Genomic DNA, 57,671 nt, shown 5'->3' on the forward strand with positions numbered 1-57,671 from the left:
CGTAGATGCGTCACTGCATGAAGCTGCAAGAGTGGATGGTGCGACACCGCTTCAGAGAATCTTCTATATTGACATTCCTGAACTTATACCTGTTATTGTAATTCAGCTGATTATGTCGTTTGGAAACTTGATGAATGTCGGATTTGAAAAGGCATATCTGCTTCAGACAAGCTTAAACAAGGCAACATCAGAAATTATCGCAACTTATGTATATGAGCAGGGTCTTTTGAAGGCAATGTACAGTTTTTCAACAGCAGTTGGATTGTTTAATACTGTTGTTAATATAGTGTTGCTGGTTGTGGTGAATACAGTATGTAAACGCCTGTCAGATGTGAGCTTTATTTAAAAGGGGGAATAAGATATGGCAAGCAATATGAAAATAAAAAAGAAATCTTCCGAGAAGACATTTGACATTATCAATGGTGCGTTTTTATTGATTCTTGTTATTTTAGTAGCGTATCCGCTGTATTATGTATTAATTGCGTCAATCTCTGATCCATATGAGGTTTATGCGGGAAAAACATTCTTATTGCCTTCGAAGATCACATTTGAGGGTTACAAGAGAGTATTTAAAGAAAACTCAATTGCAGGCGGCTATCTGAATAGCATTTATTATACTGTTCTTGGAACAGTTGTATCTGTTGCACTTGTATTGACAACAGGCTATTGTATGTCAAAAAAGACGCTTCCATTTCGACGCGCAATCATGATCTTCTATGTTATTACAATGTATGTTGGCGGTGGATTGATTCCGACTTACCTGGTTGTATCAAAGATGCATATGCTTAATAGTGTTTGGGCACTTATTCTTCCTGGCGGTGTATCTGTCTACAATGTTATTGTAACAAGAACATTCTTTGAGACAAGCATTCCGCAGGAGTTATATGAGGCTGCATCTATTGATGGAAGTGGAAATATCCGTACTTTTGTAAAGATTGCACTTCCGCTTGCAAAGCCTATTATCGCAGTAATGGTTATCTTTACAATGGTTGCTTATTGGAATGACTGGTTTACAGCACTTATTTACATGCAGGAAAAAAGCAGATATCCACTGCAGCTTGTTCTTCGTCAGATTTTGATTCAAAGTCAGGCGATGGCAAGCATGATGGGAAATATGGATGGTGGTTATGCGGAAGCAAATAAGCTGACAGAGTTAATTAAGTTTGCATCAATTGTAGTAGGCTCTGTTCCGATGCTGATTGCGTATCCGTTTGTACAGAAATATTTTGAAAAAGGCTTTATGGCAGGAGCTGTAAAGGGCTGATTTGTCCAAATGCCAATATAATAAAAGGTTATAATAAAAAGGTTACAATAAAATAAACAATATATATTTTTTAAGGAGGACTTTGTAATGAAAAAGGCAAACAAAATGATGGCACTTACCATGGCAGCAGCAATGCTGGTTCCTCAGATGGCATTTGCAGGTGAATCTGAACAGACAACATTCAACATCTTTGCAGGTGTCAGCGCATTATCACCAGACAATAGTGAGAAGCCGCTTGTACAGCAGATGAATGAAGCAATGGGCGTAACTATTGATTGGAACTGTGTATCAGGAGATACGCTGACTGAGAAGAAGAACCTGATTTTAAATGCAGGTGTTGATATGCCAGATGCATTTATGGCAGCAGAATTAACAGACTATGAGCTGATTAATTATGGTAGCTATGGTGTTCTGATTCCGCTTGAGGATTATATCAATGAGGAGACAATGCCAAATCTGACTGCATTGGCAGAGAAGAGACCAGAGCTTCTTGCTACAGCAACTATGCCAGACGGTCATATCTATGGACTTCCAGGTATTTCTGAGATGGGTTACATTGATGATGATGGAACTTATATTGGAATTGGTGCTATCCCGCAGTTTACTTCTATCAATAAGGATTGGCTGGAGAAGGTTGGAATGGAAATGCCGACAACACTCGATGAACTCCACGATGTACTTGTTGCATTTAAGGAAAATGACTGCAATGGAAATGGTGATGCAACTGATGAGATTCCGATGTCCTTTATGGCAAACAATTGGTGTGCTGGAATGACAACACTGTTTGCAGGATTTGGTTTTACCGATTATAACGAGGATCACAGAGCTATTGATAATGGAAAGGTATATTATCAGGCAACTAGCGAAAACTATAAGAATGCAATTGCTTACTTCCATAAGTGGTTTGAGGAAGGTCTGATTGATATTGAAGTATTCTCTCAGGATTCCAGCCAGTATATTGCAAAGGGCAATGGCGAGGATGCAAGACTGGGTGTATTTACCTGGTGGGAAATTCCGGAAGTTGTTGGAAATGAGAGAGCAGAAAGTTATGAGTATCTCCCGATTCTTGATGGCCCGGACGGAACTCATCATGTAAACTTAAATGAGTGTGGAACAACTAACCATAAGAATTTCTCTATTACAAGCGCATGTAAGAATCCAGAACTGTTATTAAAGTGGGTAGATCAGATGTATGATCCGATTAACAGTATGCAGGCAATTTATGGTGCAATCGGTTCTTATTGGAACGAGGAGCCAGATGAGAAGGGCTGTTACACGATGAGAGATTTAAAGGATGGTGAGACAGCAGGTGAGCTGAAGTCAAAGAATGAGTTGTTAGGACCTACAGAGCAGCTGACAGAGGATTATGGTACTTACTATTATCTTGAGGATCGTGCTCAGCAAAGAATTGATGACATACGTGATTTCTGGTTCCAGTATGTAGATTCTACAGAGTATTATCCTTCTGTTGTGTTTACAGAAGAAGAAACAAATACAATTAATGACTATTTAAGTGATTTAAAGGCATTGACAGAAGAAAAGACTGCTCACTGGCTTACAGATGGCGGCATCGAAGATGAGTGGGACGATTATGTTTCTGCAATGGACAGCATGGGACTGCAAGACGTTGTTGCAGCATGGCAGGCTGCATATGACCGTTATGTAGAGGCTCAGTAAAAAAGACCTGAGAAAATGGGGCAGGCATGAAAATGCCTGCCCTTGCTGTATCCGTGAACAATGATAAAAAGCTCATAGACAGAGCAGGGGCAGGGAGTGGATGAAAAAGAATATAGCAAAGAAGTAGAACAAAGGGTCAATATCAAAGGAGGATGAAAATGTTATCACAGTTTAAGATGAATCCGGATCCAGCGTATCAAAACAGGTTACTTCCTGAGAGAGATAATGCTTCTTTTTTTGATGGATATTCAGTATGGTTTTATAAGGAACAGGGAGATTTGCAGCAGGCAAATGCATTTACGCTTGAATTTGAAATTGCTCCATTTGGCATTTCAAGTGAAGGTGATGCTATATTTTCCTGTATGGATCGAAAAACAAGTGAAGGAATGGCAGTCAGACTGACATCAGATGGAAAAGTTGAGGTGATTCTCGGCTTTGGTGGACGACAAATGGTATTTTACTCCATTCGTGAGAACGTTGATCTTGAAAAATGGAATCATATATTTGTTATTTACCGTTTTCGCGAAGGCTGGTGTGATCTTGTGGTCAACGGCGTGTTATCAAATCGTTTACAGTTTGGCCGTTTTCAGAAGATAAAATGGCCAAGACATAAGATTTTCATCGGAAAAGATGCCGATAAGGATTGTTTGACACCTCAGATGGGTGTTTTCTGGGGATGGATGAAAAATATACAATTTTTATCAGAAGCAGTTTCAGTTGAACAAGCCATAAAAGATTCAAAAAGAGAAAATTCTTTAGAGAAAGTATTATACACGCCAAACAGAACAAGATTTTTGAATGATGCAAACCGCCCGCAATATCATTTGATTGAACCAGAAAAATGGATGAATGAGCCGCATGCACCATTTTTCTATAATGGCTATTATCATATCTTTTATCAGGCTAATCTGCATGCACCTATCTGGGATTCCATTCAGTGGGGACATCTGGCAAGCAAAGATATGGTTCATTGGAAGGATCTGCCGTTAGCACTGCAGTCAGAAAATGGTTTTTATGATGAGCTTGGATGCTGGTCAGGAAGTGGACTGGTTGACAAAGATGGTGTGCCGCGCATTTATTACACGGCTGGAAATAACAATCGTTTTCCGAATCAGGCAGTTGCATTGGCACAGCCGGAAGATACAGAAGAAGATCCGCTTTTAAAGAAATGGAAAAAATATCCTTCATTAATAAAAGAACAGGATATAGGCTGGTTGGGAGAATTTAGGGATCCATTTGTCTGGATAGAGCAGGATAATTATTTTATGCTGGTTGGTACAGGAGATGAGCATAATGGAGGCGGAAATGCAGCATTGTATGTGTCAGCAGATGGCTTAAATTGGGAATCTTGCGGAATGCTTGTGGATTATGATTATGAAATTAATCAAAAATGTGGTCATGTGTGGGAGCTTCCTGTGTTGCTTCCGCTTCGAGATGATTCTGGAAAGATTGTATGTCATATTATGATGTTTTGTGCTTGCCAGATAGAACATGATATTGTAGAGACATATTATTTTCTTGGAAACTGGGATGCGTCAAAGAAAACATTCACAAAATGGAATGACCATGCAATGCTTCTTGATCTTGGATATGGTACTTTTACTGGCCCTAGTGGATTTGTTACGCCTGATAAACGAAGTGTTGTATTTACAATCGCGCAGGGAAAACGGCCATTTTCAGATGAGTATCATGCAGGATGGGCACATAATGGTGGACTGCCATTGCAGCTTTGGTGGGATAATGGGCTAAAAATGCAGCCTATTCGTGAGATATTGTCATGTGAAGAGAAAATGCTTCTTGAAAGAACAAACTGTGGTATAGAAGAACTAAATCACGATCTGGAAAAGATTAATTCCAATTGTATGTATGTAAAGCTGACTACAGATGCGGATGAAATCGCAATATGCACAGAAAGTGTAGTTGATGAGTCAAGGTATGTTCAAGTAGTGTATAACCGCAATACAAAACGCTTTTTTGCACGAAACGCAGAAGGAAAAGAAATTTCTAGATTTCGCGATTTATGTGATCTGGTTGAAGTTGAGGGAGAGATTACAATAGAGTATTTTCTTGATCATTCGATGATTGAGGTTTATTTAAATCAGAGAAAAGCAATGACACTTCGAAATTACGTGGCAGACGGAGAACGAAAAATCAGTGTAAGCTCAAGTAGTACCAATGCAAGAGTTAGTTCTATACAGCTTTGGAATATGAAAAGTGCTTATGACTAAAAAAGTCTTGATAAGATATATAAACCTGGTAAAATAGCACAAAAAACAATATAAAAATTTGCTGTTTTGCCAAAGTGTTAAGCGGTTGACACAAATGGCATTTCGAGTATATACTTACAGTGTAAGATAGGTACGCAAACAAATTTATAAATAATAAAGACAGCAAACAAAAGGGAGGAAATATGATCAGCGAAAAATTAGAAAAGGCAAGAGCTTATGAAGCAGAGAACGAGAAAAAGATCACACCACAGATGAGACCGGTGTTTCACCTGACACCACGAGTTGGCTGGATGAATGATCCAAATGGTTTTTCTTATTATAATGGAGCATATCACATGTTCTATCAGTATTACCCATATCGTCCATTCTGGGGACCGATGCATTGGGGTCATGCAGTGAGTAAGGATCTTCTGCACTGGAATTATCTTCCTGCAGCACTTGCACCAGATGAACCGTATGAAAACGGCGGCGGCTGCTTCTCAGGAAGTGCGATTGATCTTGCTGATGGACGTCAGCTTCTTGTGTATACAGGTGTATTATCTGAAAAACAGCCAGATGGAACAATGCACGATGTACAGCAGCAGTGCGTGGCAGTTGGTGATGGCGTAAATTATGAAAAGTGCGAAAATAATCCTGTTATGACAGCAAAACAGCTGCCGAGTGATTCAAACAGATTTGATTTTAGAGATCCGAAGGTATGGAAGGCAGCAGACGGAAGCTATCGCTGTGTGATGGTAAACTGTGATAACAAGGGAGATGGACGTGCAGTTTTGTTTGAAAGCAAGGATGGCTTCTCATGGAACTTTAAGAGCATTTTAGCACAGAATAACGGAAAGTTTGGAAAGATGTGGGAGTGTCCGGATCTGTTTGAGCTGGATGGAAAGGCAGTTTTGATTGTAAGTCCGATGGAGATGGAAGCAGAAGGACTTGAATATCCAAATGGTCACGGTGTTGTATGCCAGATCGGAACCTACGACGATGAGACAGGAACCTTTACATGTGAGCATGCACAGACTGTTGATTATGGTGTTGATTTTTATGCACCGCAGTCTACACAGACACCAGATGGCAGAAGAGTCATGATTGGATGGATGCAAAACTGGGCATTTGTTAACCAGCATGCAGAGACTGAGCCATGGTTTGGTCAGATGGCACTGCCAAGAGAGCTGTCAATTGTTGATGGCAAGCTGATTCAGCGTCCGACAAAGGAATTTGATGCATGCCGCAAAAATCCAGTTTCACACAATGGTGTGTGTGTAGCAGGTTTAGAGGCAGTAAAGCTTGAAGGCATTGAAGGTCGTGTGGCTGATGTTGAACTTACGATTGCACCAAAAAGCAAGGACGACAGTTACTATATGTTTGAAATGAGATTTGCACAGGATGACAAGCATTACACAGCACTTCGCTATCGTACGCACGAGTCTGAGCTTGAGCTTGACAGAAGCTACTCTGATTCTAGAATTGCGATGGTTCACAAGCGTTCCTGCAAGGTAAAAGATAACGGCGGTAAGCTTAAGCTTCGTGTTGTGATTGACCGTTTTAGTGCAGAGGTTTTTGCAAACGATGGTGAGCAAGTGATGAGTGTAACATTTACGACAGATACTGCGGCAAAGGAAATTTCATTTGTGGCAGATGGAACAGTATACATGGATATTGTAAAGTACGATATTGAGTAATTCGCAATATCGACAAAAACATAATCAGATGCCAGAGCACGACAGCTGCAGGGAGGCAGAAAAAAATTGAAAACAAACTCGGATGAGATGCATAATCAGGAAATGGTATTAAAAAAAATAAGACAGAGCAGTGAAGTTTTTGATAAATTGGCAAATTCATATGAGGTTTGGGTGCCGGAAAGCGGATGGCTTGCCGGCCGCCGAAACCGGGATAAGAATGACAGCAAGAGAAAAAATCTTACAGATTGGTCAATCTTGTCGTTCTTGCTTGAGATTGATAACTGTCATTATCCGATGGCAGACAGCTATCTTCAATATGGCATTGATGGTGTGATTAGAATTGCAGCAGAGACACTTGAAACACTTAAAAATAATTTGCAAAGCGAATTGCAGGATCAAACGCAGTTAGATATTGCGTATTTGGAAAGTTTGCTTCATGTCTGGAAGCGTTTTCGACAGTTTGTTGCAGATCACATGGTACTTGCACTAGAATGTGTAAAGCAGGAAACAAGTGATACTAAAAAGAAGCGTTATGAAAAAATTGCAAAGATATGTCAGAATTTGACAATAAACAAGCCAAACACATTTTGCGAGGCACTCCAACTTTTTTGGTTTACATATTTGTTTCGCAGTCCATTTGGTGCAGGATGTATTGGAAGACTTGATCAGCTGTTATATCCATTTTATAAGCATGATTGTGAAATGGGTATTTGGGATCAGCAAGAAGCAGAAAAAATGCTTGAAGAGATGTTTACCAGAATGAATGAGATCAATACTGGTGATACTCTGCGAAATCTGATGCTTTCAGGACAAGATGCCAAAGGAAATGATCAGACGAATGAGATTACTTATTTGATTCTGGTAGCGTATGAAAATACGGGCGGATCTGAGCCGCATTTGAACGTACGTTTTCACGAAAAAACACCGAAAAAGCTTCGCGATAACTGCATAAATATGTTGTCATCTGGAAGTGGACAGCCAACAATCTATTTTGATGAAGCTGTACTTCCTGCAATGGAAAAGGCTGGTATTTGTCACGAGGATGCCTGCCAATATGCAAATGACGGTTGTACAGAGACGGTAATTGCAGGAAAGAGTGCGATTGTTTTCTGGCAGTATGAGATGGTCAAAACAGTGGAACTTACCTTGTTTGGAGGAAACGAAAATCCGTGTGTTAAGCCAGTTTCTATGAAAAAAAATAGCATACATGGGGCGGATTTTGTACCGAAAACAAATCTTTTGATTGGAATTGAATCAAAAAAACCACAGGAGTTGACTACATTTTCTGAGTTTTTAAGTGCTTTCTTTGAGCAGATGGATCATCAGCTTGATCATTACTTTTTGATGATTAAACAGAAAATGCAGGAAGACCAGACAGTATCCATTACTAGTCCATTTACGGCAGGTACTTTTGAGAAATGTCTGCGTACCGGAAAAGATCCGCTTCGCGGAGGTGGCTTTGATATCACTAATTATCAGCTGCTTTCAGGAAGCATAGGAACAGCGGCCGACTGTTTATATGCAATACAGTCAGCTGTATATGAGAAAAAGCTAGTTACAATGGAAGAACTGATCAAGGCACTTTCTGTTGATTTTGAAGGCTATGAAGTGTTAAGACAGCAGCTGTTGCATCTGCCAAAGTACGGAAACGATAAAAAGGAAGTAGATGCATTGGCGAAGCAGATTGCAGACCATTTTCTGGCGCGTGTCAATGCTTTTCGTGGACCAGAGAATACACTGTTGTATCCTGGTCTGTACAACATTGATTTTAAAATTTTTGCAAATGTGACAGGAGCTACGCCTGATGGACGACGTTTTCGCGATGCGATTGCAGAACACTGTAGTCCGACACCGGGGGCTGCAAAGAAGGGCCCGACAGCTATTTTGAACTCAGCGGCAACGCTTCCTATGAAAGAGGGCTTTGCATCATCAGTGCTTCATCTGACGCTTGACAAAAATGGCTACAGTATGGGTGCAGACCGCATAAAAATCATAGATACACTTTTGCGTGCATCCGAAAAAAAGAAGATTCCGGTCTTGAGCCTTACTATGTATGATAAGGTTGAGCTTTTAGATGCCCAACTTCATCCCGAAAAGCATCAGGATTTGATTGTGCGAGTCTGGGGCTTTCAGGCAAGATTTACAGAGCTTGATAAAGAACTTCAGGATCATATTATCAATCGAATCAGCTGACAAGAATGGAGGCAAAGGGTGGAACAAACAGCAATGGTCATGGATATTCAGCGCTTTTCGATCCATGATGGACCAGGAATTAGAACAACAGTGTTTTTAAAAGGATGTCATATGAGCTGTCTGTGGTGCCATAATCCAGAGTCCCAATATGCAAAGCCGCAGCTTATGTTTTATGAAGCGCAATGTATTGGCTGCGGACGATGTGTAAAAAAATGCATCCGATATACATTTAAGAAGAAAACACGGCCAAACACACAAATCCACGTTCTTTATGAGCCAGATCTTAAGATCTGTAGGGATTGTGAACAAATGAGAAGCTGTGCAGAAAACTGTCCGTCAGAGGCTCTTCGTCTGTGTGGAAGAACTATGACAGTGCAGGAAGTGATGACAGAAATTGAAAAGGATGTGGATTGCTATATTGATGGCGGAGGGGTCACTTTCTCAGGAGGAGAACCGCTTTTGCAAAGTGCATTTCTTAAAGAAATTCTTCCAAAATGTGCAGAAAAGAAAATTTCTGTCTGTCTTGACACAACACTTGAGGTTATGTGGGAGAAAATAGAGCCACTGTTGCCGTATGTCGGTTTGTTTTTGGTGGATGTTAAAATTTTGAATCCAGAGAAGGCATCTGTGTATCAAGGCATTTGCTATAAAAATATGCCGAAGAATTTAAAGCGGCTTTCTGATTTGAATATTCCGGTGATTATACGAGTGCCGCTCGCAAAAGGCATTAACGATACGCCAGAAGAAATCGAAAGGAGAGAGACTCTTTTGAAATCACTGACCAACATCATTAGGATAGATTCTTTTTATGTGAGCAATCATGGAGCATCTAAGTATAAGGCATTACAAAAAGAAATGATGTGGAAGGCAAGTGTAGCAGATGAAAAAAGCGATCAATTAGATATTGGAGGTATAAAATAAAATGAAACAGTATGATGTAACAGCGCTTGGCGAGCTTTTGATTGATTTTACAGAAAATGGAACAAGTGCACAGGGAAATCCACTTTTTGAGGCTAATCCAGGCGGAGCTCCATGTAATGTGCTTGCGATGCTTACAAAGCTTGGTCATAAAACTGCATTTATTGGAAAGGTAGGAGATGACTTCTTTGGAAAGCAGTTAAGAGAAGCTATCACAGAGGTAGGAATTGATTCAACTGGACTTTTAAGCGATCCTGAAATTCATACAACACTTGCAATGGTTCATACATATCCAGACGGTGATCGCGACTTTTCTTTCTACCGCAATCCGGGTGCTGATATGATGTTAAAGGAAGATGAGATTCCTACAGAGCTGATCAAAAACTCTAAAATCTTCCATTTTGGAACATTGTCCATGACACATGATGGTGTACGCGCTGCAACAAAAAAAGCAATCTCTATTGCAGAAGAAGCAAATGCGCTTATTTCCTTTGACCCGAATCTTCGCCCACCGCTGTGGAAGTCTTTAGATGATGCAAAAGAGCAGGTACTTTATGGTCTTGGTCATTGTCATATTTTAAAGATCTCTGACAATGAGATCCAGTGGCTTACCGGAAAAGAAGATTATACCGATGGTGTAAACTGGATTCGTGAGCGCTACAATATTCCGCTGATTCTTGTATCTATGGGTAAGGAAGGAAGCCGTGCATATTATGAAGATAAGATTGTAGAGATAAAGCCATTTTTGCAGAAAAATACTATTGAGACAACAGGTGCAGGTGATACCTTCTGCGGTTGTGTACTGCACTATATTTGTGAACATGGACTAGATAATCTTACAGAGGCTGATTTGACATCAATGCTTACATTTGCAAATGCAGCAGCAGCAAGAATCACAACGCGAAAAGGTGCACTTCGTGTTATGCCAGATCGTGCAGAGATTGAGAAAGAGATTGTAAGCAGATAATAACAAAAAGGAGAAGGTATGATCAGTCAGAAATTATCCGAAGCACGAGTGTATGAAATAAAAAAGGAAGCAGAGATTGCGATTGAAAATCGACCTGTTTTTCATCTAACACCGCGTGTGGGCTGGCTAAATGATCCTAATGGTTTTTCATTTTATGACGGGTTGTATCATTTGTTTTATCAATACAATCCATATAGGCCATTTTGGGGACCTATGCATTGGGGTCATGTCATTAGCCGTGATTTGCTGCATTGGACATATCAGCCTGCAGTACTTGCACCAGATCAGCCGTATGACAATGGAAACGGCTGCTTTTCGGGCAGTGCGCAGACTCTTGATGATGGAAGGCAGATCCTTTTGTATACTGGAGTTTCATGGGAGAAACAGTCAGATGGTTCTATGAAGGAAATCCAGCAGCAGTGCATAGCATCAGGCGATGGTGAAGTTTATAAAAAATACGAAAAGAATCCTGTAATTTCATCTGATCAGCTTCCCAAAGGATATGACAGATCGAATTTTCGTGATCCGAAGCTTTGGAAAGAGAAAGATGGAAGTTGGCGCTGTGTTACGGTCAGTCGTAATGAGACAAATGGCGGAGGCGTTCTATTATTTGAAAGCTCAGACTGCATTTCATGGAAGTTTAAAAGTGTTATGGCAGAAAATATGAATCGCTTCGGGAGAATGTGGGAGTGTCCGGATTTCTTCACGCTTGATGGGCAAAATGTGCTGATCGTGAGCACGATGGAGATGGAGGCAGAGGAACTGGAATATCCCAATGGAAACGGAGTGGTTTGCCAGATAGGTCACTTTGATAATCAGACAGGTCAGTTTCACAGTATTTCTTCTCAGTCAGTCGACTATGGCATTGATTTTTATGCACCACAGACTATGCTTGCACCAGACGGACGCAGGATTTTGATAGGCTGGATGCAAAATCTGGCATCGGTCAATCAACATTCGGAAAAGGAGCCTTGGTTTGGGCAGATGACCATTCCACGAGAATTGTCGGTTAAAAAAGGAAGATTGATCCAGCGTCCCGTAAGAGAGCTAGATGCCTGCCGCCACAATATGGTTTCATATACAAATGCAATAATATCTGGAGAAAAGACGCTTAAGGGTGTTTGTGGACGTATCGCAGATATTGAGCTTTCAATCGCACCACAAAGTGAAGAAAATAGATATTATATGTTTGAAATGCGCTTTGCGCAGGATGACAAACATTATACGTCACTTCGTTACCATCCGCATGAGTCTGAGCTTGAGCTTGACAGAAGCTATTCTGGTTCAAGAATAGCAATGGTACATAAGCGTTCATGCAAGGTGCAAGACAACAGTGGATCACTCAAGCTTCGAGTTGTAATCGATCGTTTCAGCGCAGAAGTTTTTGTAAACGATGGTGAGCAGGTGATGAGTATCACTTTTAAGACAGATTTAAAGGCAGAGAAAATTTCATTTGTTGCATACGGTGTTGTTAAGATAGATATTTTAAAATATGAAATAAGATAAAATAGATAAAATGATATGGCATTTGATGCAATGCCATATCATTTTTTTGAAATAAAAATGAAAGAAAACAAGAATATAAATAAAAATATACATCACAAAAGTTATATAAAAGCCATAATTGTTAAATTTACACAAGATACAAGGGAGGATATAATAAAAGAAAAAAAGGAGGCGTAAACAAATGAGTAGTAGCACAAAAACGGGACGAAAATTAAGAAAACGTTTCAAAAAAGAACTGCCATTTCATTTGATGCTTTTGCCAGCGGTGGTGATGGTAGTGCTTTTTAAGTACATTCCAATGGCAGGGTTGAGTATTGCTTTTCAGGATTACTCGCCGCTGTATAGCATTTTTGAACAGGAATGGTGTGGATGGGAAAATTTTAAGTATATCTTTTCTCTTTCAACATTCCCAAGAGTTATTTACAACACACTGTTTATTGCAATTATGAAAATTGCAGCAGGTATTATTGTGCCAGTTACAGTAGCGCTTTTGCTGAATGAAGTTCGAAACATTGTTTACAAGAGAACATTACAGACTATCGTGTATTTACCACATTTTATTTCATGGGTTGCGTTAGCAGGTATTTTTCTGGACGTATTGGGAATGGATGGAATTGTGAATAACTTTTTGGCAGCTATTGGATTGAACCGAGTGTATTTTCTTGGAAATGAAAAGGTGTTTCCATTTACAATGGTCGTGACAGATACATGGAAAACATTTGGATGGAATACAATCGTTTATCTGGCAGCCATTACTGGTATTTCACCAGCACTTTATGAGGCAGCGGCACTAGACGGTGCAGGTCGATTCCGTCAGATCCTTCATGTAGCAATTCCTGGTATTCTTCCAATCGTATTGCTGATGACGGTTCTTTCTATTGGTAATGTACTTCGTGCAGGTTTTGATCAGATCTTTAATCTGTATTCACCACTTGTATATTCAACAGGAGATATAATTGATACATTTGTTTACCGAATGGGCATTTTGGGAGCACAGTTTGGCCCGGCAACAGCAGTTGGATTGTTCCAGTCAGTTGTATCGTGTGTGCTGATTGTTGCAGGATACTGGGCTGCTGAAAAGTTTGCAGGATATCAAGTATTCTAAAGAAGGGAGAAAAAACATGAAACCAACGAAAGGTCAGCGGATTTTTGCAGTATTTAATTATATATTATTGACATTGCTTGCACTTTTATGTCTTCTTCCAATGTTGAATATTGTTGCACTATCATTTTCATCAAGAAATATGGTAAATGCAGGAGCAGTTACCTTCCTTCCGAAGGAGTTTACGATCAGTTCCTATCTTTATATGCTTCAAAAGAGTGGATTGATTCCGGCATTGTTAGTAACAGTAAAGAGACTTGTGCTTGGTGTGGTTTTAAATCTGATTATGACGATTTCTGTAGCTTATCCGTTATCAAAGAGTGAGAAACTTTTTAAGAGCCGCAAGTTCTATGTAGCTTTTTTCTTGATCACGATGATTTTCAATGGCGGTATCATTCCTACATATCTTGTGATTAAGCAGTTTCATATGCTGGATACCATATGGGCATTGATTCTTCCTAATTCAGTCACGATGTTTTATGTACTTCTGATGCTTAACTTCTTTAGAGGTATTCCAGATGAGATTGAGGAAGCAGCTGTTGTGGATGGAGCAGGCTGGCTGACAATTCTTTTAAAAATTTATTTGCCATTGTCACTGCCTTCTCTGGCAACGGTAACGTTGTTTATTATTGTAGGACATTGGAATGAGTGGTTTGATGGTATGATTTACAACAATCATACTGACAATTATCCGCTTATGACGTTTCTTCAATACCATGTATTAAATTTCAAAACTTCGGATCTTCGTCCAGAGCAGATTGCAGCAAACCCAGCTCTGGCAGATCTGGAGGGTCGTTCAATAAAGTCTGCGGGTATTGTATTATGTACCCTTCCAGTTTTGGTATTTTACCCATTCCTTCAGAAATATTTCGTTACTGGTATTACAGTGGGAAGCGTAAAGGGTTGATATGAGTTTGTATTAATTATGTAAAAATGTGTGGATACACATAAAATAAAGGAGGATTTTTAATATGAAGAAAAAGAATTTGTCCCTCATGTGTGCAGCAATGCTTGCAGCAACGGCAATTCCGGCAAATTTTGCAATGGCAGATGAGACAAAAGATGCAGAAAATTTAACAGAGTGGGCTATGGATGAGCCAGTTACGCTGACTGTCCTGAAAAACCAGAATCCGGCAACTGTAAATTATGCAGATGGTGAAGATCAGTATAATAACGTGTATTATAATGCATATCGCGATAATCTTGGAATTACACTTGATTTTCAGATTTGTGCAAGTGGAGATGAGTATAGCCAGAAGGTAACGCTTGCTATTGCATCAGATGATCTTCCAGATCTTTTATATTTGCCAGTAGCTGAATATTCGCAGTTAGCAGAAGCTGGAAAACTGGCACCGCTTGACGATGTGCTAGAGCAGTATGGATCAGAGCTGACAAAGAAAAATCTGAATTCAGACGGTGGAAAAATTTTGGAAGCAGCAAAGAGAAATGATGTTTTATATGGTATCCCTAGCGGTAATGCAGAGCGTATTCCAAGTCAGTTCCTTTGGATTCGCAAAGATTGGTTGGATAAGTTAGGCTTAGATGTTCCTAAGACACTTGATGATGTTGTTGAGGTTGCCCGCGCATTTAAGAATGATGATCCAGATGGCAATGGTGTTGATGATACATGGGGACTTGGTGTTTGTAATGAGATGTCTGATTATGCTGGATATGGAACAATAGAAGGTGTTGTCAATGCATTTGGAGGATCTATTCTTCAATATATGTGGATGCCAAATGATGACGGAACAGTATCCTATGAGCCAACATCACAGGAAACTAGAAATGCTCTTGAGAAGTTGGCAGCTATGTATTCCGAAGGTTTGATTAACGAAGAATTTGGTGTATCAGACACTGATGCAATTAGTGAGGCAGTTGCAGCAGGAACATGTGGACTGTTCTATGGAACAGATGGTATATCATGGGGAGCTGGCCGCGATGCGATTGCAAATAATAATGATTGTGGATGGATGGTTATCAATGCACCTTCAGTAGAAGGTGGAGATGCAACAGCATATTCCTATACAAATTTCGATTATGTTTATGCAGTAAATGCAAACTGTGAGCATCCAGAAGCATTGATTAAATTGATTAACTTTAACAATGACCGTATCAATAGTCCAGATGCAACACTTGACAGTCTGGAAGTATGGGGAGTAAATTCAAAAACTGGTATTAATCAGTGTGATTATACATATGCACTTCTTGATCCATATTTGAATAAGGCAATTGGATATAACACAACGATTGGACAGGTATTTGCAGGAGAATTAAAGCCAGAAGAGCTTATGCCAGAGGCATATCGTTACTATGTTGGTATTAAGCGTTACGTAGATGAAGGATATGACAAGACTGGAAGTGCAAATCCAGATGATTTGACGGCATTCCAGTATGCAATGTGTTGGGGACCGAAGTTTGGTTCATGGACACGTTATTCTGAGCTGCGTGATGCTGGAATGAAGATGAGTGTTTATACAGGTGCACCGACAAAGACAATGATGAAGCGTTGGTCTACACTTCTTGCATTACAGGATGAAACATTTGTAAAAATTATATCTGGAAGTCTTGGCATTGAAGCGTTTGATGATTTTGTAACTCAGTGGAACGAGCAGGGTGGATCTACTATTCAGGAAGAAATTGCTGAAATGTATATGAAGTAAAAATTATTCAGATTAATATAAAGTAAAATTGAATTGTAGGTCTGAATAGCTATTAAAATTTAAAAGTGGGCAGGAAGACGTTTTTCCTGCCCACTTGCAGATTACAGAAAGGGATTGTTTATATGCAGTTATTTTATACACCGGATCATGCGCGTGTGGGCGATGTGATTCCATATTATGAGAATGGAGAATTTAAGCTATTTTATTTAAAAAACTGGAATCCTTATTTTGGAAGTGATAAAACGTATGGATGGCATCTTTTGACGACAAAGGATCTGATTCATTATGAATCGGAGACGGCAATTGGGATTCTTGGAGGAACTGGCTGTATAATTAAGGTAGAGGGTTTGTATCATCTGTATTATTGTGTATTTGAGGATCAGCCACAGCGTCAATATGTGTGCCATGCTACAAGTACAGATTTGACAAACTGGACAAAATATCCAGATGAGACATTTGGACCAGATGAATCAATCTATTTGCTGACAGACTGGCGTGATCCGCACGTGATTTGGAATGAGGAAGAAAAATGCTGGTGGATGATTCTTTGTGCGCAGAATCAGGGAAATACAAAACGTCGTGGATGTGTAGGACTTTGTAAGTCTGCTGATCTTCATCATTGGACATGCTGTGAACCTCTATATGCACCGCAGTCAAGCATGTCTGCTTACGAGTGCCCAGATCTTTTTTATATGAATGGGTGGTGGTATCTTGTATTTTCACAGTTTACAGACCGTTTCCAAACACTTTACCGTATGAGTCGTTCATGCAATGGTCCATGGATTCGTCCCAAGACGGACTCCTTTGACGGACGTGCTTTTTATGCAGCAAAGACATGCAGTGACGGAGAGCATCGTTATATTTTTGGATGGAATCCAACAAGAACACAAAATACGTGGAATTTTGATCCAGATCCGACACATGAGGGGTATGATTATAAAACGTATGATTGGGGCGGAAGTTTGGTTCCACATGAAATTTATGCAAGAGAAGATGGAACATTGGCAGTTCGGTCAAATCCAGCACTGAAAAAGACTCTTACTGTTTCTAATGAAATAAAGTGGATTCCTTTGAATGGAGATTGGAAAGTGGATCAGACATCAGTAAACGTAGATTCTCCAATTGCATATGCGTCAATAATTAGTGAGAATGATGTGCCGCATCAGGGATGTTTGTCGCTTGATTTTACGTTTACACCTGGAACCGAGCGATTTGCAGTGGTACTTCAGGCAGATCAGGAATTTGCCAGAGGCTATTATTTTTATCTGGATCCTAAGCGTCAAAGAATCGAATACAAAAGTGCTATTCGTATGCATGAGCAGGGAGGATGGACATTCCAGTATGATGTGGAGCTAGAACGTCCTGTTGAATTAATTCCAAATCAGACATATTCGATGGAAATTTTTGTGGATGAATCTGTGATGGAAGTATATGTAAACGATGAAGTGGCAATGAGTGTTCGTGCCTATGATCTTCATGACAGAAAATTTGGTCTTGCTGTGTCAGACGGAGCAGTTAAATTTGAAAATGTAAAATTAACAACATTAGGAGAGTTATGATATGAGCTTATATTTTCGTCCGGAAAAGGGAGTATTGGGAGATGTGATCCCATTTTATGATAATGGTGTATTTAAACCGTTTTATCTGCGCAACTATCGAGGAAACCGAGATGCTAATCATCAGGACAGTTGGGTTATGTTAAGCACAACAGATCATGTTCATTTTACAGAGCATGATACGAAAATTGTTGGAGGAACGGGGTCTGTCATAAAGGTAGATGGAATATATCATATGTTTTTCTGTACATTTCAGGTAATGCCAGAAAAAAATTATATCAATCATGCAGTTAGTACTAATTTGGATACGTGGACAGAAATTCCAGAAGATCGTTTTGCATCCGACAATCAGATTTATGCCCCTGTGCATTGGAGAGATCCATTTGTTTTTTGGTGTGAAGAAGAAAACTGCTGGTGGATGATTTTTGCAGCGCAGAAACAGGGAATGACGACAAGAAGAGGCTGTGTTGGCCTTTGCAAATCAGACGATCTGCATCACTGGAGCTATTGTGATCCGATATATGCTCCTATGAATGCCCAGTGTGCATTTGAATGCCCAGATCTATTCAAGATGGGAGACTGGTATTATCTTGTATTTTCTTCCTATGCAGACCGTTATCAGACCTTATATAGGAAAAGTCGTAGTTTAAACGGACCATGGGAAACACCTGAGATAGATACCTTTGATACCCGCGCTTTTTATGCAGCAAAAACAGGTACAGATGGCGTTCACCGTTATGTGTATGGATGGAATCCAACACGCGAAAATAATGAGCATCATTTTGACCCACTTGGATATGATGGAAAGGATTGCAATACTTGGGACTGGGGTGGCAATCTAATCGTTCATGAATTATGGCAGGATGAAGACGGAGATTTGTTTGTTAAGCCAGTTCCTTCTGTTTTGGAAGCAGTTTCAGAAGAAGAAATCATTTCTATGAAGCCGCTGACTGGAGAGTGGAAATTAGCAGAAAATAGTGCCAGTGTAAATACACCATATGGATATAGTGCATTGTTGCTAAATCCATTAAATGAGACAAGTCGTCTTTCCTTTGATATTGAAACAACGGGGGAAGCTGCAAGTGTTGGTGTTGCTATTCATGTGGACGAATCTTTTGCGGTAGGTTACTATATTAATATTGACTTTGCTCGCAGTCGTATGGAATTTAAGTCAGGTGTGCGTATGACAGAGCGAGGCGGTCAGATGTTCCCATATGAGGTGGAATTGGAACGGCCGCTTTCATCAAAGACTGGTGAATGCTTCCATGTAGATGTGATTGTATCTGGTACCATATTAGAAGTCTATGTTGATAATAGGATTGCACTTGGAACGCGTATGTTTGACATTAAAGGTGGTAATTTTGGCTTGTATGCATCAGATGCAGAAGCTAATTTTATGAACATTCAGATATTTAAGAAAAAAATATAAAATTGTTTAAGATCCAGATGCGTTATTTCCTCATTTTATGCTATAATAGTGATACACAGTCATTTGAAGATATGAAACTGGAGGAAAAAACGGATGTTTGGACGTAAGAAAAATAATTTCTATCGTTATATGTTTCAGAAAAGCTTTATGCCGCTTTTTGCAATGCTTGTAGTAATTAGTATGGCATTTTTGATCTTTTTTCGTATCACAGTTGTGCGCGAGAAGCAAAAAGATCGCGAAAATGATCAGATAAGGCTTGAGATCTGTGTATCGTCTACAGAACTTCATATGAAGGAAATTGAAAAGTGGGGAAAGCAGTTACTAAACGGAGTAGATCTCCAGAAATTTGTTTATATGTATGATGATCTGGACCGCTATTCCCGCTTTTCGCTTCAAAATGAAATTTACGAGTCTGTCTATGATTTGTATTATAAAAATGAGCAGGTTGACAGTGTAGTGTTGTATATTCCGACAATGGGAAAAGTGATTACGGATCTTCATTGTCAGACATCAGTAAAGCCATGGATGGAGGAAATGGCAGAGGGGAAAGATCGTACCTGCTTGTTAGAAAACAATAAGGCGGCTACTTGTATTCATTGGGATGGTGATGGCGCAAGAGCAGTGCTTATTATCACTTGGAAAGATGCAGGTATTATGGAACAGATAGAAGCCATGTTTTTGGCGGGTGGAGATTCCATTGATTTTGTTTGGAAACCAGAAAAAGAACCAGATGAACAGATGATTTGTGCAGATTCCATATATTATCCGTTTCGTATGATCTACAAAGAGAGTAACGATGCAGAAATGAATCATTTTTTTGCTGTTATTGGATTAAGCAGTATATTGTTTATGTGTCTTTGCTTGATGATTGCAGTTATTAGTATTCAAACATGGAATCGTCAAATCTATAGACCACTGTATCAGCTGTTGATTGAGGCCTTTGATCATATGGAAAAAAATGATTTCAGCTATAGAATTGAGGTGCAGAATGAAAATGATTTTTTTCATTCCGTTTATGAAAAGTACAATCACATGGCAGAAACGATGCAACAATATATCGAGACGAATTTGCAGCAAAAGGTTCTTGTAAGTCAATCAAACTTGAAACAGCTTCAGTCGCAGATCAGTCCGCATTTTATGTATAACAGCTACTATGTTCTGTATCGGATGATTCGAAGAGGAGATCAAGAAAATAGTCTTCATCTTGCAGAATATCTGGGAAGTTTTTATCATTATATTACAAGAAATGCAGATGATGAAAAGCATCTGTCAGAAGAGATAGAACATGCAGAAAATTATGCCAGAATCCAGAAATACCGTTTTCGCGATAATTTACATGTAGAAATTGCCAAGCCAGATGAATGTATTGCTGATGTGTATGTGCCGCGGTTGATTCTTCAGCCAATCTTAGAAAATGCATTTAAATATGCATATGAAAGTGGAAATGGAGATCCAATGAGATTGGAACTTGGCTATGAGATTCGAAGTGATCGAGATTTTGATATTATAATAGAAAATAGTGGAGAAATTTCGGATGAGACTCTACAAAGCCTTAATGAGAAACTACAAAGTACAGATATGCAAATGGAAACAACGGCAATTATTAATATTAACAGAAGACTGAAATTGTATTTTGGAGATAAAAGTGGATTGTTGGTTGGGCGTTCGGAACTTGGAGGATTAAAGGTAATTGTACATGTATTTATGGGGGAGGAAACATCATGAGCATTCAGGCAGGAAGAACGATTAAAATAATAGTTGTAGATGATGAGCCAATTAGTGCGGATGATATGTCAGATGTAATTCGGGATGAATTTGGAAAAAGCATGAATGTAGATGTTCGTACGGCGTACAATGCTAAAAGTGTCATAAAGATGGTCGAAGAATCGCCTTGTGATATTTTGCTTTCAGATATACAAATGCCTGGTATGACAGGGCTGCAAATGGTAAGCATACTGAGAGAACAGTTTCCAGATATGCGAGTTCTGTTTCTGACCGGTTATGATGATTTTTCTTTTGCATACGAGGCCTTTCGGCAACATGCAGTTCAATATATTTTAAAAACAGAAGGTGATGAAGTAGTTCTGGCAGCTTTGAAGAAGGAAATAGATCGTTTGCGCGAAAATGAGAAAATTATGGAGCGCATTAATGATGCAGAAGAACGCTATACACAGATGTTGCCTGCATATAGAAGACAGTTGATTATGCAGCTGATGTTGAATCAAAAAGGGGAGTTAGATGAACTGGAAGAGCGAATGCTTGCAGGAGAATTGTATCTTGTGGTTGGGCTGCTTCAGGGAGATCATAACCACCATGTAAAAACAAAAATGATTACAGCAGGAGCAGTTTCCCAAATTGTTGCGGGATCATTTGGAAAAGAGCTTGCGTGGAGTGAATATTATTTATTCGATGATGTTTTGATTTGGGTATTTGATTTTGATACAAAGCAGTCTGTTTCCAAGACATTGTTCCATCTGATGAGAAAGGCCAGACAGCAGTTGGAGGAGCAGTTAAAGGTGACTATGTTTTTTATCGTCTCAGAAGAAGCAGTAAATGGATTGGATTTAAATGAGAAGTATGTTCAAATCAGAACTATGCTTACAAATGAGATTCTTCGCGGTTCTACAGGTGTTGCTATCCGTCATCAGGCTGATGTAGAGGGTAAAGAGGTAGAAAATGCAAAAAAAGTTTCTGAAATGAGAAGAAATCTGGAAAATATTCAACTTTTGGTGCGAAAGGGATCTATTGCAGAAGCAAAAAATGACATTAATGAAGTGATTGCCTATTTAACAACACATTCTCAGACAGAAAATTTGTTGGCAGTTGAGGCAGCGCAATCTTTGAATGCAGCAATTTTATCATATGTGAATCGAAATGGTATGATTTCTCTAATTGTAGAGGCAGAACATTCAGGTGCGATGGGCACAGTGGCTTATTTCAAAAAACTACAGGAACTTTTAGTGAATGAAGCTGAAAAAAGGATTGACAATACCGTGAAATCTGTGGCAGAATTGGTAGTGAAGTATATTAACAGTCATATCAGTGAAAATGTAAGTACATCAGTATTATCAGATGTAACTGGATATAGCTCAGGCTATCTTTCTAGGATTTTTCGCCAGGAAATTGGTATGAGTATTCATGATTATGTAGCTCAGACAAGAATGAATCTGGCTAAGGAAATGCTTGTGAATACTAATTTAAAAATCTACGAGGTCGCCAAAAATTGTGGATACGAAAATACGACTTATTTTATTAAGATTTTTCGCATCAGCACAGGGATCACGCCTCAGGATTATAGACTAAAGGGAAAGCATTGAGTGACTGAATATGTAAATGAATTTTTTGTGCAATGAAAGGAGACATTATGAAATTATACAGAATTAAGAATCGCCAAAGCTTTGGCTTTTCAGCTGAAAATCCGACTGGACAAAAAAATGGTGGTACAAAGGGTAAGGATTGTGAGAAATTAAGACCGTGTATTCAGATTGCTCCGGGAGAGACTGTTACGCTGTGTGATACAGATGGCCCTGGTATGATTACACACATTTGGTTTACCGGATATGTTGGCCATAGCTTTGTTATGCGTATTTACTGGGAAAATGAGGAATTTCCGTCTGTTGAAGCGCCTATCTCTGCATTTTTTGGCTGCGCATATGACGAAAATTTCAAGGATCGCGACGGCAACTACATTGTTTTAAATTCAGCGAAAATCCTCACAGCACCAGGACGTGGCTTTAACAGCTACTGGGAGATGCCATTTGCAAAGCACTGCCGCATCACTATGGAAAATCGTAGCAAGAAGGAAGAAACACTGTACTATATGATCTCTGGCTGGTACGGCGAGATTCCTCAGGATGCAGGCTATTTCCATGCTGCGTATCGTCAGGAGCATCCAGTTACGAAAGGACGCGCATATACAATTATTGATGGAATTGAAGGCAGAGGTTGCTTTGCAGGTGTGACACTCGCAACAGGTATGAATGGAAACAACACCTGTTGGGTAGAGGGCGAAGCAAAGATGTATATTGACGATGACCAGTATCCAAGCATGAATTATACTGGAACAGAGGATTATTTCTGTGGTTCATACGGTTTTGGAAATGATATCATTTTGAATCGTTACCAGACATTTAGCGGAATGTATACAGGACTTTTTGCTATCATGGGTGACAATCGCGAATTTTATAACGGACAGCAGCGCTTCTTGCTGTATCGCTTCCATGAGAAGGATCCGGTTTATTTCTCTAAGAATTTCAAGATGACAATCGACAACCTTGGATGGACAGGACCACGCTACGATGATTACACATCTGTTGCATACTGGTATCTGGAAAAACCATCGAAGCTCGCAAAGGAACTGCCAAGTGACGAAGAGATGGTTATGAAGTAATGAATCGACATATGCCCACGGTGAAAACCGTGGGCTGTTTTTTGCTGTCAAAAAAACACTAAATTTTTTTGTATACTATATTGCAATATAGAATAGTATGTGATATGATGCAGCTAACAGGAAAAAAGAAGGAGGTGTGAGCATGAATGCTCAGTTTAAAAAAGGAGCGCTTGAGTTGTGCGTGCTGTCGCAGCTGGCGCTTCGTGACCAGTACGGCTACGAGCTTACTGAAAATATTTCAAAGGAGATGAAGCTAGCGGCAGGTACGCTGTATCTGATCTTAAAGAGGTTGAGGGATGAGGAATATGTGGAGACATATCTTGTCGAGGCAGGGGAAGGACCAGCTAGAAAGTATTATCACCTCACGGTGAAGGGCTGGGCCTATCAGGAACAGTTAAAGAAAGAATGGTTTGATTTCACGGCAGCAGTTGAGCGGCTGATAGTGAGCAAAGAAAGTAATTAAATGGAAAATAGCAGCCGAGTTAATATACGATGCTGAGTATGAAGAAAGGTGGAAAATATTATGAAAAAGGACGAATTTTTTGCACAGCTGCGCAATGCATTTGCAGGGATGGATGAGGAATTGTTGACGGATATTCTCAGTGATTATGAGAATCATTTTAAGGAAGGTATGGAAAACGGAAAGAGTGAAGAGGAAATTTGTGAAGAGCTTGGAAATGTCGAGGAAATCCGTCAGGCATTCTTAGATGAAAATCCGGCTGCTATGACAATAAATGTCAATTCAAATTCGGACACAGTGGGTAATTCTGATATTTATAATCGTTTTTATCCAGGCATTCAGCGTGTCAATGCTCAGCTCACAGATGCCGATATTGAAATCAAAAAGAGCAGTACAAATGATGTAGAGCTGTCTGTAACTGGTGGGCTTGCAGATGATATGGAGGCATTAAAAGAGACGCTTCGTGTCAGTGCGTCTGTTGGAACACTTTCGATTCAGCAGGAAAAGAAAGCAGGGATAAGTGTTTCTTATGCTGCCTCACGTTTATTTGGCCTTAAGGTGGGGAAATATTCAGCAGGAATTGTTATTCATGTTGCAGTGCCAGAGCGGTTTGAAAAAATTAAGGTAAAGAGTATAAGTGGCGATATCAAAGCAAATAACAGCAATGCAAAGACTTTATTGATTCATACTGGAAGCGGTGACGTAGGAGTGGAAGATTGTCAGGCAGATGAACTTTTTGCATCAAGCATCAGCGGCGATGTGAATGTGATCGCATGCAAGGCAGATAAGATGGACGTTGTGAGTATAAGCGGAGACATAAAGGCCGAATTTGACAAGAGCGCGCAGTGCAGAGCAAAGAGTACCAGCGGTGATTGTAAGGTGACGATTGGAAATCAGGTAGATGCTGTAGTTTCGAGTACCAGCGGTGATGTAAACGTTCGCTACATTGGAGAAATTGGACTCGAAATGGCGCTTTCCAGTACGAGTGGTGATGTTTCTGCTGTCTGCGGAGGAATTAACAGTAAGGGAAAGAAAAAAGTGCAGGAGCGCTTTGGTGAGCCTGACAGTAAGTTAAAGGCATCTACCATATCTGGTGATATCAAGGTACGCGATTGTTAAGTCAGCGTTCACGGGATATTTTTTCGCCGCTAATTTAAGTATTGAATATGAACTGTAGTGATTCAACTACCACTTGATTTTTGACAAAAACACCTGCATTGAATTCAAGTATTGCGTAAGCTATAATACAACCATCCGTTGAGACAAGAAAGGAAAGACGCAGAGGAGGAGAATAGGATGAGCAACAGCAATGGAGTCCGAAATGGAACTGAGAAGAATCCATATACGAGTAGTCCATATACAAAAATCGGGGAGCGAATTGGACAGCTTCGCAAGCAGGCAGGCTTAAAACAGGAGGAGCTTGGACGCGCCGTGGGCGTAACCACGCAGGCGGTATCGCGATGGGAGTGCGGTGGCGCGCCGGACATCGAGCTTCTTCCGGCGATTGCTGATACGCTTCATGTATCAGTGGATGAGTTGTTTGGAAGAACACCAGTGGCACAGACGGATATAAAGGAGCTGTTTGACCGCACCTTGTATAGCTATCCGAAAAAAGACCGCATGAAGGCGGCGTGTGATCTGATGTGGAACATCCAAAAGGCGGTGCTTCGGTGCGAGGATTCAAATATAGACAGCGTTGCTGTGTCCAATATTCTTGATGCGGCAACTCAAAAGAACCAGAGAAAAACGACACAAAGTCAAGATGTGCAAAGCCAAAATAATGAGCATGACGAGCACAATGAGCATAAAAAGAAGGCATACAGCACAACAGAGGACTCGGATGCTAGTATTTCCACCAGTGGCCTTTATATTGAGACGGACAGCGGCTATATGAGCTATGGTTTTAACAACCTCGACTACATATTTTTGCTCTCACAGCCAGAGAACGGGTTTGAGTCGGTAATCAAGGATGCCGATTCGCTGCGCAGACTGTTTTTCTTACTCGTTAAGCCATATTGTCTGGAGGTCGTTGCGGCGTTGTATGCGAAAAAGCCAAACGAAAATGTCACAGGGCGTCTCTTAGCAAAGGAATTAAATGCCCCAGAGCCAGAAGTCATTGCTGTACTCGATGAGTTGTGCAAGTATCATCTGATTCGTAATCTTGAGATTACCGATACAAATGGAAAAATGCACATTTATTCGTATGAAAACAGTGCCGAGTGGGTGGCATTTCTCACCTTTGCAAGTATGCTTATGTATACAGAAAATGAGGCAAGATTGGCAGTCAATATGAGAAAACAATCTGCCTTTTCGGCACCAATTGGAAGCAAAAATCCGTTTGCATCGTGGAATGAGCGCAAGGATGATAATGAGCGCATTAACTTGTACCAGTCAGGAAACGAATGAAAAAAATGAATAGTTCAAAAGCAAATGGCAGAAATTGAATTGTCAAAAATCAGGTAGTGGGAGAAAAATAAAATGAAAACAAAGCAAAACAAAAAGAAAAACAGGGAATTTATACACCAATTATACTATAAAAATAGAATAAATTTCATCGTAACCATCATCTTAACGATTGCTATGAGCTCACTAAATCTGATGATCTCATGGCTGATTCAGCAGATCATGGACTGCACAGCAAATCAGGATATGCAGGCCCTTGTGCGCAGTGCATGGATTGTCATTATTGTCGTTGTTATTTACACAATAGCCAATGTAATGTATAGAGCAGTATATCCAAGATTTTTACAACGAGCCATGCAGCAGTACCGCGATTATGCATTTTCGCGGCTGACACAGAAAAGTTTGCGCTCTTTTTCAAAAGAAGGCACCGCACTTTACGTTTCCGCGCTGACAAATGACTGCACCTCAATCGAGAACAACTATTTAGCCGCAACTTTCACCCTGATTGAGCTTCTCTTTTGTTTTTTGGGTGCATTGATCATGATGCTTTATTATAGTCCGGTGATGTTAGTTCTTGCAGTTGCTTTGTCATTTCTGCCGGTGGCCGTCTCCATGACGGCAGGAAATCGCCTGACAGAGCAGGAAAAGGAAATTTCTAAAAAAAATGAGCGTTTTGTTTCAATTGTGAATGAGCTTCTGTCAGGCTTTCCAGTCATCAAAAGCTTTCGTGCAGAGACACAGGCAAGTCGTTTATTTTCACAGCGAAATGAGCAGGCAGAGGAGGCAAAGAAAAATAAGCGCCGTACCGAGCAACTGATATCACTTCTGGCAAATGATGCGGGAATCATTGCCCAGATGGGAATTTTTCTGGCAGGTGCATGGCTTGCAATTAGCGGCAAAGGAGTAACAGCTGGTGTTGTAATCGTATTTGTCCAGCTGATGAATTATATTTTAAATCCAATTAGTCAGGTTCCGCTTCTGTGGTCAAACAGAAAGGCTGCGATTGCACTGATGGAGAAATTGTCAGATGCATTATCGGAGAACGTGCGCGAAGAAGGAAGAGAAAAGCTTAATGGTTTTTCAGAAAAGATCGAAGTGAAGGATCTGACGTATGGATATGAGCCAGAGAGTCCTGTGTTAAAAGATCTGGATGTTCAGTTTGACGCAGGAAAGAGCTATGCAATTGTAGGAGGATCAGGAAGCGGAAAATCGACGCTTTTGAATCTTCTGATGGGAAGCAGCAGTAACTATCAGGGCGAGATTTGCATAGATGGTGTTTCAATTAAAAATATTGAAAGCGAATCGCTCTATCAGCTGATGACATCAGTGCAGCAAAATGTCTTTGTTTTTAATGATACCATAAGAAACAATGTCACTATGTTTCATGAATTTCCAGATAAAGAAGTCACATTAGCATTGGAGCGCTCCGGCTTGTCGGAGTTTATCGAAAAACGCGGTGAAGAATTTGTCTGCGGCGAAAATGGCGCGAATCTGTCAGGCGGTGAGCGTCAGCGAATCAGCATTGCAAGAGCGCTTCTTAGAAAATCACCAATACTTCTGGTTGACGAGGCAACTGCCGCACTTGATGCCGCCACTGCAAGAGCAGTCAGCTTTTCTATACTGAATCTGGTTGGAATGACAAGAATCGTCGTAACGCATCGCCTAGAGGAAGCGATTCTTCGCCGCTATGATAAAATCCTTGTCATGAAGAATGGAACAATCTGCGAGCAGGGAAATTTCGATACGCTTATGCAGCAAAAAGGACAATTTTATTCCCTGTTTCAGATTGCGCACTGAAGATAAATAACTCTTGGTTAAAATGTCAAATTCTCAGTTGCTATCTTGCAATATCCTTCCAAATGGAATATTATAAAATCAGTGAAATTACGAGCAAAGAAGGGAGAACAAAGAGGCATGGAAGTTCTTGTAGTTGTAGATATGCAAAACGATTTTATTGATGGGTCACTTGGCACTAAGGAGGCCGTTTCAATTGTGCCAAAGGTGGCAGATAAGATTAAGAACTTTAAGGGATTGGTTCTTGCAACAAGAGATACACATGAAGAAAATTACTTGAGTACGCAGGAAGGAACTAATCTTCCAGTGCAGCATTGCATCCGTGATACGAGAGGATGGGAGCTGAATGACGAGATCGCGTCACTGATCGATGGAAATCCGATTGACAAGCCTACCTTTGGAAGTGTGGAACTCGGAAAACGTCTTGTGGCACTTAATGAGCAGATGGGAATTGATAAGATCATATTTGTGGGACTTTGCACCGATATCTGTGTCATTTCCAATGCAATTTTAGTAAAGGCATTTTTGCCGGAGGTTCCGATTGAGGTAGATGCATCATGCTGCGCAGGTGTGACACCAGAGAGCCATGAGCGTGCGCTTCGGGCAATGGAGAGCTGTCAGATCACAATTGTATAGTGGTGAGTAAATGGAATAGGAAAAGGAGGTAGCGAGAATGGCATTGCCAAAGGAAGAAATTAAAACAATAGCTGATATTGAAGCGTTACCAGAGGGAACGCGCGCGGAACTAATCGACGGACGACTTTTTCTGGATACGGCACCAACAGTAACTCATCAAGCCATTGTCAATTTTTTAGTAACGGAGATCAACATTTATATTCGCTCTAAGGGCGGTAAATGCCGAGTTTTCCCATCTCCATTTGATGTGCAGCTTTCAGCCGATGATATTTACAACCTTGTTCAGCCAGATATATCCGTGATTTGTGATCGCGATAAATTAAGTAATGGAAAGCGCTGTATAGGTGCACCGGACTGGGTAATCGAGGTGGTGTCTCCATCCACAAAAGCGCAGGACTATATTATTAAAAGGGGTAAGTATCAGGCAGCTGGTGTTCGTGAATATTGGATTGTCGATCCGAGCAAAAAGAGAGTATCCATGTGCAATTTTGAAACACCAGATTATGAAGATTGTAATTTTAACGAATCTGCGAAAGTGGGCATTTATCCAGATTTGGTAATCAATTTTGCAGAAATGGATATATAAGCGCGGATGATGCAACAAACGATAGAGGAATCGTAATAGTATTCTATATGGGAGGAAAAAAGAAATGGAAAAAGAATTTGTATTCAAAAAAGGAAGTGTTGTCGTAGAGACAAATAAGGGAAAGGTACGTGGCTATGCTTACAATGGAGTGTCTGTGTTTAAGGGCATTCCGTATGCAAAGGCGAAGCGTTTCCATGCGCCAGAGCCGCTTGAGGCATGGGAAGGTGAACTTGATGCGACAAGCTTTGGCTATGTGTGTCCGCTTCTTGATATGCCAAAGCCAGCTGGTGAGGTGTTTGTACCGCATCGCTACTGGGTTATGGATGAGGATTGTTTGAATCTAAATATTTGGACACCATCATGTGATGAAAAGAAGCGCCCTGTTTTAGTATGGTTTCATGGCGGCGGCTTTGAAGCCGGTTCTTCAATTGAGCACATCGCGTATGAGGGCGAAAATATGAGCCGCAGAGGTGATGCAGTTGTTGTATCAATCAATCACCGCTTAAATGTGCTTGGATATTTTGATCTGTCTGCATTTGGATCAGAGTATGCCAATTCAGGAAATGCCGGAATGGATGATATCATTGCGTCACTAAAATGGGTGCAGGAAAATATTGAGAAATTTGGCGGAGATCCAAAGAATGTTACAGTATTTGGTCAGTCAGGCGGCGGCGCAAAGGTGACAACGCTTCTTCAGATGCCGGCAGCAGATGGACTTTTTGCAAAGGGCATTAACATGAGTGGTGTAATTAATGATTTGATGCCAAAACGTGGACAGAGCGGAAAAGAAATCGCAGAGGCTGTTATGGAAGAGCTTGGTGTAAGCAGTGTAAAAGAACTTGAAAAGGTACCATATGCACAGCTTGCAGCCGCTTATTTAAAGGTGCGTCCAACATTTCAGGCACAGGGAAAATATAGCGGCGGTGCCCCGATCCCGAATGAATTTTATGTGGGCGATCCAAGCGATGTAGGTTTTCGTAAGGAAAGCAGTAATGTTGCACTTATGGTTGGAAGTGTATTTGGCGAGTTCTTCACATTTGCACCGATGCCGTTTGACAGAAACCACATGACAAAAGAAGAAGGTGAAAAGGTCGTTGAAAAGGTAATGGGAGAAAAGGCGGCATCAGAGCTTCTTCCACTATTTGAAAAAGCATATCCGACACATAATCCTGTCGATCTGACTGTGCTTGACAGCATTGTTCGTGTACCGCTTCTTGACTATGTAAAAGAGCGCAGCAAAATGAACGCACAGACATATTCATATATGTTTGATCTTGAACTGCCGCTTGATGGCGGCTGGGTTCCGTGGCATTGTGCAGATATCCCGTATGTCTTTGCAAACACATCATTCACGCCATATACACAGGAAGCAGGCGTTACAGAGCGCATCGAGACAGAGATTTTTGACAGTGTTATGTCATTTGCGCGCACAGGTGATCCAAACAACAGCGCAATTCCGAATTGGCCGGCGTGCACACCAGATCATATCTATACGCTTGTGACTTCAAAGAATACGCGTGTTGAGTGTAATTATGATGATGAGCTTATGAAGGTTATTCCAAAGTATCGTCCTACTGATTTGCGCAACCATAGCGAAGAAGAAGGACAGATTCAGCATTGATTTAAATAGGCAGGCCGTGATGGCCTGCCTTCTATTATTTTTCCAGCGCATTTTTAAGAATTTGCAGTTCATCATAGTACAGACAGTATCCTGGCGCGTTATTTTTAACATCTTCCATCAGTTGATTTAGATCAAACCATTTTGCTGACTGGATTTCTGACTCCTGCAGCACAAGATCGTTGATCTGCACAGGTTTTGTGTAGAGATACAGTGTACTAAATTCATGATTGTGAAACGGCTTTCCATAAAAGATACTGTGGCTATTTCCTTCATGTGTGCCAATAGGAATAAGATCGCTAGGTGAAGCCTTGATTCCAAGTTCTTCTGAGAGTTCACGAATCGCAGAATCAAGGACAGAGCTTCCTGCTGGAACATGACCGGCAGACGAGATGTCATAGCAGTCCGGGAAAGAATCCTTGTCGTGGCTTCGCTTTTGGAGAAGCAATTCATAGGCAGGATTATTTTGTGAAGTGCCGGCTTGTGTGTCAGAAGCGATTCCATCCTTTGCATCAACAGGACGCACAATCCACACATGACCAGTTCTGTGCGGTGTATCAAGAAGATGGCACAAAGAACGCTCCCTTGTCAGTCCTGTCGGTACACCGTTTTCATCTAGGATATCGAAAAGCTCAAGCTTTTTGCCATTTAGATTTGCGTCAATAAGGCGGTGCTCATTTACCTGATCATAAGTGAGTTTCAATGAAAAGAAAGGTGCATCTTCCAGCAACAGCTTAAAAAAGATAAGATCCCCTTCAAACAAATTTAGCGTCAGCAATTTATCCTTTGGAACCCACTTAAGCTCGCCTTCATTACAGGAGGTCATTTCACCTTCAAAGCCATCAGCCGTATAGAGGCAGACATATTCGCATATATTGCGGTAAACAAATGTCAGAATACCGCGCATTTTGTAGGAAGTCAGTGTGAGTCCGGTTTCTTCCTTAACTTCGCGCAGCAGACAATCATCAGGACTTTCATTTTCTTCAAAGTGACCGCCAACACCAATCCACATATCTTTATTAAAATCATGTTCCTTTTTTGTGCGATGCAGCATCAGATAATGATCGTCGCGCTCTAAATAGCAAAGTGTAGTAAATTCCATAGCATTTTGTCCTTTCAACCTGTGTTTCGTTTATCGTAGCACAGATCACAAGATACAGCAATAAGAGTGTCGAAATACGCGATTGAAATTAGTTGAAGATTTTGTCGAAACCTAGTAGGATAAAACTGCACGAAAAGTGCAGAATTGTTGAACGAGGAAACTGCGAAAGACTAGAAAAGTGAAAGAATACTTTACGCGAATGAATAATGAAGGGAGAAACCATGACGCAGGATGAAAAAATATATAAAGAAACAGCAAAGGCGCTGATAGGATATTACTCATGGCATATGGATGAGCTCTTAGAGCTTTACAATGCGATGGGGCAAACGCATGAGAAGGATTTATCTAAGCTCCATCTTAAGATAGAGGGCGATGGAGCGTATATCTGGATGGATGGACTTCATAATTATTTCATCAAACTGTAAGATTACGGTAATGGAAATTTCCTCACAGTTGTGATAGAATAAAAAAAGCAAGCAGATGGGAAACCGGACTGCATTCATGGAAAATAGTGGCATACAAAAAAACTGTTATGCGACATTTCAGAACTGTGAGGAAGCAAAATGAATTTAATGACATTATTAAAACCAAAGGGAGAGATTGAGTATCTTCACAAGGAGGATACGCTGCGTCAGGGACTTGAGCGTATGAGAATATATGGCTACACTGCGCTGCCGGTTATCGATGAGGATGGCTGTTATGCCGGATCGGTAAACGAGGGCGATTTTTTATGGTATATGTTAACATATCACAAATGTGACATGCAGGAGCTGGAGAGCTTTCAAATCAAAGAGATTATCCGTAAGGACTGGATGCCGCCAGTATATGTGTATGCGACAATAGATGAGATGATTGAGCGTGCATCCAATCAAAATTATGTACCAGTTGTAGATGATCGCAATGTTTTCATTGGCATCATTACAAGACGTGATATTATTAACGCATTCCGTCGCCAGCAGGATCAGCAGGCAAATCAAAATGAGGGAATAAAGGTACAAACAGAAAGGATAATGCATGTGGTATGAGAAAGATATTACTTATTGGAACGGGCGGAACAATCGCCTGCGGACACAGTGAGGACGGATTAAAACCGCTTCTTACGCCAGAGCAGCTTCTGTCGTATGTGCAGGATTCAAAGGAATTTTGTGAAACGGACACTATTCAGCTGATGAATCTTGACAGTACAAACATCGAACCAAAGCATTGGCTTGCTATGGCAGCCTGCATTGAAGCACATTATGACGAGTATGATGGTTTTGTCATTTGTCATGGAACGGACACGATGGCATTTACGGCGGCAGCACTCTCTTATCTGATTCAGCATTCACCAAAGCCGATTGTTATTACAGGAGCACAGCATCCAATAGACTTAGAGGATACTGATGCGAGAGTAAATCTTATGGATAGTCTCAGGTTTGCAGCAAACGAAAAGGCACATGATGTATGTGTTGTATTTGATGGGAAAATTATTGCTGGAACACGTGCAAAGAAGGAGCACAGCAAGAGCTATAATGCATTTGCAAGTGTCAATTATCCATATCTTGGCATGATTAGTGACGGACGTGTTCTTTTGTATTTTGAAGAGCCAAAAGAGATGGGACCGGTACAGTTTTATCATGATATGACTGCATCAGTAGGATTAGTTAAGCTGGTGCCGTCTATGCCTGCTGATATTCTTGATTATGTGGCAGGACGATGTGATGCTGTAATCATCGAGGCATTTGGTGTCGGTGGTCTTCCTGTTTACGAGCATGGAAGCTTTTTCGATGTGGTACATAAGTGGACACGTGAGGGAAAGGTGTTTGTCATGGCTACGCAGGTTGCCAGAGAAGGCAGCAATCTTGCTGTATATGAGGTTGGAAAGAAGGTAAAGGAAGAGGCAGGTGTCATGGAGGCATATGATATGACACTAGAAGCTGTTCTAACAAAGCTTATGTGGATTTTGCCGCAGACAAAGGACGCAGGACAGGTGAAGAGATTGCTAGGACAATGCATTAACAGAGATATTCTTTGGACGCGCAAATAAAAATGATCTGGCATGATATTACCTTATGTTTCATAGGATAGCATAGGCGGTCCGGGAGACAGCCGGAAAGGCGTAGGTAATTCTATGAATGATTGGGGAATGTCGGTACTTAGTCAGTATCCTGTGACAGTTCGTGCAACGCGAAAGGTACGGGGCGCACTTTTATGTGATACAAAAGAAGGACTGTATCTGCTTTCAGAATACCGTGGAAAACAAGCACGGTTAGAGGCAGAGGCGGCCCTTCTTTTATATCTGGCGGAAAATGGAATGGTGCACACAGACCAGATCATAAAAAATGAGAAGGAAGAACTGCTCTCTAAAAATGAAGAAGGCACAGGTTATGTGTTAAAAATGTGGTATCCATGGCCAGAATGCAGTGTAAGCAGTATTGGTGATCTCGTACAGGCTGTGAATAGTCTTGCGCGGCTGCATGTTTCTATGAGGCGCATGCCAAAGCACCTGCTTATAAAACAGGAGAAAGTGCAGTCTGAAGAAAGCAAACAGGATATAACAGAAGGCAATGCTGTCACAAATACACATAAAGAAAGGCAGAGTCTGGCCTGTCAATATGAAAAGCACAATCGTGAGCTTCGCCGTGTGCGTGCCTATCTGCATCGTAAAAAGAAAAAATCAGTGCTTGAGCAGTTCATCCAAAAAAGCCTTGATGAAATGTATAATCAGGCAGACATTGCAGTGCGTGCAATGATGGACGGCGAACTTTATGAGGTGGAGGAACAGGCGAAAAAAGAAGGCCATCTGATACATGGCGCGTATCATCAGCACAATGTACTTATTGGTCAGGGGCAGACGGCAGCAGTAAATTTTGAACAGTTTCGTGTGGGCTGCCAGATTTGTGATCTGTATCAGTTTATTAGAAAAATCATGGAAAAGCATAACTGGAATCAGGAGCTTGGAATGAGGCTGATTCGCGAATATAACAGAGTCCAAAACATGTCACAAAAAGAAATAAGCCTATTAGGATTTATGATTGCATACCCGGAAAAATATTGGAAACAGGTAAATTTCTATTTTAATAACAGCAAATCGTGGATTTCTGAGAAGAATATCGAGAAAATAAAAAAGGCAGTGGAACAAAATAGTGTACGCACTGCCTTTGCTGATTGTCTGCTGCAGAAGCAGCTGTAAAAGTTAATTATTGGTCAAACATGCGGTAATACTGAAGAATTTCATAATTATCAAGCCATGTTTTTTCTTCGCCAGTGGCTTCCTTTAAATAGTGACATGTACCGTCGGTGTCTACATAGCCAACTGCATTGACGACAGGAAGTACTTCTGACATCTGTGAGAGGAAGCTTTGATATTTTGTAAGGCCAAGACCGGCAACCTTGGCAACTTTTGTAGAAAGATAATTAGCACTAATTGCAAGATTACTTTCCTCCTCGATATCATAATTTGCCCAGATAAAGAAAGGAACCTGCTGACGCTTTTGCTGTTCTTCAAGCGTCTGGTTATTGATATCAAGGCCATTTTCTTCATAGATTGGTTCAACAACATAATCGTTTGGCTGATGATCACCGAAGAAGACAACAATTGTTTTCTTGTCAGAAGCAGAAAGCTCAGTAAGCAGATAGTTAACTGCGTCATCAGTGTATTTCATCAGGGAAAGGTAGTTGTTTAAATACTTGGTGCTCTTTGTATTTTTAAACTTAGCCTCAATAGACGGAGTGAAGTTATCATACGGTGTGCCATAACTACTGTGATTTTGCATTGTTACATTAAAGATAAAGGCAGGATCGGTGCTTTGATTTAAGATATCGAGAACCTCTTCAAAGTCGGCCTGATCGCTGACATATTTTCGAAGCTGTTCACCGTGATGATAATTTTTCAAGGAAAGAAACTGTCCAAATCCCATCTTTTCGTAAACAGAGCTTCGATTCCAGCCAGAGGCATTATACGGATGCATAGCAGTTGTGCTGTAGCCTAATTCCTCCATGTGTGAAACAATTGACAGAGCATACTTATTTAAATACTGCTGATAAGGAATGCTTCCACTTGGAAGAAATGCCATCGAATCGCCTGTCAGATATTCAAACTCTGAATTTGCAGTGTTGCCGCCAAGAACAGATACATAAAGATGACCGCTTATGGTGTTTGGAGCGCCGTCAAGCAGACTTCGAATATACGGCATAAAGTCTTCGTTGCAGGAAAAGTCGCCAAGTACAGTAGGATCAGAGAAACATTCATCCATAATGACAACGATATTTGGAAGCTCATCGGCAGTAGAAGAAGTTTCAGTCTGCTCATCAAGAAGCGATTTAGCATATTCTTTGCTGTAGCCGTTTGGCTCATCAATTCTAAGATAGCGGCTGTCCATCAAAAAGGCAACGAAAAAGCCATTTGTCTTAAACATATATTTTGGAGTAAACAGCGTGTTGTCAAGGCTTGTATAATCTGCAATGTCAGGCTGATATAAAAAGTGGACATAGCATGCAGACGGAATGATTAAAACGCAGCAAAGTGCCAGACGAATCAGTCCGCGAATTGTCTTTTTAGCGCTTATAGCCGGGAAATGAAGATTACATTTTCCGGCAAGTATTATACATCCTAAAAAGCCAGCTGCAAGCTGAGCAACAAGATAAGTGATGCTGAAGGTATAATTGTTTGCAACAGTGGCTGCAGTTCCAACTGAGAGCAGATCCCATGGCAGAATCGGTGAGGAGCGAAACAAAATAACAAAATAGTTCGCCAGACCGACAATCATGGTAAAGATAAGCAGAATATCAAGTGAGATTTTTGTTGATCCGCTTACGAAGAAGAAAAACAAAAAGAACAGATAGTAAAAGACAAGGTTTAATAAAACAGCGTCAATTTCCATCGTTTCCCAGACAACATGTGTCATAGACTCCAGTAAAAAGAATGCGGCTGTCGGAAGAATAATAGTGATGACAGCCTTTACAACTGGATGCAGAGAAAATGGCAGCACGTAGATGACCATAGAGACAACGGCAATGGCAATCAGAATTAATAGATCAGGCAGGGAGAAACCATTAAAAAAGCAGGCCATTCCAATGCATATGGCAAAAAGTGCTAGAAAAACAAAAAAGCCTGCTTTCTGTCGGAGCGACCAGTCGGACAAGCTTTGTTTATCTTTGGAAGAATGTAAAAAAGTCTTCATAATACATGTCACCTTTCTTTAAATATTGTATTTCGCTTCGTTAGTATATCACAAGATTTCAGTAAAGAATAGGAGTATTTTGTGAAAAATTTTTGAAAAAAGATTCCATTTTTTTGTTTTATCTAGTATACTTAGGGTAAAAGAAAGCAGTGTCCTTTAAAAAGTGACACGGAAAGGCATGGTTTTTATGGATTATCAGGCATTGTACGATGAGTGGCTGACAAGCCCGTGTTTTGACGAGGCAACAAAGGCTGAGTTAAGAGGAATTTCAGAGGAGGAGAAAAAGGATCGTTTCTATACGGAGCTGGAATTTGGTACAGCTGGTCTTCGCGGCGTTATCGGAGCTGGATTAAACCGTATGAATATTTATACAGTTCGCAAGGCAACACAGGGACTTGCTAATTATATTATCAAGGCAGGAGAGCAGAAGAAGGGTGTTGCAATTGCATATGATTCACGCCGTATGTCCTCAGAATTTGCCAAGGAAGCAGCACTTTGTCTGGCTGCAAATGGCATTAAGGCATATCTGTTTGAATCTCTTCGCCCGACACCAGAGCTTTCATTTGCTGTAAGAAAGCTTGGCTGTATCGCAGGAATCAATATTACCGCATCTCACAATCCGCCGGAATATAATGGATATAAGGTATATTGGGAGGACGGCGCACAGATTACACCGCCTCATGACAAGGGCATCATGGCAGAGGTAAAGGCAATCACAGATTTCTCCACCTTAAAGACGATGCAGGAAGATAATGCACGCGTGGCAAATCTGTTTGAGATTATTGGCGGTGCAATTGATGACGCATATATTGCAGAGTTAAAGAAGCAGGTAAAGAATCAGGATGCCATTGACGAAATGCAGGATCAGCTGACAATCGTTTATACACCTCTTCACGGAACAGGAAATGTACCGGCAAGACGTGTATTAAAGGAGCTTGGCTTTACTCATGTTTATGTAGTTCCAGAGCAGGAGCTTCCAGATGGAGAGTTCCCGACTGTAAGTTATCCAAATCCAGAGGCAGCAGAAGCATTTGAACTGGCACTTGCACTGGCAAAGGAGAAAAACGCAGATCTTGTTCTGGCAACAGATCCGGATGCAGACCGTCTTGGCGTATATGTAAAGGATGCAGAGACTGGCGAGTATCATTCTCTGACAGGAAATATGTCTGGATGCTTGCTTGCTGAGTATACAATCAGCCAGATTAAGGAAAAGCAGGGACTGCCAGAAGACGGAGCTCTTATTAAGACAATCGTTACAACGAATCTTGCAGATGCAATCGCAAAGTCTTATGGAATCCGCCTGATTGAGTGTCTGACTGGATTTAAGTACATTGGACAGCAGATTCTTGGTTTTGAGCAGAGTGGTAAGGGAACATATCTGTTTGGATTTGAGGAGAGCTATGGCTGTCTTATTGGAACACATGCAAGAGATAAAGATGCTATTGTTGCGACTATGGCACTGTGCGAGGCTGCTGCTTATTATAAGAAGCAGGGAAAGACACTGTGGGATCAGATGCTTGCAATTTATGACAAGTATGGCTATTATAAGGACAGTGTAAAGTCTGTTACCATGAAGGGTATTGAGGGTCTGGCAAAGATCGCTCAGACTATGGAAAACTTACGTGCAAATGCACCAGAGAATATCGGACCGTATAAGGTACTTCAGGCAAGAGACTACAAGTTAGATACCTGCAAAAACATGGAGACTGGCGAGGTAACACCAACTGGACTGCCGCAGTCAAATGTACTGTATTATGATCTTGAGGACGGCGCATGGCTGTGTGTAAGACCATCAGGAACTGAGCCGAAGATCAAGCTGTATTACGGTGTAAAGGGAAGCAGCATGGAAGATGCTGAAAATAGAAGCGCTGAGCTTGGAAAATATGCAGAAGCACTTTTAGGATAATATGATACCAGGATCAAAAGCTTTATAGGATAATAAAAGAAAAAGCCGCTTGCTCATCATTTGATGGGTAAGCGGCTTTTTTATGATTAATTTTCAGATGGATCTCTGTTTTCAATCAGATTGATGCGTCTTATGTGGCGCTCATCGTTAGAAAATGGTGTATTTAAGAATGTGTCAGTAATCTTTACAGCAAGTCCAGGACCAACAACGCGTCCGCCCATACAAAGGATATTGGCATCATTGTGAAGTCTTGTGGCTTCAGCGCAGAAGCAGTCAGTACACAGTGCAGCGCGGATGCCAGGAACCTTATTTGCTGCGATGGAAATACCGATGCCTGTTCCGCAGATTAAGATACCCTTGTCACATTCACCGTGTGTAATGGCATCTGTTACTTTGCGTGCATAAATAGGATAATCCACTGAGCTGTTGTCGTAGCAGCCAAAATCCTTAAATGGCAGATTATTTTCCTCTAGGTATTTGATAATCTCCTGCTTTAATTCGTAACCGCCGTGGTCGCATCCAAGTGCTATCATAATATGATTCTCCTTTGATCTTTGTGTTAAATTTTACCCCCAAGGGCATGTTTTGTTACGCTTTTTGCTGCAATGATTCATACTCAGCAATCTGATTCATAAGTGGCTCTGTCAGTGATTCAAAACGGTCTCTGTAAATTGCCTGAAGCAGATCATCGAGTTGTCTGAGTGCGCAGCTCATACGCTGTGAAGAGAGAAGTCCGCGCTCAAAGGCATCTGCCAGCTCATCAAGATCCACTACGCGAGTGTTTCCGTCTGGCTTGACTATCACATCTGCCAACAGATCAGTAAAGACATAAGTGTCGCTGTCCTTTTCGTAGTTTGTCTCAATGATGTCACAATACCAATACATGAAATCGTGACTGTGCGAATAAAATCGGCTGATCTTAAAACCACGGTCTAAAAAGTAACATGAATAGCCGTATGCAAGATCAGACTTTGGATGAAGCGTCTTCCAGAATGTAATGATTTTTTTATCATCGTGATATAGGATTTCATCATTAGTTAACAGTATTGATTCAAGTGGTATCAGACGGTTTCGGTAGAGCGTTGGCTTAGACATAGAATCCCTCCTAATCAAAAAGTGGCTAAAATAGGCACTTTTTTCTTAGTATAGCAAAGATGACATAGAATGGCAACACGCAAATTTTGCAAAAGATTAATGTGTATAAAGTTTTTTTAATAGGAAATACTTTCCAATAGGAGCAGAAAGGAGGCAATATGTACCGTATATTGACAGGGCTTTGCTGTGCAGTGTGGTGCGCAGTGATTGCGGTGGAAGCGTTTGGACTGAATAAAAGACAGGAAATGGCGCTAGACAGCTTTGAGATGGCATCTTGTTTTAATGACGAATTTACAGATGATGTGACGGCACAGATTCGCCTTTATGGTACTGGTCCTGCATTAACGTCAGAAGAAGAGATTACAGAATACCTTGAGGGTGCGGCGGCCGTCTGTCAAATTTACAGTGGATATGGGATTATAAAAAAGAAGGAAACGTATGGATGTATATGGGAGCTTGAAGGTGCAAATGAAGATTTTTCCTGGAGCCTGCAATACTTAAGAAAAAATAATGACGAAGATACAAATGAAAATCAGACGGCAATAAAAAATGACAATATGTGCGAAGGGCTGATCAGCTGGCGGTTTGCGGGAGACTGGTCAGAAGAAATGCAAAGGATATATGAGAAAAAAGAACGACTGGAAAAATACAGCCAGAGCCAATCAAAACTATGTTTAGAGCTTATAGGAAGCTGGCCGCAGTTAATGACAAAAGAACAGATAGATGAATGTGCTAAAAAAATGATAAATAAAGCAGGCGCATCGCTTGTAAGTGCAAAAGGACAGGACAATCTGCAGCTATACTATGGATATGGGGAAAAATTAGGAGAAGTGATACGGTTTCAAAACGAAAGATCAAATATCAATCTGCTGTACCGTGTAAATGGCGAGAAAACAATATGTATTCTCGGTTTTCCAACGGTACAGTGGGATGATTAGTTAAGGCGTGGAACACTTGAATTTAATGCGGCATAAAATAAAAGTAAATCCGTCTGAAAGGATTTTGCTATGATATGGAGCAGTCACAGCCAGTACGGGCTGTATCATCAGTCATCACGCTTTCGGCCGCAGACCCCACAGGATGCATTGATCGCCCAAAGGCTTGAGGAGGCAGCAGATGAGATTCAAACGCAGTACTGGAAAAGCCTCTATCCGGAAAAAATAAAAAAGATACAGCAGGAAATTGAACATACTTGTGATGAGCTTGATTATGCAGGAAGCTTTATTTATGATGAATATCCAGATAAAATAAATCTTAATCGAACAGGACGTCAAATCTGTGAGCGTCTTAGAAAAAATGAGGAGTTTAGAGAAATACCGATAGAGGATCTATTTGAGGCAAGCGGACACGATGCATTTATGCCACCACCACCGCCACCATTTGGTCCACCGCCGCCACCATTTGGTCCTCCTCAGGGACCACCGCCGCCTAGGCCGCCAAGACAGCAAAGCTGGCTGGAAGATATAGTAAGTGTACTTTTATATCAGGAGATTGCAAGGCGAAGGTGCAGACGATGCAGAGGACGATATTGATGTTAACGGCAGTACAAAAAAAGACTTGTGATTTTACTAGATTGCAAGTAAAATAAAGCCATAACAATACCCTGTTAATAGGGAAAAAGAAAGGTATGGTTTTGATTTGAAAAAGCTAATTCGAAGGATTCTGCTGCTGATTTTTATTTTTGCAGCTGCATTTGGCAGCTTTGTAGTATATCAGCAGTATACACAGAAAACACAGCAGACAGACAGCTACGAAACGATGCAGTCAGGCACACTTGCCGCTGTAAGGCTTAAGTATCTTACAGATAACAGCAATATTCTTCGTGGTTATACACAAAAGATGGATGTTTCCACGATGAGGGGCTGTATTACGCCCCTGTCGAAGGAACATAAACTGTCCATTCAGATCGATCAGGCGGAGAATGTCGGTCAGGTTTCATATGAAGTCAGAGGTCTTGATGGCACACGTCTTGTAGAGGATGGTGTGATAAGCGGATGGGAAACGGATGGCAGCACTATGAATACACAGCTGCAGCTTTCTAATCTGGTAGATGATGGCAATGAATATCAGTTTGTTTTATGTGTCAGTCAGAAGGAAAAACCTGTCTATTATTATAGCAGAATTATTTATCTGACAGATGAACATACAGAAAGCCTCGTTGGTTTTGCACATGATTTCTGGCAGGCATCAATTGACAAAAACAGTGATTTTGTCGTCAATTACATACAGCCAGATGAGACGATGGGAACAGATGATTTCAGCTACGTGAATCAGCATTCAAGAAGTGGTATGATCACGTGGAATGGTCTTTTAGTTGAGGCTGGAACAGTAGAGACAACGCTTACGGAGTTAAGTGACAGTCAGGCAAGTATTACATTGACATATCCTGTAACAATAAGTAACGGCACAGACAGCAAAACATGTATGGTGAATGAAAATTATGTTGTGCGTTTTAGAAGTGATGTGCTTTATCTTCTTGATTTTGAACGCCATGTAAAAGAGCAGTTTTCGGTAGCAGCACCAGTGTATGCAAAGGGGGCACTGCAGCTTGGCATTACAGATGAGGAAGTATCCAAGATGGCATCAGATGATGAAAATATTCAGGCATACGTGTATGACGGACAGCTGTTTACATCAAATGAAAAAGATAATTCATTAAGTCTTATATACACATATCAGGATGGAGCTGAGGATAAATCATTTTTAGATGGGTATAAGCTGCAGCCAATTCGTGTTGAAAACAGTGGCGATATTTATTTTATGGCATATGGTTATCACAGCAGAGGAAATCATGAGGGACAGGTTGGCGTCAGCTTCCTTCATTATAAATGTGAGACAGCCTGTATTGATGAAATCTTCTATATTCCAGTTACATTCTCGGAAGAGATCCTTATGAAAAATATGGGAACGCTTGCCTATGTCAATAATGAGTCTGATTTGATGTACCTTTTGTATCAGAGTACTGTGTATTCTATCGATTTAAGCAGTGGAGAGAAGGCACAGCTTGCTAAGGCATCAAGTGCAGGAAGCTTTTACTCCAATAAATCAAGCAGCCTTATTGCCTGGGAGGAGGGCGATGAGGGATATGCAGGCGTGATTAGAATTGCCGATCTAAGCACTGGAGAAACGTATCGTATAGATGCAGGAGAAGGTGAGTTTGTTCAGATTCAGGGCTTTTTGGGCAATGATCTGGTGTATGGCACGGGAAGAAAGAGTGATGTGCTGACACAGGCCGGACAGGTAGTGCATAAGCCTATGTATGAACTGGCAATACTTTCATTTGATGAAGACATGACACAGTCTGGTGCATATCAGATGGATGGATATTATATAGAAGGAACACAAATTTTGGAGAATCAGCTAAACATTTATCGTCTTACGAAGAACAATGCGTCTGGAAGCTATGAAGAAGCGGCTGATGATCAGATGTTTTTCAATAATCGAAGCGATAAAAAGGTTACAAGCTTAACAAAGAGCAAAATTGCAGATGATTTCCAGAAGGTGTGGTCTATTAGTCTTCCTTTCGATACAGAAAAGGTGCAGACAAATGGAACACTTTGCAAGATTCGCGATGCAGCTGCCTCATATCAGTTGAACTTAGATGATGGTGATCAGGGGCATCTTTACTATGTATATGCCAAGGGACGCTTACAGCAGATTGACAGTGTGCTTGCAGATGCTATTGACACCGCGTATGATCAGATGGGAGTAGTGGTAGATGATAGGGCAAGCTATGTTTGGACAAGAGGAACTAGAGCGCTGAGTAAAAATCTGACATTTGAAGAACAGCAGGCAAAAAACGCAGAAGATGGCTTAAGGGCATGCTTAGAGATTCTTATTTCGGCTGAAGGCGGAAATGCATCTTTAGTAGAAGCACTTTTGAATGAGAAGACGGCTGTTGAGGATATTATGACTCAGGCAATAGAGGCTGAAAACACAAAAGATACGTCAAAAAGTGTAAGCGGCCGTGCAGAAAATCTAAGAGGCAGCAGTGTAACACAGATTTTATATTATATCAACGAAAATCATCTGGTGCTTGCAGTTACTGGAGACAGCAGTGCGCTATTGCTTACAGGCTATGACACAAAAAATGTAAGTGTGTATGATCCCGTTACATCAGAGACTACTACGATGGCAATTGCTGATGCACAAGAATATTTTGAGGCATATGACTGTGCATTCTTTGCATGGATAAAATAAGGAAAGTAAGTTATGTTTTGTAGGAATTTTTTCCTAAAAAAGTGGCTGATTGCGCTCTACTGTTATAAAAATTTTGCATTGCACAAAACAGTCACACTCTGTATAATAAAAAAGAAAAAGTATGAAGCAATGTTTGCCCGCCAGAAAGCATAGTGCATCGAGGATGAGAGCAGACGATAACAAAAGCAGGAGGAATTGCAATGGAGAAGGAGTCGGTTATTGTATTAGACTTTGGTGGTCAGTATAATCAGCTGATTGCACGCCGCGTGCGCGAGTGCAACGTATACTGTGAGGTAAAGCCTTACACGATGAGCCTGGAAGAGATCAAAAAAATAAATCCTAAGGGAATCATCTTTACTGGTGGTCCAAACAGCGTTTATGATGAAAAGTCACCACATTATGACAAAGCCATTTTTGAATTGGGTATTCCGATTCTTGGTATTTGCTATGGTTCACAGTTAATGGCATGGAGTCTTGGAGGAACTGTAGAGACAGCACCGACAAGTGAGTATGGACATACAGAGGTGGAGGTTGACACAGAGGACACTTTATTTGAAGGCGTATCAAAGACAACTGTTTGCTGGATGAGCCACACTGATTACATTGCAAAGGCACCGCAAGGTTTTCGTGTGACTGCGCATACACCTGTATGCCCGGTAGCCGCAATGTCCTGCCCAGAGAGAAAGCTTTATGCAACACAGTTCCATCCGGAAGTTATGCATACAGCAGAGGGTATGAAGATGCTCTCAAACTTCGTATACAAGGTTTGTGGATGTCACGGAGATTGGAAAATGTCATCCTTTGTAGAGACAACAATCGCACAGCTTCGTGAGCGTATCGGTAATGGCAAGGTTCTTTGTGCATTATCTGGCGGAGTAGATTCTTCTGTTGCAGCTGTACTTCTTTCTAAGGCAATTGGCAAACAGCTGACTTGTGTATTTGTAGATCATGGCCTGCTTCGTAAAAATGAGGGTGATGAGGTTGAGGCTGTATTTGGACCAAACGGCTCATATGAGTTAAACTTTATTCGTGTCAATGCACAGCAGCGTTATTATGAGAAGTTAAAGGGCGTTACAGAGCCAGAGGCAAAGAGAATGATTATCGGTGAGGAGTTCATCCGCGTATTCGAGGAAGAGGCAAGAAAGATCGGTGCTGTCGACTATCTGGTACAGGGAACCATCTACCCGGATGTTATCGAGTCTGGTCTTGGAAAGTCAGCTGTTATTAAGTCTCACCACAACGTAGGAGGACTTCCAGACGTAGTTGATTTCAAGGAGATCGTAGAGCCGCTTCGTATGCTGTTTAAGGATGAGGTTCGTAAGGTAGGATTAGAGCTAGGCATTCCGGACTATCTTGTATATCGTCAGCCATTCCCGGGCCCAGGTCTTGGAATTCGTATTATCGGAGAGGTAACAGAGGAGAAGGTAAAGATCGTTCAGGAGGCTGATTATATCTACCGTGAGGAGATTGCAAAGGCAGGTTTGGATAAGGGTCTTGGTCAGTATTTTGCAGCGCTCACCAACATGAGAAGTGTTGGTGTTATGGGTGATTTCCGTACCTACGATTACGCAATTGCGCTTCGCGCTGTAAATACTTCAGATTTCATGACTGCTGACGCAGCGCAGCTTCCGTGGGAAGTACTTGGAAAGGTAACAAACCGTATCGTTAATGAGGTAAAGGGTGTAAACCGCGTAATGTACGACTGCACAGGAAAGCCGCCGGCAACAATAGAATTTGAGTAACAAAAAAGCTCTCTACCTATTATTAGAGCGTTAAGTATACCCGTTGGAGAACATGATGTTTTCCAACGGGTTATTTTAAGTCAGTTTGAATTAAGTTCAGAAAGGGGACTTTATGTATAATACTATTGTAACACTTAAAAAAGGCGAAGGCCGAACGATCAAATCTGGCGGTGCCTGGATCTTTGATAATGAAATAGAAACTATTATGGGAAGATTTACAAACGGAGATATTGTGACAGTACATGATTTCGACGGATATCCTATGGGAAATGGTTTTATCAATCAAAATTCTAAAATTCGCATACGTATGATGACTCGCAAAGCAGATCAGGTAATTGATCATGATTTTTTAACAATGCGCGTGAAAAATGCATGGGATTACCGTAAGACAACGGTAGATACTTCATCTTGCCGAATTATTTTTGGTGAAGCAGATTTTCTTCCGGGACTTGTCATTGATAAATATGAAGATGTTCTGGTAGTGGAATGTCTGGCTCTTGGCATGGAAGCTTTTAAAGAAGAAATTGTGGAAATTTTAAAGGAACTTCTTCTAAAAGATGGCATCTTAATCCGCGGAGTCTATGAGCGCAGCGATGCAAACGAGCGCACAAAAGAGGGACTGCCAAAGGTAAAAGGCTTTATCGGGGATGAATTTGACACTACTGTGGAAATTATTGAAAATGGTGTGCATTATCTTGTAGATGTGGCAAATGGTCAGAAAACAGGATTTTTCCTTGATCAGAAATATAATCGTCTTGCTATGCAGCGTATATGCAAAGGTAAAAAGGTATTGGATTGTTTTACCCACATGGGAACATTTGCGTTGAATGCAGGTATTGCCGGTGCAAGTGATGTTACTGGACTTGATATTTCTGAATACGCAGTTTCTCAGGCAGAAGCCAATGCACGCTTAAACGGACTTCAGGATACAGTTCACTTTCGCTGCGCGAATGTGTTAGATGAATTACCAAAACTTGCTGCAGCAGGCGAAAAATATGACGTAGTTATTCTTGATCCGCCTGCTTTCACAAAATCAAGAGAAGCTACTAAGAATGCAATCAAAGGATATCGTGAAATCAACATGAAGGGACTTAAGCTTGTAAAAGACGGTGGCTATTTGGCTACTTGTTCCTGCTCTCATTTCATGACACAGGAGCTGCTAGCAAAAACCGTAAAAGAAGCAGCAAAAGCAACCCATAAAAGACTTCGTCAGGTGGAATTTCGCACACAGGCTCCAGACCATCCGATTCTGTGGGCAGCTGATGAAAGCTATTATCTAAAGTTCTTTATTTTCCAGGTTGTGGAGGAAAAATAATGAGCCACCGGGGACAGGCGACGGTATTTTACCTGTCCCCGATGGCTCGCCATCGTCTTATTTATTCTGAAAATTTATCACCGTAATGAATATGCATGTCTTCCCAGTCAGTAAATAATACATAGAATACTCGACCGTATTGCTGACTATTTACGATTCTTCCATGATCAAGTACAGAAAGATAAGAGCCGTCAGCTTTTCGAAGATGAAAGTGAATATAATCATTTTCGTTGCCGCTGTCAATTTGTTCCCAAATGCTTGATTCTATCTTTTGCTGTTCATCTTCCCTAATCAGGTTGCGAAAGCTTTTTTTGGCAAGCCTAAATAGTTCATCCATATTTTTATAGCCTGTCATGCGAAGAAACTCGTGGTTTGCATAAAATAGCTCGTCATCAGTTTTGTCAGCCCTGTATATAATAAAAGCGCCCGGAAGATGTTCGGAGATATCCTTGAGGGCAAATCCAAGTTGTTTGCGAGCACCTAACTGAAGACCATTTCTGTAAGCCATGCATCCATTTTTTCCATGAAGTTTTATCTCATAAAGAGCAGCATCTGCACAGCGCATGAGCTGAGAACGGTTTGAAGCAAAGGTTGGATATTCAGCATATCCGAGCGAAATATAAAATTGATATTCATTTCCATTGCATGAAAATACCCTTGGAATTTTTGTGAATTGCTCCAACTGTTCTTCTGCATCGTCATATGTGCAATTAGGCAGAAAAATACAGAACTCATCACCACCGTTTCTTCCTAGTAATGCATTAGATGGAAAAAAGTTTTTCATACTATCAGCAAGATTTTTTAAAGCTTTGTCGCCGTAGGCATGTCCATAGATATCATTGATAAATTTAAAGTCATCTATGTCAAGGAGTGCGACTACAAAATGTGACTTCGGATTTTTTGCAATCATTTTTTCCGCTAATTCATCAAATCCATAACGATTGTAAATATTGGTAAGAGAATCCATGTGTGCCAGAGCTTGAAATTTGTTTTTATTTTCTTTCGATGATAACCATACCCAGGTAAGACATGACATAATCAATACGATAGAAGTAAAAAATCCAATGATAGCACGAAAATTGATGGTGTCAAGAGTTTTAGTTACGGTTCACGCGTCTTGCTAGATTTGGACAAATTTCATGCTTACATGAAAATTTGTTTTTCTTAAATAAAGGTTGTCAAATATTTTTGTATTAGGTATAATGAAATAGTTAAATGGCATCGGAAAAATCAGTAAGTCCAAAATTAAGGAAAAGAATAAGGAGGAGTTTAATATGAATGTTAATAAAATAAGACGTCCAGCTGACATGGAGAGAATTACAACGCCAAAGCTTGCCAAGGCTTTTATTGAGGAGCAGGTTGCGCTGATTAAAGAGCAGGTGGGAGATAAGAAGGTTCTTCTTGCACTTTCTGGTGGAGTTGATTCATCTGTTGTTGCAGCACTTTTAATTAAAGCAATTGGTCAGCAGCTTGTATGTGTTCATGTTAATCATGGTCTGCTTCGCAAGGGTGAGCCAGAGCAGGTAATTGAAGTGTTCCGTAATCAGATGAATGCAAATCTGGTTTATGTTGATGCAACAGATCGTTTCCTTGATAAATTAGCAGGAGTTGATGATCCTGAGAAGAAGAGAAAAATTATTGGCGGAGAATTTATTGAAGTATTTGCTGAAGAGGCAAGAAAGCTTGACGGAATTGAATTCTTAGCACAGGGTACAATTTGGCCGGATATTCTTGAGTCAGAAGAAGGCATTAAGGCACACCACAATGCAGGCGGACTTCCGGAAGATATGGATTTTGAGCTTGTAGAGCCAGTCAGAATCCTTTTCAAAGATGAGGTTCGTGTTGTTGGTGACGAACTTGGTCTGCCTCATGATATGGTTTATCGTCAGCCATTCCCAGGACCGGGACTTGGTGTTCGTTGTCCAGGAGCTATTACACGTGATCGTCTTGAAGCAGTGCGCGAGTCTGATGCAATTCTTCGTGAGGAGTTTGACAAGAACGGACTTGCAGGAAAGATCTGGCAGTATTTCACCGTTGTTCCAGAATTTAGATCAACAGGAATTAAAAACGGAAAGCGTGCTTTCGAGTGGTGCTGTATTGTACGTGCAGTATGTTCAACTGACGTTATGACAGCAACAGCTGCTGAGATTCCACATGAAGTGATGGTTCATATTACAGATCGTATCACACATGAAGTTGCAGGAATCAATCGTGTTCTGTATGATTTTACACCAAAGCCTACAGGAACAGTCGAGTTTGAATAAATTGAGAAGTCGTAAAAGCCCAGTGTTTATGCGAGTTTACGGCATTTCGAGAGGTCTTTTGATAACAATTTGATAACAGTCATATAAGAGCCATTATTCTTGCAATCCAGTGGTTTACGGGTTACAGAATGATTTAGAGTTGGTTTTGTATGACAAAATAAATCCATATTATAAAGCCCTTAGCTGTGGGTAGTAACTCATAGCTAAGGGCTTTTTTGGCGTTCAAGGATTATTTTTCGTCAGTATCTTCAGCAAATATTTTCTTGAAACTTTGAAGATTATCTCCAAATTTTTGATAAAATTGACGCTTTGATATTGGCTTTTTGGTGGATAGATTTTCGTATAGGGTATATGCAGTGGTTACTAAAGTTAGTGTGTTGAAATCAGCAATTTCACTAATTATTTCTTCGTCATGCCTTGAAATCATTATTATATCCTCCTGTTTATTAGTCAGTGAGTTTGTCTTTGAATGCTTCGACTAATGCGTCACTAAGCTCCTTTGAGGGAACTTTCGCCCAGATTTGTGTGGTATCGAACTTCGGATAGTAATAACGCCAGTTGTCGTATTCTTCCCTGCTGATTTCCTCGGAAGATAGCTTGTCCGCCTGTTCTTTCCAAGCGCAGAGCATTTTTGAAAGCTCGGCAGCGTCCTTACCTTTGTCCTTGTTGACTTTCAGGCAGACTTCTCCGTCTGCTTCGCTGACGGTAAGACCATAAATATCTTCAAGGGTAAATAAGGTGTGCATAAGACCGATGTAGCTGTCAATATCGGGAACATCAAGAGCCTGCGGGGAAACCTCAAGCACCTGCGCCAATGCAGCCGTTAAGTCTGCTTTTGGTTTACGGGAGCCAGTTTCGTACTGTGCCAGACGCACATCTGCGCTCCGTTCAGGAAAGCCGACAGCCGTACCAAGATATTTTTGCGTCATACCACGCAAAAGCCTAAAAAAATGTATTCTTTCGCCAATAGCCATAGTGTCTACACTCCTTGCTTATGTACTGCAATCAGTATAGCAGATATGTTTAGGGATTGTCAAGAGGAAACGAAACAAAAAAGTTTAATATTTTCTCGAAAACCTCTTGACACAAGCATATATGCTTAGTATAATAGAAAATACTAATCGGATATGCTTAATATAAACCAAATGACCGTCTGAGTAGGATACTCCGCCACGACCTTTTGATTTATTCAAGAGAGAGCGAGATAACGCCGCTGAAATGGGGGCAGGAACGATATTCGGGGAGAACGGCAACTTAAAAATCTTATGAAAGGACTGACGATATGGAAAACAAATTTATTCGTGCCGATGATGTGGCACAGGAACTAAGCGTATCAAAGCCCTATGCCTATAAGCTCATCAGAAAACTGAACGAAGAGTTGAAAGAACAGGGCTTTATTACGATTGCGGGTCGTGTAAACCGCCAGTATTTTTATGAAAGGCTCTACGGAGCAGGAAAGGAGAGTAAATAATGCCAGTATTCAAAAATGAGGACAACGGCACTTGGTATGTGATGGCGAGATATATGAACTGGAAAGGCGAACGCAAGCAGAAATGTAAGCGGGGTTTCGCCACAAAGAAAGAAGCGCAGGAATGGGAGCGAATGTTTCAGCTACAAAATTCGTCTGACCTTGATATGAGCTTTGAAGCCTTTACGGAACTGTATATCAACGATGTAAAAAACCGCCTGAAAGAAAACACTTGGCTGACAAAGGAGCATATCATTCGCACGAAGATACTGCCCTATTTCGGCAAGTTGAAAATAAGCGAGATTTCCACAAAGGAGATTATCACTTGGCAGAATGAAATGCTTGCCTACCGTGACGAGAAGAAAAAACCGTATTCACAAACCTATCTGAAAACGCTGCACAATCAGTTGTCGGCTATCTTCAATCACGCTGTACGCTATTATGAATTGCGTTCCAATCCTGCCGCAAAGGTGGGAAATATGGGAAGTGAGGAACACAAGGAAATGCTGTTTTGGACAAAGGAAGAATACAAGAAATTTTCCTATGAAATGATGGACAAACCTGTTTCCTTTTATGCCTTTGAAATGCTCTACTGGTGCGGCATTCGTGAGGGCGAATTATTAGCCTTAACCGCCGCTGATTTCAATTTTGATAAGGAAACGGTCACGATTAACAAATCCTATCAGCGTTTACACGGCGAAGATGTGATTACCACACCGAAAACAAAGAAAAGCAATCGCACAATTAAAATGCCGCATTTTCTCTGTGAGGAAATGCAGGAATATCTCGGTATGCTCTATGGTTTGAAAAAGAAAGACCGTATCTTTACGGTAACAAAAAGCTATCTTCATCACGAGATGGACAGAGGGGCGAAAGCCGCAGGCGTAAAGCGTATAAGAATTCACGATTTGCGGCACAGCCATATAAGTTTGCTGATTGATATGGGATTTTCGGCGGTAGCGATTGCTGACCGTGTAGGACACGAAAGCATTGACATCACTTATCAGTATGCACACCTGTTTCCGTCCAAACAGACGGAAATGGCAGATAGATTAGATGATTTGGGGAAAGGAGATTTTGAAAATGTCGGCTAAAAACAGAGATAACAAAAACCGTTGGAGGAATATCACGGTAGGGTTTCGGGTATCGCCCGAAGAAAACGTACTCATTAACAAGGCGGTTGCCTTATCGGGCTTGCCGAAACAGGAATACTGTTACCGCCGCTGTCTGAATCAGGATGTGGTGGTGCAGGGCAATCCGAGAGTATTTAAGGCACTTCACAAGGAACTTGCCGCCGTTCTTACAGAATTGCAAAGGATTGAAGCGGGCGAAAAAATCAATGACGAGCTGTTGAATGTGATTGAACTGATAACAGTTATCCTCGGCGGTCTGAAAGGAGAAGATGGGAATGGAGAATAAAAAAGAAATGACTACTCCAAATGTATCTGCGGCAACAGATACGGAGCAGCCGTTTCCTAAATGTACTGAACATAGTATAGCCGACTGCGATGAAAATATCAAGAGTTTTGAAGAAATGCAGAGGGAAATGCTGCGGCAGTTATCCCCCTCGTATCTCAAAACGGTATCAATGGCGGCTTTGTATGATACCGTATTTGATATACAGACGCCGCTGATTGACGGTCTGCTCCAAAGGGGAACTTACCTTTTTGTAGGCTCCCCTAAGGTAGGGAAAAGTTTTATGATGGCGCAGCTTGCTTACCATATCAGCACAGGAACGCCGCTGTGGGATTATAAGGTGCGAAAAGCAACGGTGCTTTACTTTGCTCTTGAAGATGATTACCCACGCTTGCAGAAACGATTGTTTCAGATGTTCGGTGCGGAAGAAGCAGGCGATTTATATTTTGCAACGGAGAGTAAAACGGTCAATGGCGGTTTGGAAGAACAAATCAGAGGATTTATGCAGGAACACCCCGATACAGGTTTAATAATCATAGACACCTTAAAACGTGTCCGTGAAGCTGGCGGGGCAGATTACAGTTACGCAAGCGACTATGACATTGTGGCGAGGCTCAAAGCGTTGGCGGACAGTTATAAAGTTACAATGCTTATCGTTCATCATACCCGAAAACAGAAAGCGGAAGATATTTTCGATATGATTTCGGGAACGAATGGACTGATGGGTGCGGCGGACGGAGCTTTTGTTCTCAGTAAGGAAAAGAGAACTTCCAATAATGCTACGCTCGATGTGGCGGGCAGGGATCAGCAGGATATGAAAATTCATCTTGTGAGAGATACCGAGCGTTTGGTGTGGAACTTTGAAAAATCAGAAACGGAGTTGTGGAAAGAGCCGTCTGAGCCGTTGCTCGAAAAAATTGCAGTTACTCTTTTTTCGGAAAGTAGTAGATGGGAAGGAACAGCTTCTGAACTTTGTGAAAGGCTTGGTGTGGATATAAAACCGAATGTGCTTTCACTTAGGCTTAGTATTAACGCAAGCAGGCTGTTCCGTGATTATGGTATCCGCTATCAGAACAGCCGCACGCACGATGGCAGAAAGGTTTCGCTTTGGAAAGAAACCGATGGAGCGGCGTGACAAACGGTGTCAAAGGTGACAATGTTTTGGGAGTGGCACTGGTATCTCAAACATTGTCACCATCGTCACACATTGACACCGATTAAAGTTTGGCGGAGAGTGCAGAGAGCGCCTTTTCAAAGGCGGCTCTTTGCCTCTCGGAGAGCGCAAAACCTGCTTGCAGGTTGCATTTTTGTTGGCGGAGCTGACAAAAGTGCTTTTGCGTTACTTTCGCAGAAAGTAACAAAGGCTTGCGCCTAACGGCGCAGAAAGGAGAGGAAACGATTTATGCAAAGAACGATAAGCGCAATGGTCGGGAAAGGCTCGGTCAATCATAACAGCCGTAAATTCAAAGCAGAAAATGTGAACGCTGACCGTTCCCATCTCAATATAGATTACTGCAACGAGAATATTAAAAAGGTCTATCACGAATTGTTTGATGAAGCACTGGGAAGGTACAACGCCAAGCAGACAAGAGCAGACCGAAAGATAGAAAACTACTATGAAAAAATCCGAAGCTCCAAACAGGAAAAGCCGTTCCACGAACTGATTTTGCAGATAGGCGATAAGGAAAATATGAGTGCTGAAAGTGAGAACGGACAGCTTGCAAGGCAGGTCTTAGATGAGTATTATCGTGGCTTTCAAGAGAGAAATTCACAGCTTAGAGTGTTCTCAGCGCATCTGCATATGGACGAGGCAACGCCGCACCTGCATATTGATTTTGTTCCGTTCACTACTGGCAGCAAGCGGGGATTGGATACGAGAGTATCACTCAAACAAGCGTTAGCGGCGCAGGGATTTAAGGGCGGCTCCCGCAGCGAAACAGAGTGGAATCAGTGGGTACAGTCCGAAAAAAAACAGCTTGCCGCCGTTATGGAACGATACGGAATTAAGTGGGAACGTAAAGGAACGCACGAAAAACATCTCTCTGTTTTGGATTATAAAAAGCAACAACGGACAGAGGAAATCGAGCGATTGGAAAATAAAATCACAGATAAGCAAACAGAATTTGAAACTCTTTCCAAGCGTATTGAGAACTTTGATAAGGGTACAACTGCACTCTCACAAATGCAGAGCGCACTGGAGAATGCCCCCGAATATCAGTTATCCGAACCACAAGGCTTTATGACTGCAAAAAGTTATAAGAGCAAGGTTGCCGAGCCGTTAATTAAGCGGTTGAAATCCCTCATTAAAACGCTTATGGTGCGGTGCTTTCAAGCGATTGACGATTACCAAAGGCTCAATCAGACAAACGCCAGTCTGTACCGTAGCAATGAACGGCTTAAAAGTCAAAATAGGCAGTTGACTTCCGACAATAACAGATTGAGGGAAGAAATTAAGGACTACAAGCTGCTGAGAAAGGTATTCGGCAGCAGACAGATTGACAGCCTGTTAGAACAGGCAAGACAGTCTAAACAGCGTGGCACACGCTTTAGAAATAATCAATACGAAAGGTAGGAACAGACAATGGCAAAGACAATTTTTGAAGAAATGGGCGGCACTTATGTACGGCAAGGGGATTATTTTATCCCCTGCCTTACTCTACCAGCCGAAAAAGAAAATAAGCCTATCGGCGTATGGGGGCAGAGGCACAAACGCTATCTGCGAGAGCATAAAAGAGCAATCTACACTAATCTGCTCACAAGCGGCAAGCTGAACAGCTATCTTGCTGATATTGACGAGCAGGCAGAGGAAATGTTTTTTCGGTTGGTAGAACAGATGGCGGAGCGTGAGGGCGTGACTGAACAGTTTAAAGCGGCAAATGGCTTAGAGTGGACGAGGCGAATGAATAACATTCGAGCGTGTGCGATGGAGCTTGTCAATAAGGAAATCATCTACAATTAAAGAATTATAACGCATATAACCGTAAAATTGTGGTGGGTAGGGATAAACTCCTTACCCGCTATTTTTTTACTCTCTTATCTGCTTAAACAAGGCGTTTTGACACCGAAAATCGTTATATCTCCACTTGTTTGTCGCAATCTCTTGATTTTTTGAACGGCGTTCAGTATAATATAATTGAACGTCGTTCAATAGGAGGTATAGTGTGGATAATAAAGAAGCAATCATACAGGCAACGATTAAACTCATTGAGGAAAAAGGGGAGCATTTAGAAGAAGTTACAGTCCGTGAGATATGCAAAAGAGCAGGTGTTGGATTAGGACTTGTAAATTATCATTTTGGAAACAAGGATAAACTCATCGAGCAATGTATTGAGCGTATGATAAACGGAACAGTCGAGCATTTTCAGAATATACGAGAGAAAACAGACGGTTTTACTCCTTTTGAGAAGTTGGAGTATCTCGGCAATATGACGCTTGATTTTCTGTTTGAACATTATGCCATTTCCAAAATTTCTGTTCTTACCGATATGCAGTCACCGAAAGAAAATGACAACACTTACAGAACTTATGCGGCATATCTTCCGCTTGTTGCAGCCTGCCGTCCTGACCTTGACGAAGCGGCGATAAGGCGAAAAACGCTGTATTTGATTACCGTTATGCAGCAAATGTTTCTGCGATACGAAATCATATCGCAAACATTGGGGATTGACCTTAGAAAGAGAGAAAACCGCAAGAATTTTCATACACAAGTTTTACATGATATTTTGGAGGTATAAAGAGTGAATATAACAGTGATAAACGGAACAGAAAAACACGGTGTTACCTACCGTTTGAAAGAGATGTTTTTAGCAGAGTTTAAGGATAAAGCGAATATTACAGAATACTATCTTCCGAAGGACTGTCCGAGCTTCTGTACTGGTTGCTTGAGTTGTACATTAAAGGGTGAAAGCACTTGCAAGGACGCAGAATATATTGGGAAAATTGACAAATCACTTTTGGAAGCAGACTTGATTGTAATGACATCCCCTGCCTATGTGTTTCACGCTACGGGAGCAATGAAAGCATTTCTTGACCATTTCGCTTACCGCTGGATACCGCACCGTCCTGCTCCTGAAATGTTTGGAAAGCGTGCGGTAATTATAACGCAATGCTTAGGCAGTGGAACAAAATCTGCGGCGAAAGATATGAAGCATAGTTTATCTTGGTGGGGAATTTCTAAAATCGGGATATTTACTGGTGCTTTGATGAGCGATATTGTTTGGGAAAAGCTTTCCCAAAAGAAACAAGCCGAGCTTACGGGAAAGATTCAAAAGCTATCCCGAAAGTTTGCTCATATAGATTATACAAAGCCCGCACACACAAATTTGATTACGAAATTCAAGTTTCTCGTCTGCCGTATGATGCAGCAATCCATACATCAATCAGACCCTGAATACCTTGACGGAAAGTATTGGGCGGAGCAAGGTTGGCTTGACAGCGGCAGACCGTGGAAATAATGTGGGGCAAAACGAAATCTCGGTTACTGGCAGATGTGAAAATGATAAATCAGTGAGTGATATATCAAATATTTTGCTCAAAATCAGTAAATGCAACGCAAAGTAGCAGGAAAATTCCGAATGTCATCTCTGCTTGCTTGTAATGCAAAGCACGGTTTTCTATACTTGGCGTATCAACATAAGGAGGTCACGAGAATGACATTTGCAGAAAAACTAAAATCTATCCGCAAGAAGGCAGGACTTTCGCAGGAACAGCTTGCGGAGAAGTTAGGCGTGTCAAGACAGGCGGTTACAAAATGGGAAACTGAAACAGGCATTCCCGACATTGAAAATATGATGGCTATCTCTGCCCTGTTTGACATTTCCATTGACGAGCTACTTTCCAATGAAAGAGGAATGAAAAAATCAAACGAGTATCTTTTTGAAAGCGTTACGGAATACGATATTGACGAGCCGAAACGCTATGATATGAAATTCGGTGGAG

The 57,671-nt window shown here is 41.0% G+C and carries 52 protein-coding genes (2 of these 52 cut by a window edge); 45 read left to right on the plus strand and 7 right to left on the minus strand.

What is annotated here, in order from left to right; all coding sequences use genetic code 11:
- From LKD48_RS03460 to LKD48_RS03580, 25 genes are all read left to right on the plus strand, one after another.
- Positions 1 to 346, plus strand: partial view of an ABC transporter permease gene (locus LKD48_RS03460; RefSeq protein ID WP_262537846.1) — the end only. 596 nt of this gene lie to the left of the window's left edge; only the last 346 of its 942 coding nucleotides appear in the window; the start codon falls outside the window, past its left edge; its stop codon occupies positions 344 to 346.
- 15 nt (positions 347 to 361) lie between these two features.
- The gene (locus LKD48_RS03465; RefSeq protein ID WP_227101460.1) at positions 362 to 1,264 is read left to right on the plus strand and encodes a carbohydrate ABC transporter permease; all 903 of its coding nucleotides are present in this window, start codon (positions 362 to 364) and stop codon (positions 1,262 to 1,264) included.
- Positions 1,265 to 1,351: 87 nt separating this feature from the next.
- Positions 1,352 to 2,941, plus strand: a complete 1,590-nt coding sequence (locus tag LKD48_RS03470) for a type 2 periplasmic-binding domain-containing protein (RefSeq protein ID WP_262537847.1) — start codon at positions 1,352 to 1,354, stop codon at positions 2,939 to 2,941.
- Positions 2,942 to 3,099: 158 nt separating this feature from the next.
- Positions 3,100 to 5,169: a glycoside hydrolase family 32 protein gene (locus LKD48_RS03475; protein WP_308731201.1), complete on the plus strand. Its 2,070-nt coding sequence runs from the start codon at positions 3,100 to 3,102 to the stop codon at positions 5,167 to 5,169.
- A 182-nt stretch (positions 5,170 to 5,351) separates the two neighbouring features.
- On the plus strand, positions 5,352 to 6,845 hold the full coding sequence (locus tag LKD48_RS03480) for a glycoside hydrolase family 32 protein (RefSeq protein WP_308731202.1): 1,494 nt from the start codon (positions 5,352 to 5,354) through the stop codon (positions 6,843 to 6,845).
- A 66-nt stretch (positions 6,846 to 6,911) separates the two neighbouring features.
- Positions 6,912 to 9,038, plus strand: coding sequence for a pyruvate formate lyase family protein (locus LKD48_RS03485; protein WP_308731203.1), 2,127 nt, complete (start codon positions 6,912 to 6,914; stop codon positions 9,036 to 9,038).
- A gap of 18 nt (positions 9,039 to 9,056) precedes the next feature.
- The gene (locus LKD48_RS03490; RefSeq protein ID WP_308731204.1) at positions 9,057 to 9,959 is read left to right on the plus strand and encodes a glycyl-radical enzyme activating protein; all 903 of its coding nucleotides are present in this window, start codon (positions 9,057 to 9,059) and stop codon (positions 9,957 to 9,959) included.
- A 1-nt stretch (position 9,960) separates the two neighbouring features.
- Positions 9,961 to 10,923 carry a carbohydrate kinase family protein gene (locus LKD48_RS03495; RefSeq protein WP_227101449.1) on the plus strand — a complete coding sequence of 321 codons (963 nt, stop codon included), beginning with the start codon at positions 9,961 to 9,963 and terminating at the stop codon, positions 10,921 to 10,923.
- Between the two features lie 18 nt (positions 10,924 to 10,941).
- On the plus strand, positions 10,942 to 12,429 hold the full coding sequence (locus tag LKD48_RS03500) for a glycoside hydrolase family 32 protein (protein WP_308731205.1): 1,488 nt from the start codon (positions 10,942 to 10,944) through the stop codon (positions 12,427 to 12,429).
- Positions 12,430 to 12,444: 15 nt separating this feature from the next.
- Positions 12,445 to 12,606 carry a hypothetical protein gene (locus tag LKD48_RS03505; RefSeq protein WP_308731206.1) on the plus strand — a complete coding sequence of 54 codons (162 nt, stop codon included), beginning with the start codon at positions 12,445 to 12,447 and terminating at the stop codon, positions 12,604 to 12,606.
- 4 nt (positions 12,607 to 12,610) lie between these two features.
- Positions 12,611 to 13,534 carry an ABC transporter permease gene (locus LKD48_RS03510; protein WP_308731207.1) on the plus strand — a complete coding sequence of 308 codons (924 nt, stop codon included), beginning with the start codon at positions 12,611 to 12,613 and terminating at the stop codon, positions 13,532 to 13,534.
- 16 nt (positions 13,535 to 13,550) lie between these two features.
- Positions 13,551 to 14,438, plus strand: coding sequence for a carbohydrate ABC transporter permease (locus tag LKD48_RS03515; protein WP_066557198.1), 888 nt, complete (start codon positions 13,551 to 13,553; stop codon positions 14,436 to 14,438).
- A 64-nt stretch (positions 14,439 to 14,502) separates the two neighbouring features.
- A complete protein-coding gene (locus LKD48_RS03520; protein WP_227101443.1) occupies positions 14,503 to 16,191 on the plus strand; it encodes an extracellular solute-binding protein in 1,689 nt (562 codons plus the stop codon).
- A gap of 122 nt (positions 16,192 to 16,313) precedes the next feature.
- Positions 16,314 to 17,750: a GH32 C-terminal domain-containing protein gene (locus tag LKD48_RS03525; protein WP_308731208.1), complete on the plus strand. Its 1,437-nt coding sequence runs from the start codon at positions 16,314 to 16,316 to the stop codon at positions 17,748 to 17,750.
- Between the two features lies 1 nt (position 17,751).
- Entirely contained in the window at positions 17,752 to 19,176 is a 1,425-nt protein-coding gene (locus tag LKD48_RS03530) for a glycoside hydrolase family 32 protein (RefSeq protein WP_227101439.1), read from the plus strand.
- A gap of 93 nt (positions 19,177 to 19,269) precedes the next feature.
- On the plus strand, positions 19,270 to 20,901 hold the full coding sequence (locus LKD48_RS03535) for a sensor histidine kinase (protein ID WP_308731209.1): 1,632 nt from the start codon (positions 19,270 to 19,272) through the stop codon (positions 20,899 to 20,901).
- Positions 20,898 to 22,493, plus strand: a complete 1,596-nt coding sequence (locus LKD48_RS03540) for a response regulator transcription factor (protein ID WP_308731210.1) — start codon at positions 20,898 to 20,900, stop codon at positions 22,491 to 22,493. Before LKD48_RS03535 ends, LKD48_RS03540 begins: the two co-directional genes overlap by 4 nt.
- Positions 22,494 to 22,540: 47 nt before the next feature.
- Positions 22,541 to 23,566 (plus strand): glycoside hydrolase family 172 protein, encoded by a 1,026-nt coding sequence (locus tag LKD48_RS03545; RefSeq protein ID WP_308731211.1) that lies wholly within the window; start codon positions 22,541 to 22,543, stop codon positions 23,564 to 23,566.
- A gap of 142 nt (positions 23,567 to 23,708) precedes the next feature.
- Complete coding sequence (locus tag LKD48_RS03550; RefSeq protein WP_308731212.1) at positions 23,709 to 24,029, plus strand: PadR family transcriptional regulator; 321 nt, start codon at positions 23,709 to 23,711, stop codon at positions 24,027 to 24,029.
- A gap of 60 nt (positions 24,030 to 24,089) precedes the next feature.
- Positions 24,090 to 25,145: a DUF4097 family beta strand repeat-containing protein gene (locus LKD48_RS03555; protein ID WP_308731213.1), complete on the plus strand. Its 1,056-nt coding sequence runs from the start codon at positions 24,090 to 24,092 to the stop codon at positions 25,143 to 25,145.
- Positions 25,146 to 25,322: 177 nt separating this feature from the next.
- Complete coding sequence (locus tag LKD48_RS03560) at positions 25,323 to 26,432, plus strand: helix-turn-helix domain-containing protein (RefSeq protein WP_066557175.1); 1,110 nt, start codon at positions 25,323 to 25,325, stop codon at positions 26,430 to 26,432.
- A gap of 72 nt (positions 26,433 to 26,504) precedes the next feature.
- Positions 26,505 to 28,226 carry an ABC transporter ATP-binding protein gene (locus LKD48_RS03565; protein ID WP_066557172.1) on the plus strand — a complete coding sequence of 574 codons (1,722 nt, stop codon included), beginning with the start codon at positions 26,505 to 26,507 and terminating at the stop codon, positions 28,224 to 28,226.
- 117 nt (positions 28,227 to 28,343) lie between these two features.
- Positions 28,344 to 28,859, plus strand: a complete 516-nt coding sequence (locus LKD48_RS03570) for a cysteine hydrolase family protein (protein WP_066557164.1) — start codon at positions 28,344 to 28,346, stop codon at positions 28,857 to 28,859.
- A gap of 37 nt (positions 28,860 to 28,896) precedes the next feature.
- Positions 28,897 to 29,445 carry a Uma2 family endonuclease gene (locus tag LKD48_RS03575; protein ID WP_066557156.1) on the plus strand — a complete coding sequence of 183 codons (549 nt, stop codon included), beginning with the start codon at positions 28,897 to 28,899 and terminating at the stop codon, positions 29,443 to 29,445.
- Positions 29,446 to 29,509: 64 nt separating this feature from the next.
- Positions 29,510 to 31,066, plus strand: coding sequence for a carboxylesterase/lipase family protein (locus LKD48_RS03580; protein ID WP_308731214.1), 1,557 nt, complete (start codon positions 29,510 to 29,512; stop codon positions 31,064 to 31,066).
- Between the two features lie 34 nt (positions 31,067 to 31,100).
- On the opposite strand, the gene LKD48_RS03585 is transcribed toward LKD48_RS03580, so the two are convergent.
- Positions 31,101 to 32,165, minus strand: a complete 1,065-nt coding sequence (locus tag LKD48_RS03585; RefSeq protein ID WP_308731215.1) for an NUDIX domain-containing protein — start codon at positions 32,163 to 32,165, stop codon at positions 31,101 to 31,103.
- A 221-nt stretch (positions 32,166 to 32,386) separates the two neighbouring features.
- Here LKD48_RS03585 and LKD48_RS03590 point away from each other — a divergent pair, with 221 nt between their 5' ends.
- The 4 genes from LKD48_RS03590 (at position 32,387) to LKD48_RS03605 (ending at position 35,337) form a co-directional block, all read left to right on the plus strand.
- Positions 32,387 to 32,590 carry a hypothetical protein gene (locus LKD48_RS03590; protein ID WP_308731216.1) on the plus strand — a complete coding sequence of 68 codons (204 nt, stop codon included), beginning with the start codon at positions 32,387 to 32,389 and terminating at the stop codon, positions 32,588 to 32,590.
- 138 nt (positions 32,591 to 32,728) lie between these two features.
- Positions 32,729 to 33,190, plus strand: coding sequence for a CBS domain-containing protein (locus LKD48_RS03595; protein ID WP_118611962.1), 462 nt, complete (start codon positions 32,729 to 32,731; stop codon positions 33,188 to 33,190).
- Positions 33,187 to 34,191 (plus strand): asparaginase, encoded by a 1,005-nt coding sequence (locus LKD48_RS03600; protein ID WP_308731217.1) that lies wholly within the window; start codon positions 33,187 to 33,189, stop codon positions 34,189 to 34,191. Before LKD48_RS03595 ends, LKD48_RS03600 begins: the two co-directional genes overlap by 4 nt.
- 84 nt (positions 34,192 to 34,275) lie before the next feature.
- Positions 34,276 to 35,337 (plus strand): phosphotransferase, encoded by a 1,062-nt coding sequence (locus tag LKD48_RS03605; protein WP_308731218.1) that lies wholly within the window; start codon positions 34,276 to 34,278, stop codon positions 35,335 to 35,337.
- A gap of 7 nt (positions 35,338 to 35,344) precedes the next feature.
- On the opposite strand, the gene LKD48_RS03610 is transcribed toward LKD48_RS03605, so the two are convergent.
- Positions 35,345 to 37,327, minus strand: a complete 1,983-nt coding sequence (locus tag LKD48_RS03610) for an LTA synthase family protein (protein WP_308731219.1) — start codon at positions 37,325 to 37,327, stop codon at positions 35,345 to 35,347.
- A 187-nt stretch (positions 37,328 to 37,514) separates the two neighbouring features.
- Between LKD48_RS03610 and LKD48_RS03615 the strand changes: the two genes are divergently transcribed.
- Positions 37,515 to 39,233, plus strand: coding sequence for a phospho-sugar mutase (locus tag LKD48_RS03615; protein ID WP_308731220.1), 1,719 nt, complete (start codon positions 37,515 to 37,517; stop codon positions 39,231 to 39,233).
- A gap of 86 nt (positions 39,234 to 39,319) precedes the next feature.
- On the opposite strand, the gene rpiB is transcribed toward LKD48_RS03615, so the two are convergent.
- Positions 39,320 to 39,766, minus strand: a complete 447-nt coding sequence (rpiB, locus tag LKD48_RS03620; RefSeq protein WP_066557137.1) for a ribose 5-phosphate isomerase B — start codon at positions 39,764 to 39,766, stop codon at positions 39,320 to 39,322.
- A gap of 55 nt (positions 39,767 to 39,821) precedes the next feature.
- Positions 39,822 to 40,328 (minus strand): ribonuclease FAU-1 family protein, encoded by a 507-nt coding sequence (locus tag LKD48_RS03625; protein WP_227101415.1) that lies wholly within the window; start codon positions 40,326 to 40,328, stop codon positions 39,822 to 39,824.
- Between the two features lie 158 nt (positions 40,329 to 40,486).
- Between LKD48_RS03625 and LKD48_RS03630 the strand changes: the two genes are divergently transcribed.
- The 5 genes from LKD48_RS03630 to LKD48_RS03650 all read left to right on the plus strand — a co-directional run bounded on the left by LKD48_RS03630 (position 40,487) and on the right by LKD48_RS03650 (position 47,585).
- Entirely contained in the window at positions 40,487 to 41,266 is a 780-nt protein-coding gene (locus LKD48_RS03630; RefSeq protein ID WP_262537868.1) for a YwmB family TATA-box binding protein, read from the plus strand.
- Positions 41,267 to 41,335: 69 nt separating this feature from the next.
- Positions 41,336 to 41,860 (plus strand): hypothetical protein, encoded by a 525-nt coding sequence (locus LKD48_RS03635; protein ID WP_227101405.1) that lies wholly within the window; start codon positions 41,336 to 41,338, stop codon positions 41,858 to 41,860.
- Between the two features lie 106 nt (positions 41,861 to 41,966).
- Positions 41,967 to 44,528, plus strand: coding sequence for a hypothetical protein (locus LKD48_RS03640; protein ID WP_308731221.1), 2,562 nt, complete (start codon positions 41,967 to 41,969; stop codon positions 44,526 to 44,528).
- Positions 44,529 to 44,728: 200 nt separating this feature from the next.
- Positions 44,729 to 46,270, plus strand: coding sequence for a glutamine-hydrolyzing GMP synthase (gene guaA, locus LKD48_RS03645; RefSeq protein WP_308731222.1), 1,542 nt, complete (start codon positions 44,729 to 44,731; stop codon positions 46,268 to 46,270).
- 112 nt (positions 46,271 to 46,382) lie between these two features.
- A complete protein-coding gene (locus LKD48_RS03650) occupies positions 46,383 to 47,585 on the plus strand; it encodes a class I SAM-dependent rRNA methyltransferase (protein ID WP_308731223.1) in 1,203 nt (400 codons plus the stop codon).
- A gap of 61 nt (positions 47,586 to 47,646) precedes the next feature.
- Here the strand turns inward: LKD48_RS03650 and LKD48_RS03655 are convergent, their stop codons facing one another.
- Positions 47,647 to 48,621, minus strand: a complete 975-nt coding sequence (locus tag LKD48_RS03655) for a diguanylate cyclase domain-containing protein (protein WP_308731224.1) — start codon at positions 48,619 to 48,621, stop codon at positions 47,647 to 47,649.
- A 271-nt stretch (positions 48,622 to 48,892) separates the two neighbouring features.
- Here LKD48_RS03655 and guaA (LKD48_RS03660) point away from each other — a divergent pair, with 271 nt between their 5' ends.
- A complete protein-coding gene (gene guaA, locus LKD48_RS03660; protein ID WP_334303535.1) occupies positions 48,893 to 49,849 on the plus strand; it encodes a glutamine-hydrolyzing GMP synthase in 957 nt (318 codons plus the stop codon).
- A gap of 229 nt (positions 49,850 to 50,078) precedes the next feature.
- On the opposite strand, the gene LKD48_RS03665 is transcribed toward guaA (LKD48_RS03660), so the two are convergent.
- Together LKD48_RS03665 and LKD48_RS03670 are read right to left on the minus strand one after the other, a co-directional pair.
- Positions 50,079 to 50,276: a hypothetical protein gene (locus LKD48_RS03665; RefSeq protein ID WP_087243507.1), complete on the minus strand. Its 198-nt coding sequence runs from the start codon at positions 50,274 to 50,276 to the stop codon at positions 50,079 to 50,081.
- A 19-nt stretch (positions 50,277 to 50,295) separates the two neighbouring features.
- Complete coding sequence (locus tag LKD48_RS03670; RefSeq protein ID WP_117755041.1) at positions 50,296 to 50,823, minus strand: helix-turn-helix domain-containing protein; 528 nt, start codon at positions 50,821 to 50,823, stop codon at positions 50,296 to 50,298.
- Between the two features lie 308 nt (positions 50,824 to 51,131).
- Between LKD48_RS03670 and LKD48_RS03675 the strand changes: the two genes are divergently transcribed.
- The 9 genes from LKD48_RS03675 to LKD48_RS03715 form a co-directional block, all read left to right on the plus strand.
- Positions 51,132 to 51,320: a hypothetical protein gene (locus LKD48_RS03675; RefSeq protein WP_006861347.1), complete on the plus strand. Its 189-nt coding sequence runs from the start codon at positions 51,132 to 51,134 to the stop codon at positions 51,318 to 51,320.
- Complete coding sequence (locus tag LKD48_RS03680) at positions 51,320 to 52,411, plus strand: site-specific integrase (RefSeq protein ID WP_122011789.1); 1,092 nt, start codon at positions 51,320 to 51,322, stop codon at positions 52,409 to 52,411. Before LKD48_RS03675 ends, LKD48_RS03680 begins: the two co-directional genes overlap by 1 nt.
- A complete protein-coding gene (locus LKD48_RS03685) occupies positions 52,401 to 52,736 on the plus strand; it encodes a plasmid mobilization protein (protein ID WP_122011788.1) in 336 nt (111 codons plus the stop codon). The genes LKD48_RS03680 and LKD48_RS03685 overlap by 11 nt, the downstream gene beginning before the upstream one ends.
- Positions 52,726 to 53,868: an AAA family ATPase gene (locus tag LKD48_RS03690; RefSeq protein ID WP_308731226.1), complete on the plus strand. Its 1,143-nt coding sequence runs from the start codon at positions 52,726 to 52,728 to the stop codon at positions 53,866 to 53,868. The genes LKD48_RS03685 and LKD48_RS03690 overlap by 11 nt, the downstream gene beginning before the upstream one ends.
- 267 nt (positions 53,869 to 54,135) lie before the next feature.
- Positions 54,136 to 55,305, plus strand: a complete 1,170-nt coding sequence (locus LKD48_RS03695) for a plasmid recombination protein (RefSeq protein ID WP_237986839.1) — start codon at positions 54,136 to 54,138, stop codon at positions 55,303 to 55,305.
- Positions 55,306 to 55,314: 9 nt separating this feature from the next.
- A complete protein-coding gene (locus tag LKD48_RS03700; RefSeq protein ID WP_055237704.1) occupies positions 55,315 to 55,692 on the plus strand; it encodes a TnpV protein in 378 nt (125 codons plus the stop codon).
- A 202-nt stretch (positions 55,693 to 55,894) separates the two neighbouring features.
- On the plus strand, positions 55,895 to 56,467 hold the full coding sequence (locus LKD48_RS03705) for a TetR/AcrR family transcriptional regulator (protein ID WP_055237701.1): 573 nt from the start codon (positions 55,895 to 55,897) through the stop codon (positions 56,465 to 56,467).
- A 3-nt stretch (positions 56,468 to 56,470) separates the two neighbouring features.
- Positions 56,471 to 57,187 (plus strand): flavodoxin family protein, encoded by a 717-nt coding sequence (locus LKD48_RS03710; RefSeq protein ID WP_055237700.1) that lies wholly within the window; start codon positions 56,471 to 56,473, stop codon positions 57,185 to 57,187.
- Positions 57,188 to 57,382: 195 nt separating this feature from the next.
- Positions 57,383 to 57,671, plus strand: partial view of a helix-turn-helix transcriptional regulator gene (locus LKD48_RS03715; RefSeq protein WP_055237698.1) — the 5' end (the start) only. It continues 587 nt past the right edge of the window; only the first 289 of its 876 coding nucleotides appear in the window; its start codon is at positions 57,383 to 57,385; its stop codon lies beyond the right edge, outside the window.

Origin of the sequence: Anthropogastromicrobium aceti (assembly GCF_020687335.1) — a bacterium.
In the GTDB taxonomy this organism is placed as follows: domain Bacteria; phylum Bacillota; class Clostridia; order Lachnospirales; family Lachnospiraceae; genus Anthropogastromicrobium; species Anthropogastromicrobium aceti.

Excerpts from the sequence above, each read along its gene's own strand:
- LKD48_RS03615 (WP_308731220.1), top strand. The coding sequence starts at position 37,515 with ATGGATTATCAGGCATTGTACGATGAGTGGCTGACAAGCCCGTGTTTT.
- LKD48_RS03550 (WP_308731212.1), top strand. The coding sequence starts at position 23,709 with ATGAATGCTCAGTTTAAAAAAGGAGCGCTTGAGTTGTGCGTGCTGTCG.
- LKD48_RS03590 (WP_308731216.1), top strand. The coding sequence starts at position 32,387 with ATGACGCAGGATGAAAAAATATATAAAGAAACAGCAAAGGCGCTGATA.
- LKD48_RS03685 (WP_122011788.1), top strand. The coding sequence starts at position 52,401 with ATGTCGGCTAAAAACAGAGATAACAAAAACCGTTGGAGGAATATCACG.
- LKD48_RS03690 (WP_308731226.1), top strand. The coding sequence starts at position 52,726 with ATGGAGAATAAAAAAGAAATGACTACTCCAAATGTATCTGCGGCAACA.
- LKD48_RS03500 (WP_308731205.1), top strand. The coding sequence starts at position 10,942 with ATGATCAGTCAGAAATTATCCGAAGCACGAGTGTATGAAATAAAAAAG.
- LKD48_RS03650 (WP_308731223.1), top strand. The coding sequence starts at position 46,383 with ATGTATAATACTATTGTAACACTTAAAAAAGGCGAAGGCCGAACGATC.
- LKD48_RS03625 (WP_227101415.1), bottom strand. The coding sequence starts at position 40,328 with ATGTCTAAGCCAACGCTCTACCGAAACCGTCTGATACCACTTGAATCA.
- LKD48_RS03545 (WP_308731211.1), top strand. The coding sequence starts at position 22,541 with ATGAAATTATACAGAATTAAGAATCGCCAAAGCTTTGGCTTTTCAGCT.
- LKD48_RS03555 (WP_308731213.1), top strand. The coding sequence starts at position 24,090 with ATGAAAAAGGACGAATTTTTTGCACAGCTGCGCAATGCATTTGCAGGG.
- LKD48_RS03495 (WP_227101449.1), top strand. The coding sequence starts at position 9,961 with ATGAAACAGTATGATGTAACAGCGCTTGGCGAGCTTTTGATTGATTTT.
- LKD48_RS03675 (WP_006861347.1), top strand. The coding sequence starts at position 51,132 with ATGGAAAACAAATTTATTCGTGCCGATGATGTGGCACAGGAACTAAGC.
- LKD48_RS03505 (WP_308731206.1), top strand. The coding sequence starts at position 12,445 with ATGGCATTTGATGCAATGCCATATCATTTTTTTGAAATAAAAATGAAA.
- LKD48_RS03655 (WP_308731224.1), bottom strand. The coding sequence starts at position 48,621 with ATGTCATGTCTTACCTGGGTATGGTTATCATCGAAAGAAAATAAAAAC.
- LKD48_RS03570 (WP_066557164.1), top strand. The coding sequence starts at position 28,344 with ATGGAAGTTCTTGTAGTTGTAGATATGCAAAACGATTTTATTGATGGG.
- LKD48_RS03670 (WP_117755041.1), bottom strand. The coding sequence starts at position 50,823 with ATGGCTATTGGCGAAAGAATACATTTTTTTAGGCTTTTGCGTGGTATG.
- LKD48_RS03575 (WP_066557156.1), top strand. The coding sequence starts at position 28,897 with ATGGCATTGCCAAAGGAAGAAATTAAAACAATAGCTGATATTGAAGCG.
- LKD48_RS03530 (WP_227101439.1), top strand. The coding sequence starts at position 17,752 with ATGAGCTTATATTTTCGTCCGGAAAAGGGAGTATTGGGAGATGTGATC.
- LKD48_RS03565 (WP_066557172.1), top strand. The coding sequence starts at position 26,505 with ATGAAAACAAAGCAAAACAAAAAGAAAAACAGGGAATTTATACACCAA.
- LKD48_RS03540 (WP_308731210.1), top strand. The coding sequence starts at position 20,898 with ATGAGCATTCAGGCAGGAAGAACGATTAAAATAATAGTTGTAGATGAT.
- LKD48_RS03480 (WP_308731202.1), top strand. The coding sequence starts at position 5,352 with ATGATCAGCGAAAAATTAGAAAAGGCAAGAGCTTATGAAGCAGAGAAC.
- LKD48_RS03560 (WP_066557175.1), top strand. The coding sequence starts at position 25,323 with ATGAGCAACAGCAATGGAGTCCGAAATGGAACTGAGAAGAATCCATAT.
- LKD48_RS03470 (WP_262537847.1), top strand. The coding sequence starts at position 1,352 with ATGAAAAAGGCAAACAAAATGATGGCACTTACCATGGCAGCAGCAATG.
- guaA (WP_334303535.1), top strand. The coding sequence starts at position 48,893 with ATGGAGAGAATTACAACGCCAAAGCTTGCCAAGGCTTTTATTGAGGAG.
- LKD48_RS03635 (WP_227101405.1), top strand. The coding sequence starts at position 41,336 with ATGATATGGAGCAGTCACAGCCAGTACGGGCTGTATCATCAGTCATCA.
- LKD48_RS03595 (WP_118611962.1), top strand. The coding sequence starts at position 32,729 with ATGAATTTAATGACATTATTAAAACCAAAGGGAGAGATTGAGTATCTT.
- LKD48_RS03585 (WP_308731215.1), bottom strand. The coding sequence starts at position 32,165 with ATGGAATTTACTACACTTTGCTATTTAGAGCGCGACGATCATTATCTG.
- LKD48_RS03535 (WP_308731209.1), top strand. The coding sequence starts at position 19,270 with ATGTTTGGACGTAAGAAAAATAATTTCTATCGTTATATGTTTCAGAAA.
- LKD48_RS03525 (WP_308731208.1), top strand. The coding sequence starts at position 16,314 with ATGCAGTTATTTTATACACCGGATCATGCGCGTGTGGGCGATGTGATT.
- LKD48_RS03475 (WP_308731201.1), top strand. The coding sequence starts at position 3,100 with ATGTTATCACAGTTTAAGATGAATCCGGATCCAGCGTATCAAAACAGG.
- LKD48_RS03680 (WP_122011789.1), top strand. The coding sequence starts at position 51,320 with ATGCCAGTATTCAAAAATGAGGACAACGGCACTTGGTATGTGATGGCG.
- LKD48_RS03695 (WP_237986839.1), top strand. The coding sequence starts at position 54,136 with ATGCAAAGAACGATAAGCGCAATGGTCGGGAAAGGCTCGGTCAATCAT.
- LKD48_RS03665 (WP_087243507.1), bottom strand. The coding sequence starts at position 50,276 with ATGATTTCAAGGCATGACGAAGAAATAATTAGTGAAATTGCTGATTTC.
- LKD48_RS03510 (WP_308731207.1), top strand. The coding sequence starts at position 12,611 with ATGAGTAGTAGCACAAAAACGGGACGAAAATTAAGAAAACGTTTCAAA.
- rpiB (WP_066557137.1), bottom strand. The coding sequence starts at position 39,766 with ATGATAGCACTTGGATGCGACCACGGCGGTTACGAATTAAAGCAGGAG.
- LKD48_RS03700 (WP_055237704.1), top strand. The coding sequence starts at position 55,315 with ATGGCAAAGACAATTTTTGAAGAAATGGGCGGCACTTATGTACGGCAA.
- LKD48_RS03630 (WP_262537868.1), top strand. The coding sequence starts at position 40,487 with ATGTACCGTATATTGACAGGGCTTTGCTGTGCAGTGTGGTGCGCAGTG.
- LKD48_RS03520 (WP_227101443.1), top strand. The coding sequence starts at position 14,503 with ATGAAGAAAAAGAATTTGTCCCTCATGTGTGCAGCAATGCTTGCAGCA.
- LKD48_RS03600 (WP_308731217.1), top strand. The coding sequence starts at position 33,187 with ATGAGAAAGATATTACTTATTGGAACGGGCGGAACAATCGCCTGCGGA.
- LKD48_RS03465 (WP_227101460.1), top strand. The coding sequence starts at position 362 with ATGGCAAGCAATATGAAAATAAAAAAGAAATCTTCCGAGAAGACATTT.
- LKD48_RS03605 (WP_308731218.1), top strand. The coding sequence starts at position 34,276 with ATGAATGATTGGGGAATGTCGGTACTTAGTCAGTATCCTGTGACAGTT.
- guaA (WP_308731222.1), top strand. The coding sequence starts at position 44,729 with ATGGAGAAGGAGTCGGTTATTGTATTAGACTTTGGTGGTCAGTATAAT.
- LKD48_RS03610 (WP_308731219.1), bottom strand. The coding sequence starts at position 37,327 with ATGAAGACTTTTTTACATTCTTCCAAAGATAAACAAAGCTTGTCCGAC.
- LKD48_RS03515 (WP_066557198.1), top strand. The coding sequence starts at position 13,551 with ATGAAACCAACGAAAGGTCAGCGGATTTTTGCAGTATTTAATTATATA.
- LKD48_RS03580 (WP_308731214.1), top strand. The coding sequence starts at position 29,510 with ATGGAAAAAGAATTTGTATTCAAAAAAGGAAGTGTTGTCGTAGAGACA.